This window comes from Flavobacterium sp. 140616W15 (assembly GCF_003668995.1).
GTDB lineage: Bacteria > Bacteroidota > Bacteroidia > Flavobacteriales > Flavobacteriaceae > Flavobacterium.
This window is the reverse complement of sequence record NZ_CP033068.1, coordinates 3517953-3575623: the sequence shown is the minus strand read 5'-3', so window position 1 is coordinate 3575623 and position 57671 is coordinate 3517953. Positions and strand designations below refer to the sequence as shown.

Sequence of the window (57671 nt, the reverse complement as noted above, 5' to 3'; positions counted from 1 at the left end):
CTTCATTAAATGCAGACCCAATTTGATTGTGTAAGGTAAAATCCATTACACTTGGTAAATTTGAATTGTAATTTTGTATTGCACCAATTTTACTGTCTTTTTGCCAATAGGCTAGATTGGCTTGATTGTGCATCCAGATTTCTCCAACAATATTAAAGTTTGGATATTCATCTGTTACTGATTTTGCCCAATTTGCCATTGCTGTAGGATCAGAATAATTGTAAGTGTCTACTCTGAATCCATCAAGATTTGCATATTCAATCCACCAGATAGCGTTTTGAGTTAGGTATTTTGCAACTAGAGGGTTCTTTAAATTTAGATCTGGCATTGAAGGAACAAACCATCCATCGATACAAACTTCTTTATCCAATTTTGAAGCGTGAATATCAGTAATTACTTCACGTCTGTGATGCGTTTGTGTGTAGTTTTCAAATTGATTAATCCAAGATTTTGTTGGTAAATCTTTAATCATCCAATGTGTGATTCCCCAGTGATTGGTCACGTAATCCATAACCAACTTCATGTCTCTTTTATGCATTTCATTAGATAAACGAACATAATCCTCATTTGTTCCATAACGCGCATCGATTTTGTAAACATCAGATTGTGCATACGTATGATACGAATGTTCTTTGTCGTTGTCTTCGTTTAATGGTGTGTTCCAGATTGCTGTTGCTCCTAGAGAAGAAATATAATCTAAGTTCTGGATGATTCCTTCGATATCACCACCATGACGTCCGCCAGGAATTGAGCGATTTGCTTTTTCTACTAATGAAGCATCGCTATCGTTTTTAGGGTTTCCATTGGCAAAACGATCAGGCATGATTAAGTACATCATATCTGATGCGTCGAAACTTTTGCGTTGAGCAGAATTTTCTCTTCTTTTCTTTAAGGAGTATTTTTGTGTGTATGCAACTTTGTTTTTGTTTTTAAATGAAAAAACGAACTCTGATGCAGGTATGTTTTTAGTGTCGATTGTTACGAAAATGTAGTTAGGGTTTTCGGTTTTTTTAATGTCTTTAATGACTACATTGTTAGAAACAGAAGGTTCATATTGTGCAATGTTTTTTCCGTAGAACATGATTTGAAGTTCAGGATTGTTCATGCCTGCATACCAAAATGGAGGTTCTGTCTTCTGGATTTGCGCTTTTACAGAAGCAGAAAATAATAGAACCACTAAGAGGATTCTATATAATGTTTGGTTTGTTTGAAGTGGTATTCTCATAATTTGTTTTTTTATATTCGATTAAAACAAGATCGATTTTTTTTGCAAGACTTTTAAATCTTGTTGGGATGTTCTCAACTCAATGGCTTTGTCTGTTTAAAACTTATTTTTGGTGCAATTTTTTTAGCACGCAACTTTTACAGATTAACCAGATTTATGTTGATTTTTATTTTTCTATAGGTTTTGTAAAAACTCTGAGAGATAAAATATTTTGACTCTTTTGAAAAAAAGACAAGCAATTTAGAGAATTACTTGTCTTTTTTAAAAATTATTTAGTTTCGATTATGCTAATTGCATAACCACCACCTGGAACTGATAACTGTGATAGTTTTGATTTATTTGTTACCGCTATTTTTTTGATTGTGTAAGCTTGTGGATTTGTTTTGTAATGTGCATCTTTTGCATCAGCATAAATTGTTGCTGTGTATTTCTTTCCTTTTTCAAGGAAGTTAAAATTGATGTTTGATGTACGGCTTACATCTCCGTTTACGTTACCTACAAACCAGTTGTTGGTACCTTTTGCTTTACGAGCGACTGTGATATAATCACCTGGTTCTGCTTCTAGGTATTTACTTTCATCCCAATCGATAGCAACATCTTTGATGAATTGAAAAGCATCAGCAAATTTGTTGTAGTGCTCAGGAAGGTCTGCTGCCATTTGTAATGGGCTGTACATAGTAACATATAATGCTAGTTGATTTGCAATTGTACTATTTACATGTGATTTGTTATCTGGATTAAGTTTGCTGATATCCATTTCAAAAATACCAGGAGTATAATCCATTGGTCCACCAATTAATCTTGTAAATGGTAAAACTGTAACGTGATTTGCTTTAGATCCACCAAATGCTTGGTATTCTGTTCCTCTTGCTGATTCGTTACCGATTAAGTTAGGGTATGTTCTGCTAATACCTGTTGGGCGAACTGCTTCGTGAGCGTTAACCATAATTTTGTATTCAGCTGCTTTTTCTAACGCATATTGATAATGGTTTACAATCCATTGGCTGTAATGATTTTCACCTCTAGGTAAAATATCTCCTACGTAACCACTTTTTACTGCATCATATCCATTGTCGTTCATGAATTTGTATGCTTTGTCCATATGGCGCTCGTAATTACGAACCGAACCTGAAGTTTCATGGTGCATGATTATTTTTACTCCTTTTGATTTTGCGTAAGCATGTAATCCTTTTACGTCGAAATCTGGGTAAGGAGTAACGAAATCAAAAACATAATCTTTTGAGTGACCAAACCAGTCTTCCCAGCCTTCATTCCAACCTTCAACTAAAACTGCATCAAAACCATTTAAGGCTGCAAAGTCGATGTATTTTTTTACATTAGCATTAGTTGCTCCGTGCGTGCCATTTGGTTTTGCTTTTGAAAAATCTGTTACACCAAGTTGTACTGTTGGAAAATCATTTGTATATGACCAAGAGCTTTTTCCTGTAATCATTTCCCACCAAACACCTACATATTTAACAGGTTTTATCCAAGATGTATCTTCAATTTTACATGGATCGTTTAAGTTTAATGTCATTTTTGAATCAAGAATTTCTCTTGCATCATCGCTAACAATAATTGTTCTCCAAGGAGAATGATTCGGCGCTTGCATATGCCCTTTGTCTCCTTTTGCGTCTGGAGTCAACCATGATTCGAATATCATGTTTTTATCATCCAAATTCAGGTGCATACATGAATAATCAATTAATGCTGCTTCGTGAAGATTGATATATATTCCATCGGCAGTTTTTAGCATAAGTGAAGTCTGTACTCCTGTTGGAGAAAAAGATTTTTGAGAAACGTTTGCTGTATATGCTTTTTCAGCTAATCCACGAATTTCTGATAATTTTGATTTTGTGTAATCGTATTCTTGTGTGTCATAATCACCAGGAATCCAAAATGCAGTATGGTCACCCGTCATTGCAAATTGTGTCTTTTCTTCTTTGATTACGAAATACGTAAGGTTTTTTTGTGTTGGAAATTCATAACGGAATCCAAGTCCGTCATTGAACAAACGAAAACGGATTAATAATTGTCTGTCTGTTCCTTTTTGGTTTAATGTAACAGCTAATTCATTATAATGATTACGAATCGTAGCTACTTCTCCCCAAACTGGTTTCCAGTTTTCGTCGAAAGTTGTTGTTTTTGTATCAACAATCGTAAAGTCATTCAATAATGATTTTTTATCATCTTTAAGCTCAAGACCCAACTTACTGGATTTTACAACCTCTTTGTTTTTGTATTTAAGATTGTAAGTTGGAGTTCCATCGCTTTGTAGCGAAAACTCCATGACAAATTTTCCTTCTGGTGATTTTAGTTGTTGTGCTCTTGTAATGTTACAAAATGCAACCAGAATGAAGGCTGTGAAAATGAAATTCTTCATGTTGTTAAATTAAAAAAATGTTATAAAAATAGATATAGATACTAGTATTTATGCTGTTACATATTTATTAGCTACTACGGTTTGGCCATTAACGACAATGGCTAATTCATGGTCTCCATCTACAGAAAACGTTGTTTCGTTATGGTTTATTGATACAGTTAGAATTTGATTTCTAAAGTTGATTTTAAATGAATATCCTGTCCACTCTTTTGGGATTTTTGGAGAGAAATGTAAAGTGTCGTTTTTTACACGCATTCCTCCAAAACCTTCTACAATACTCATCCAAGTTCCTGCCATTGATGTAATATGACAACCTTCTTCTACCTCTTTGTTATAATCGTCTAAGTCTAAACGAGACGTTCTTAAGTAAAATGTATATGCCATATCCATTTTGTCTAAAGCAGCCGCCTGAATGGAGTGGACGCAAGGTGAAAGTGAACTTTCATGTACAGTAAACGACTCGTAAAACTCAAAATTACGCAATAGTTCTTCTTTAGAAAAATGTTCTTCGAAGAAGTAAAAGCATTGTAAAACATCGGCTTGTTTGATGTATGGTGAACGCAATACACGATCCCAAGACCATTTTTGGTTTATAGGGCGCTGTGAGCGATCCAAATCTTTTACGGGAACTAAATCTTTATCTAAGAATCCGTCTTGTTGTAAATAAACATTAAGTTCTTTAGAGAAAGGGAAGTACATATTACCGGCTACTTTTTTCCATTCTTGAATTTCGTTTTCAGTAAGTTGTACTTTTTCGATTATTCGTTTATGGTCAGTTTGATATTCGGTAGCAACCTTTGTAATTTGTTCTACGGCATAATCAATACACCATTTGGCAACATAATTTGTGTAGAAATTATTATTGATATTATTTTCATATTCATTTGGACCTGTAACTCCTAAAATTACATATTGATTTTTGTCTGTTGAGAATGAGGCTCTTTGGTGCCAGAAACGTGCAATTCCGATTAATACTTCTAATCCTTTTTCGGGAATATAAGAGTAATCTCCTGTATAGCGGTTGTAATTAAAAATAGCAAAAGCGATCGCACCATTTCTGTGGATTTCTTCATGTGTGATTTCCCATTCGTTATGGCATTCTTCACCATTCATAGTTACCATTGGGTATAAAGCAGCTCCATCTTTAAATCCTAAATTGTCTTTAGCATTTTCAATAGCTTTGTCCAACTGGTTGTAACGATATGTCAATAAATTTCGGGCAACTTGCTGGTCTTTGGTAGCCATGTAAAACGGAATGCAATATGCTTCGGTATCCCAATAAGTTGATCCACCATATTTTTCTCCGGTAAAACCTTTTGGTCCAATATTTAATCGATTGTCTTTTCCTGAGTAGGTTTGGTTTAACTGAAAAATATTGAAACGAATTCCTTGTTGAGCTTTTACATCACCTTCGATGGTAATGTCTGACATTTCCCAAACTTTTGCCCAAGCATCAATTTGTTCTTGTAATAATTGGTCGTACCCTTTGCTTAATGCTTCTTTAATTGTTTTTTCGGCAGCAGCAAGTGTGTTGGTATGATTTAATGAAACGGTATACCCACCAATTTTTTGTATAGATGAGGTTTGCCCTTTTGCAATAATTACACCATAAGTATATTCTACTTTATCTGACGAAGAATCTATGGTAGAAGGTGATATGTTTATATTTTCGTTATTAGCAAAAATACTATTGTGCATGAAAGTTGTAACCTTAAAGTGCGTTTTGTAAGTCTGAGCTGTTACATAAGCTTCGTTTGTAGCTTTTTTTACTTCAAGAGGCTCCCAGAATTTTTCTTCCCAGTTGGCATCTTCATTGGTAACACCAGCATCCAAATACGGTTTGTAAAGAATTTTTGCGTCTTTGTTTAATGGGGTAATTTCGTATTTGATAATACCAACTTCATCCAGATTCAAAGAAAGAAAACGACGTACATTAACAGCGATTTCTGTTCCGTTTTTTAATGTTGCCTCAAATGAGCGATTGTACCAGCCTTCTTTCATGTTTAATTCTCTACGAAAGTTTTTTACTTCGGTGCAAGAATTTAAATCGAAAGCTTCTTCGTTAATTTCAATATTGATACCAATCCAGTTTGGAGCATTAAGTACTTTGGCAAAGTATTTTGGATATCCGTTTTTCCACCAACCCACTTTTGTTTTATCTGGATAATAGATTCCAGCAATATAACTTCCTTGGAAAGTTTCTCCTGAGTATTTTTCTTCAAAATTAGCGCGTTGTCCCATAGCACCGTTTCCGATACTGAAAAGGCTTTCAGATGATTTAACTCTTTCGACATCAAAGCCTTCTTCTATGATTGACCAATTGTCTGGTTTTATATAATCTTGATTCATTGTTTTTAAAATTTGGCAATTAGTTAATTAGAAAATGAGATAATTACGCAGTTTGTGAGTTATCTAATTGAGTATTTTCTAATTCATTAATTGTTTTTGATTGATTTATTTTGTGATTAATGATTCGATGAAATTTTGGTCTATGAAGGTAAAATCCTCAAAGATGTATTTTGCTTCATGCAAGACTGTTTTTGAGCCAATCCCTACACTGGTCATTTTTCCTATATTGGCTGCTTGAACCCCTGCCACTGAATCTTCAAATACGATAGCGTCTTCTGGGCTTATGTTTAATAATCGAGCTGCTTTTAAGAAAACTTCTGGGTCTGGTTTGGCATTTGTAACATCATTTCCATCAACAATAACATCGAAATAGGATATGATTCCTGTTTTTTCGAGTATCGGACGAGCATTTTTACTCGCTGAACCTAATGCAATAGCTTGTTTTTTTTCTTTTAAAAATTGTAGAATAGGTAAAACTCCAGGAAGGATTTCACTTTCATCCATATCTACTAAATAAGTCAGATAGTCTTCATTTTTTTGGATGAGCCATTTGTCTTTATCTTCTTGAGAAGCTTGTATGTTTCCTAATTCTAGGATGATATCTAGAGAACGTACACGACTTACTCCTTTTAAGAGTTCGTTGTGTTCGTGTGTAAAGTCAATGTTTAATGCATTTGCAATTTTTTGCCACGCCAAATAATGATATTTAGCTGTGTCAACAATTACGCCGTCTAGGTCGAATATAAACGCTTTTGTATTCATTTAATAATATGCTTATTTTGTAATTCTTTCGAAAAAGTATTTAAATTTTGATTGTCAAGAAATCACTTCTGTTTCATCAGAAGGAGAAAGTTCTTAGATGTAAGTTTTAGACTTTTATGTCATCTACATCTTTTACTTTATACACCAAAACTGCGGCTATCAAAAAGCTGACTCCACTTGTGATTAAGGCGTACATAGCATCACCATTGTAAAGGTATTTTACGATTGGTCCTCCGATTATTGCATTTATTATTTGAGGAATTACAATAAAGAAGTTGAAAATCCCCATGTAAACCCCCATTTTTTTAGGAGCAATAGATCCTGCTAGAATTGCATATGGCATTGCTAGGATACTAGCCCAAGCCACACCAATTAATACCATCGAAAGGATAACCCAGTTTTCATCAGGCATGAAATAAATAGAGATCAAACCTATTCCACCAATAACTAATGAAAGGGCATGAGTTGATTTTCGACCAATTTTCTTCGCGATCATTGGAAGAAAAAATAAGGCTATAATTGCCGACACAAGATTATAAACTCCAAAAAGGATTCCAACCCAATCCCCAGCATCTTGATAGGTTTGGCTTGAATTGTCGTTTAATGGTAGTCCGTAAATATGATGTGCAATTGCTGGAGTACTAAATACCCACATACCGAAAAGTCCAAACCAAGAGAAAAACTGTACCCAACTAAGCTGGCGCATAGTGGTTGGCATTTTTGCAAAGTCTGTAAAAATGTCTGTAAGTTTTGATTTTTCTTCAGAAGGAATATCAATTTCACTTTGAGGATCTTCAAAAAGTTCTAGTTCTTCGGGAGAATATTCTTTGGTTGTAAATAAGGTTACTAGGATAGATCCAATTAAAACAACAGCTCCTAAAATAAAGGAAAGTGTAAGGTTTAATGGGACGCTTCCGGGAACGCTGCTATTAGAAACTCCAAACCATTTAGTTAACACATATGGTAATGCCGAACCAATTACGGCTCCAAAACCAATAAGTGCTGTTTGAATACTAAATCCTGCTGTACGCTGGTCTGTTCTTAAATTGTCGCCCACTAAAGCACGAAATGGCTCCATGGCAATATTAAATGAAGCATCCATAATCATAAGCATTCCTGCTCCAACCCATAATGCGGGTAATACGGAAATGAAAATGTTTGCCTGTGGCATTAATATTAATCCAACTGAAGCTAGGATGGCACCTACAAGAAAAAAAGGTTTTCTTCGTCCAAATTTCCCCCATGTTTTATCACTATAATGACCAATGATAGGTTGAACAATTAGTCCCATTAAAGGAGCAATTATCCAAAACCATGAAAGTTCGTGTACGTCGGCACCAAAAATCTGAAGAATTCTACTGGCATTTGCATTTTGTAAAGCAAACCCCATTTGTATTCCTAAGAAACCGAAACTCATGTTCCAAATTTCCCAGAAACTTAATTTACGCTTTTCCATTATCGTAATTTAATGAATGTACGATAAGCGCTTTGCTTATCAAAACTTAACTTAATTTTCGAAGTAAAAGTAAAAGTTTTGAGCTGGCGTAAATTTATAAATTATTTTTCTAACGAAGCAAATAAAAAACCCATTAAAATTAATAATGGGCTCTTTTATTTAGGATTGTAAGAATATTAATCTGTAGATTCTCTTTCTATAAGATGAGTTTCAATGACTTCAGTTTTGTAGTTCTCCTCTTCCTCTTCTCCTTCTTCGGTTTCTGATTCTAGACGATCTATTAGCATTTTTGCAGCTTTATTCCCCATTTTGTTGCCACTTTGGCTTACTGTTGTAATAGTTGGAGTTGAATATTTGGAGATGATTCCGTCTGTAAATGCAATCACAGCTAAATCTTCGGGAACTCGAAGCCCCATTTTACTAGCGGTTTTTATTATAGTAACGGCAAAAAGTTCATTAACTGCAAAGACAGCATCTATTGCTCGGTCTTCTAATAATTGACTAATAATTATTTCGCAAGTATCTACATCTTCGATCTTTATGATAAGGTCTTCGTTAAAAGGAATGTCGTTATCTAGTAGCGCTTTAGTATATCCGTCTGTTCTTAGTTTCCCAACGCTAACATAATCTACAGTAGTAACTAAGGCTATTTTTTTGCGGCCTTTATCGATTAAACTCTGTACTGCTCCATAAGCTGCTGATTTGTCATCGATGATCACTTTGTCGCATAAAATGTCATTGGTAACTCGGTCAAACATAACAACTGGCATTCCTTGATTGATGACCTCGGTTATATGGTGAAAATCTCCTTTAAATTGGGTTTCTTTAGATAAAGACATGATAAAGCCATCGATACTTCCGTTGGCTAGCATTTCCATATTAAGTACTTCTTTATCAAATGAATCATCAGATAAGCATATGATAACACTATAGCCATTTTCGTTGGCTACTTGTTCTACTCCATTAATAACGGTCGAGAAAAAATGATGCACAATTTCGGGAATAATAATACCAATTGTTTTGGTTTTACGATTCTTTAAACTGAGCGCTATATTGTTAGGTTTGTAATTGTAGAATTTGGCAAAAGCCTGAACTTTTAATCGGGTATCTTCTCCGATTTCCAGGCTGTTTCGTAGTGATTTTGATACGGTAGAAATTGATACGTCAAGCTCCTTAGCAATCTGTTTAAGAGTTATTTTGCGTTTCATACTGTTGATATGGAAAAAATTGTTTTGATAATAAAGGTATGATTTATTTTTAAAAATCACAGTATTCTGCCTAAAAACTTATATTATATAGAAAGTTTTCAACACTATCACGTTTTCGTAAACCATTAAAAATTGGTATGTGTCGGGCACGTTAATAAATCCTTAATTTTGAGATTCGAAGTAAAAATAAAAGTTAATAAATAAACCAAAACTCAATTTTAATTTAAACAAAAAGTATGAAAGCAATTTATAAAAAGTTGTTATTTTTATTCTTACTCCTTCCGTTTAGTGTGTTTGCTCAGAGCACATTAGAGGGTGTTGTTTTAGACAAAGCAACAGGGCAACCAATTCCCGGGGTAAACGTAAATGTACAAGGTGGTACCAATGGTACTTCGACAGATTTTGATGGGAAATTTAAGCTAACTAATTTGAAGAGTGGTGATAAAATTACCGCTTCCTTCATAGGATATGTTAGTTCTACTATCAGTTTTAATGGACAAAAAACAGTGAGTATTTCTTTAGATGAAGATGCAAATCAGCTTAAGGAAGTTGTAGTACAAGTAGGTTATGGTACTGTTAAGAAAAAAGATGCTACAGGATCTGTATCGCAAATTTCTGCAAAAGAATTTAATAAAGGAATTAACGTAACTCCAGAGAGTTTAATTAGTGGTCGTATTTCGGGTGTTAACGTTACAGGAGGTGGTGCTCCAGGAGCTAAAGCGGATATTAGAATTCGTGGAGGATCTTCTTTAACAGCTTCTAATGAGCCTCTGATAGTTTTAGATGGTCTTCCTTTAAGTAATGCCGTTCCTAATGGGGCAACTAGTATTTTATCTACAATAGATCCTAACGATATTGAATCTTTTACTGTATTGAAAGATGCTTCTGCAGCTGCAATTTATGGTTCTAGAGCAGCAAATGGTGTAATTGTTATTACTACTAAAAAAGGTACTAAAGGCGGAGTGAAAGTTAATTTTAGCTCTCAGGTAGGTGTTAATACTGTAGCAAATACAGTTGATGTAATGAATGCAGATCAATTTAGAACTTTGGTAAATGCTAAAGGTACTCCTGCGCAAAAAGCATTATTGGGAACTGCGAATACAAATTGGCAAGATGAAATTTTTCATACTGCTTTAACGGCTAATAATAATATATCTGCAAGTGGTTCATTATTTAATAAATTACCAGTAAGATTATCTGTTGGTAATGTTAATAATCCTGGGATCTTAAGGAATACTTCTTTTGAAAGAACTACGACATCGATATCGTTAAATCCAGTTTTATTCGACAATCATTTAAAAATTGATATCAATGGAAACTTATCTTTTGGTAAAAATAGATTTCAAGACGAAGGAGCAGTTATTGGTGGAGCAATTAGTTTTGATCCTACACAATCAGTTTATCAGGCAGGTTCTCGTTATGGAGGCTATTTCGAATGGTTAGGGCCTAATGAGAATTTGCCATTATTGCCAGCAAGAAATCCTGTTGCTAGATTAAATCAAGAAGAGAAGAGAGCTACTTCTACTAGAAAATGGGGAAATATTAGACTAGACTATAAATTTCATTTCCTTGAAGATTTGAAAGCTATCGTAGAAGCTGGTATTGATAGATTCGATAGTAATGGTTATAATGAACAAAGTACACAAAGTGTCTTAGGTTATCAACCAGAAGCTTTTAGTTCTGGAAAGTGGGTAAATTATGGAAATTATAATAGCTATACTGAGTCTCTTCAAAATAAAAACTTAAACGCCTATTTTAATTATACTAAGAATTTAGGAAAGTTTAAACTTGATGCAACTGCAGGGTATAACTACCAAATGTTTCAAAAGAAAAATACGAATCAGGAGAGACTAGACAGCCAAATCCTAAAGTCTTAACTGTACTTGATCCAGATGTTAATTTACAATCCTATTTTGGTCGTTTCATTTTAAATTATGATAGCCGTTATTTAATAACATTAAATTATAGAAGAGATGGAACTTCTCGTTTTTCTAAAGAAAACAGATGGGGGAATTTTGGAGGAGCTGCTTTGGCATGGAATGTTACAGAAGAAGATTTCTTGAAAGAAAATGAAACTATTTCAAGTTTAAAATTAAGATTTGGATACGGTACAACTGGTCAACAGGATATCTCAGCTCAATATGATTATTTACGAAGAGTAACACTTGGAACTATTAATTCTCAATATCTTTTTGGAAATACTGTTTACAAAACAGCAAGACCTGAAGGGTATAATCCAGATATTAAATGGGAAGAGTTAACGGAGATGAATTTAGGTGTTGACTACGGTTTCTTTAATGATAAAATTACAGGGTCAATTAACTATTTCGATAAAAAATCAAGTGATTTATTGGCAGAAGTTTTGGTTCCAGATGGGGCGAATATAAGAAACTCAGGAATATATAATGTTGGTAGTGTTAGAACTAAAGGGATTGAGTTTAATATTCAATCAGACATTATTAAAAATGATAACCTAACGTGGAATGTTGCTTTTAATACAACTTATTTAGATCAAAAAATCAGTGATTTAGGCACGACTGTTTCAGGATTTCAAGGGTACCTATCAGGAGATAATATTGCAGGAGGAGGAGGTAACAAAATCCAAATTAATTCAGTAGGATTTGCACCAAATTCATTTTTAGTATTTGAGCAATTATACGATGCTAATAAAAGACCAATTGCTGGGGCATATGTAGATAGAAATGGTGATGGAAAAATAGATGATGGAGATCGTTATAGATATAAAAAACCAACAGCAGATTATACTTTTGGACTTTTCACTACTTTGAATTACAAAAAGTTTGACTTTACAATGAACTGGAGAGCAAGTTTAGGAAACTACATTTTTGACAATGTGAGTTCTAATTTAGGATTTTCTGATGCAGGTTTAAGAAGACAAACAGATTTGTCTAATGTAAGTACAGATTATTTTAATACAGGATTTACATATGAAGATAATGGGACAAGACGTTATTTGTCTGATTACTTTGTAAAAGATGCATCTTTTATAAAACTGGATAATGTTACTGTTGGATATACTTTTGATAAATCAATATTAAAAGCAGCTTCTTTAAGATTTACATTAGGAGTTCAGAATGTTTTTGTTCTTACAAAATATGATGGTCTAGATCCTGAAAAATTTAATGGAATCGATAATAACGTTTATCCAAGAGCCAGAACTTTCTTGTTTGGGGTAAATGCGAATTTCTAAAATTATACTGAAAAATAAAATTTTAAAATAAACAAAATGAAAATATCATTTAAACATATATCTTATTTTTTCCTATTCATTTTAGGAGTAAATATGGCACTGGTTTCGTGTACGAGTGATCTGGATGTTAAGCCACGTGATAAAAATGAATTTTTATCTGAGGATTTCTTTAAAGATCCAACTTCCTACAAACAAGTATTGGCTAAATTATACGCAGGTCTATATGTAGGAGGTAATGACGGAGATGGTAAACCAGATATTGCTGGACTTGGTGGAGATTTTAGTAGCTACCTAAGGTTGCTTTTTGTAACTCAGGAACTTCCAACTGACGAAGCTATTATTGCTTGGGCAGATGGAGATTTACCAACATTGAATACTCAGAATTGGTCACCTGCTAACGAATTTTTATCAGGAATATTTTCAAGAGCATTCTATGAAATTAGTGTTGCAAATGAGTTTTTGAGACAAACTACAGATGATAAATTAACTGCTAGAGGTGTTGATGCTAATTTGAAAGCTGAAATTGTTGCCTTTAGAGCAGAAGCTCGTTTCTTAAGAGCTTTTTCATACTATAATTTAATGGACTTGTTTGGTAATGTACCAATCACGACTGAAGCAGATCCAGTTGGATTATTTTATCCAGTACAAAAAACTAGAGCAGAAGTTTTCGCTTTTGTTGAATCTGAGTTAAAAGATATGGATAAGACTTTAGTTGATTCTAAAGCTAATGAATATGGGAGAATAGATAAGACAGCTGCTAAATTTTTATTGGCACAAATTTATTTGAATTCTAAAGTGTATACAGGAGTAGATAGAAATAATGAAGCAGCAGTATTGTGTAATGAGATTATTAATGGCTCAGCATATACATTTGCGGATGTTCCGTACCGTTATTTGTTCTCAGCAAATAATGACAGAAATGGTGCTGAAAGGGAGTTTATTTTTCCAATTATTGGAGACGGTAACGCTATTAGAGCTACTGGAGGAGGAATGAGTTTTATTATTCATGCTTCTATTGGAGGTAGTATGGTAGCCGCTGATCAAGGAATGGACGGTGGATGGGAAGGAACCAGAGCCCGTAGAGAGTTTGTTAAGCTTTTTCCTGATGTAAATGCTACAGCAGATGAAAGAGGAACATTTTATACAGATGGTCAATCATTAGATATTAGTAATGTAGGAGTTTTTACTGATGGTTATGCCGTTACTAAATTTATTAATGTTAATTCTGATGGTACAAAAGCTCAAAGACCTGATATTCCAGATACAGATTTTCCTATGTTTAGATTGTCAGATGTTTATTTAATGTATGCGGAAGCTACTGTTAGAGGAGCATCTTCAGGGGACATGGTAAAAGCTTTAGATTATGTAAATAAAATTAGAAAGAGAGCAAACGCAAAAGCTATTTCAAATGCTGAGTTAACTCTTGATTTTCTTTTGGATGAAAGAGGAAGAGAGTTGTTTTGGGAATGTCATAGAAGAACTGATTTAATTCGTTTTGGAAAATTTACAGGTGGATCTAAAACTTGGCAATGGAAAGGTGGAACCGAAAATGGTAGTTCAACTGAGTCTTATAGAGATTTAATGCCTATTCCTGCAAGGAATATTCAAGCAAACCCAACATTGAAGCAAAATTTAGGATACTAACACCTTTATAAAACAGTAAAATGAAAAATATATATAAAATTTTAATCGCATTTATTGGTGTATTGGCGGTGTCGTGTAATGCTGATGCTGTAGATAACAGACCAATTGTAGAAGCTGTTACTACACCTGAAATCACTGGTCCTGCAACAGGAAAAGAGTTTGTCTTGGATGCTGATGAAGCTGCAAGTGATGCTGGAAAATTTACTTGGACCGCAGCGGAATATTCGACTACCGTAGTGGTAAGGTACACTTTGTTAATTGATAAAAAAGGTGGTGATTTTAAAGAAGCTAAAACGATTGCAACTACAAACAATATCACAGAAGCTTCAGTGCTTGTTAAGGATTTGAATCAAGCTGTTATTGATCTTGGAGCGCAAACAGAAGTTGCTTCAATGTTTGATGTAAAGATTGCATCTAGTGTTTCAGGAGGGGTTCCTCAAATATCTAAAACATTAATTACGATTAGTGTGACTCCTTATGCAGGAAGAGTGGTTTATAATTTTACAGATTGGTATTTAGTGGGTGATGCAACTGTTTCAGGTTGGGATAATAACAAAGGAAATCAAATTCTATTCAGAAGCGGAACAAACTCTAATGAATATACTTTTACAGGATTTTTTAAAGCAGGTGCATTTAAGACTATTAGTAGTTTAGGTAGTTGGGCTCCAATGTATGGTGGATCAGATGGGGCTTTAGCTTACAGAGGTAAAGATTCAGATCCAGATCCAGCTAGTTTTGTGATTCCAGTTTCAGGTTATTATACCTTTAAAATGGATGTGCAAAAGTTAACCTATGAGTTGGTTGCTTATAATGCTTCTGCTGCTAAGATTTATGATACAGTTGGTATTATTGGAGATAGTACACCAGGTAGTTGGGATTCATCTACACCAATGGTGAAATCTACTTTTAACGGACATATTTGGAGTTTAGGTGTAACTGTATTGAATGATGGTGGACTTAAATTTAGAGCAAATGATAGCTGGGATGTCTCTTGGGGAGGAAAAACTCCTTTCTCTGGAGGAGGAACTGGGGATAACATACCAGTTGCTAAATCTAAATATGTTATTTATTTTAATGATTTAGATGGAAGCTATTTAATGATTCCAAATCAATAGTAATTTTTTATTGAAATTAATGAGGGCTATCTACGGATAGCCCTTTTTTATAAAATTAACCAACCAAACCAACTACATTATGAAAAGAACTATACAATTATTTTTGATTTTATTTTTTGTTGCTGTAGTCAATGCACAACAAATAACAGTATCGCCTGCAGTGTTTCAGGTGAATGAGTCAATAACTATTACGGCTTCATTTGTCTCACCAACTTGTAATGAAATGGGGACGAATCCTGCTAAAGTATATATGCATTCAGGAATTGGTTCAGAAGCAAATCCATGGGCAACAGCAAAAGGGAATTGGGGTGCCGATGACGGTGTTGGTTTAATGACTAAAAACCCAAATGGCACATGGAGCATTAGTATTACACCAAGCGTATATTTCGGATTAACAAGTTTGCAACAATCAGAAGCGGCTAAAATGGGAATTGTATTTAGAAATGCTGCGGGTTCTCAAACATTAAAACTTGCTCCATCTTGTTCTGATTTTTTTCTCAATGTAGGAGTTTTTCAGGCAAGTCTGGCTTCTCCTGTAGAAAACAGCAATACTATTATTGCTAGCGGAGGAAGCTTGAATATTAGCGCAACAAATACAAATGGTTTAGCAAGTTATAATCTGAAATCAAATGGAGTGGTGATTAATTCGAACGCTAGTACTTCGAGTTATGTCTTTAATCATGTAAATATTATAGGAAATCAGAGTTATGAATTAAGCATAACCCAAAGCGGAACAACTATTGTTAAAAAATTTACGGCAATAGTTAATCCTGGAGCTGTATCGGCAGCGATGCCAGCGGGATTAGTAGATGGGATAAATTATAATGCTACTGACGTTACAAAAGCAACACTAGTTCTAGATGCTCCGTTAAAAGATTTTGTGTATGTGGCAGGAAGTTTTAATAATTGGACACCTACTAGTTCTTATGCTATGAAAAAAGACCCAACTTCGGGTAAGTTCTGGCTAGAGATAACAGGATTAGTTTCGGGAGAAAATAATACGTATCAATATTGGGTTGTTGCTAATTCGCCAATTGCCAATTCACCATCTTTAGTAAAAACTGCTGATCCTTATTCTACTTTGGTTTTATCTCCTTTTGATGACCCAGGAATTCCATCTACAACTTATCCTAATATGCCTGTTTATCCAGTAGGGCAAGAGCGTGAAGTTACTGTTTTAAAAACAGGGCAAGTATCGTATCCTTGGAAAGTAGCAAATTTCGTTAAACCCGAAAAAGAGAAATTAGTAGTTTATGAAGTTTTAGTGCGTGATTTTGATGCAGCCAGAAATTATCAAAGTTTAATAGATAAGATAGATTATTTTAAAAACTTAAAAGTAAATGCTATCGAACTAATGCCTGTTATGGAATTTGAAGGCAATGAAAGCTGGGGGTATAATACTTCCTTTCATATGGCTTTAGATAAGTTTTATGGAACTTCGGATAAGCTTAAAGAATTTATTGATTTATGTCATCAAAACGGAATTGCGGTTATTTTAGATGTAGCTTTAAATCATGTTTTTGGTCGAAATCCAATGGTAAGAATGTGGATGAATGATCCAGATAAGGATGGCTGGGGTTCGCCATCGGCAGATAATCCTTATTTTAATACTGTAGCAAAACATAGTTATAGTGTTGGGGAAGATTTTAATCATCAAAAGGCTTTAACTCAGAATTATGTAAAAAGAGTAATTAAGCATTGGATTGAGGAATATAAAATTGATGGATTTCGTTGGGATTTAACCAAAGGATTTACACAAAATTGTACCGCAGGCGATGAAGCGTGTACAAATAGGTTACAACAAGATAGAGTAGATGTGCTAAAATTATATGCTGATTATTCTTGGGGATTTGATCCTACACATTATACAATTTTTGAACATTTGGGAAGTGATGCTGAAGAAAAAGAATGGGCAAATTATAGAATTACCGATCCTATAAGTAAAGGCGTTATGATGTGGGGTAAAATGATGCAAGCATACAATCAATTATCAATGGGGTATGATTCAGATAGCAATATTTCTAGGATGACAAGCAGTAGTCGTGGGTTTACAGCAAATCGATTAATGGGTTATGCTGAGAGTCATGATGAAGAACGATTGATGTATAAAAACATTCAATATGGTAATAGTAACAATGTAAATCATAATGTAAAGAATTTAAATGTAGCATTGTCTAGGATGTCAGCTATTGGGGCGGTGTCTTTATTGATTCCTGGTCCTAAAATGATATGGCATTTTGGTGATTTGGGTTGGGACGCTTCTATTTTTGCATGTAAAAACGGTGTTGTAAATGATGAGTCGGGAACAATTTCTGGAGATTGTAAGTTAGATACTAAACAGCAACCGCAATGGACAGGAGATTGGTTAAGGAATTCTGGTAGAAGTAAAATATATAATGATTGGGCAAAAATGATTACTATGAAAACCACTGAGCCTGTTTTTTCAGGAACAGCTACAGTATCGAATATAAATTCATTGTCTCCAAATATAAAAATCACAAACAGTACTTTGCCAGCAACCGAGTTAAGAGATGTGTTGATTCTGGCAAATTTTGATGTTACAGATAAAGCTGTAGCAACGGGTTTTCCATATGCAGGTGTTTGGTATAATTTAATGGATAATACATCGATTAATATTACCAATGTAGTCGCGACAATAATAATTCCAGCTGGAGAATTTCGAATTTACGGAAATAAGAGAGCGTTGTTGGCTATAGAAGATTTCGAAAAACCAAACGGGATTACTTTATATCCAAATCCAGTAACTGATTATTTTACTTTGAATGCATTGGTTTCAAAAGTAGCCATTTATTCATTGTCTGGACAATTGGTAAAGAGTTTTACAGGTAACGGAAATTTGAGTTCAGAATACTCTGTTAGTGAACTAAACTCAGGTTTGTATTTCGTAAAAGCAACAGATGAAAATAATAATACAGAAGTATTGAAGTTCTTGAAAAAATAAATTATTGGTTAGTTAGTGTGAAAAGCTGTCTGTTGTTATAACAGGCAGTTTTTTTTTGTTTTAATTCAAATAGATGAAATAGAAAAAGAAAGGTTTATTTTCTTTTGTCGTATTCTCCTACCAACGAAAAATACCCAAATGCTCCTAGTCCTAAAACAATTAGCGGAGTGAGAATAAACAGAATTATAATTCCAAAGACGATATCTTCTTGTTTGTCTGATACAAGTTTAGGTAATCCAAATTCGAAAATGCAAAAGTAAGCTGCAGCGATAGATAATATTATCCATAGTATTCCCAATATTCGTTTTAGTAAGTTCATCGTTGAAGGATTATATGTGAGTGTTTTTGCTTTTATTGTCAATGTAGATCATTCCGATAACAAAGCATATCGTAGATATAATGATTGGGTACCAGAGTCCATCAAGGTAAAAATCAGCTTTGCCAACTTCTTTAGAATGGGTTACAAAATAAGTTGATATCGCAGGAAGTAACCCCCCGAAGATTCCATTTCCAACGTGATAGGGTAATGACATGGATGTATATCTGATTTTTGCCGGAAACATTTCAACTAAAAATGCTGCTATAGGGCCGTAAACCATTGTGACAAATAAAACTTGAATAAAAACTAGAAAAATCAAAGTCCATTTATCATTAAAGTTAATGGTAATTGATGTTTGTAATTCTGAATCAGGTTTCCCAGTTTTAGTATGATTTATTTGTTTTTTAGTGGCAAAGGTGCCGTCAGAATACTCGTTATTAGTAATAACGTAATATTCTTTTTTGTCATTATTTTTTGATTCAGTTTTATATGTTTTAGAAATGCTTTTATTGTTAAGATTTACAGTTTCATACATTTGTTTGTAAATCGGTCTGTAGAGCAAGATGGCAAGTAACATGCCACCCATCATAATATATTTTCTTCCAATTTTATCACTTAGCCACCCAAAAAAGATAAAAAATGGTGTTCCAAGCAATAATGCAATACCGAGTAAGCCATCTACTTGAGAAGATTCGATATTCATTACTGTTTTCATAAAACTCATGGCGTAAAATTGTCCCGTGTACCAAACTACACCTTGACCCATTGTTGCGCCAAATAAAGCAAGTAAAACAAATTTTAGATTATATCTATTTCCGAAGCTTTCTTTTAGAGGGTTTGTACTTATGCTTCCTTCTTTTTTTGCTTTAGCAAAAACAGGAGACTCGTCCATGTTTTTTCGAATTAAGTAAGAAACACCGACCATTACAATAGATACCCAAAAAGGAACACGCCAGCCCCAAGAATCAAATGATTCTGCTGAAAGAGAATTTTTTGTAATTAATATGACCATTAAAGAAATAAAAAGGCCAATCGTTGCGGTAGTTTGAATCCATGATGTCCAATAGCCACGTTGGCCTACAGGGGCATGTTCAGCTACATAAGTTGCGGCGCCTCCGTATTCTCCACCAAGAGCTAGACCTTGTAGTAAGCGTAAAATCAAGACTAATATGGGAGCGAAGTAACCAATTGTTTCATAGCTCGGAATACATCCTATTAAAAAAGTAGAGCATCCCATTAATAACAAGGTTGCCATAAAGGTATATTTTCTTCCAATTAAATCCCCGAGGCGTCCAAAGAATAAAGCTCCAAATGGCCTAACAACAAATCCTGCCGCAAAAGTGGCTAAAGTAGCTAAGAAAGATGCTGTCGGATTGTCTAATGGGAAAAATTTAGTAGAGATTACCACAGCTAAACTTCCAAAAATATAAAAATCGTACCACTCGATCATTGTTCCCATGGAGGAGGCTGAAATAACTTTCCAGATTCCTTTTGTAGATGTATTACTCATGTATCCGTATTCTATTGATGTATTGTGTAAAAATCAATATGATTATTATTTTACTAAAATAGAATATAAAAATCGTATTATTTTATATTTTTTTAACAAAAACAAATTGATTTATTATTTCCTGTTTTTTTGTGAGTAATATTAGGAGGTAGAAAGTGAAAGCCGCCTTTTTTAGGGATGGAGCTTAAATGATAGCTTAACTGACTAAGTAAAATGCATAAAGTAGTTTGGAAATCAAGGTGTCGATTGTATTGGTTTTCTTAAAAGCTTACTTATTTATCGTAAACATTGGTAAAACTTGTCTTTCTGAAGAAAGAAGAAGTATGCAAAGGAACTCGTCAATCTTGTGAATAGAGAAAAACCAAAATCGTTGTAAGAAAACAATAAGCTAGGGGATAAAAACAGAAAACCCACTCGTTTGAGTGGGTTTTGTGGTACCTCCAGGGATCGAACCAGGGACACATGGATTTTCAGTCCATTGCTCTACCATCTGAGCTAAGGTACCGTGCTTATTGCGGGTGCAAATATAGAATGTTTTTTAGATTATCCAAGGTAAATTTAAAGAAAGAATTCTATTTATCAAGAAAAAACAAAAAACCCACTCGTTTGAGTGGGTTTTGTGGTACCTCCAGGGATCGAACCAGGGACACATGGATTTTCAGTCCATTGCTCTACCATCTGAGCTAAGGTACCGTGCTTGACGCGGGTGCAAATATAGAATGTTTTTTAGTTTCTCCAAAACAATTTTAGAAAAAAATCAATTCGTATCTTCGCATCAGTAAATAAGTAACTATGGTTTTAACAATCGATGTTGGTAACACACGTATTAAAGGTGCTGTTTTTGAGAATAATACTGTTTTGGAATTTTTTGTTTTTGATAAGAATGAACTTGAAATAAAAATTAAAAAAATTTTAAAAAACTATGAAAAAGTAACAAGTTTGGTTGTTGCATCAGTTGGAAATGTAGAAAAAGAATTGTTTTTGAGTTTTAATAATAATGTAAGTGTTTGTTTTTTGACAAATGAAGATCGATTTCCGTTTAAGAATAAGTATGCTACACCAAAAACATTAGGAATAGATAGAATGGTACTTGCTAGTGGAGCTACATTGCAATATCCGAATCAAAATAGATTAATTATTGATGCTGGAACTTGCATTACTTATGATTTTGTAGATGAAAATGATAATTATTTAGGGGGAGCTATATCTCCAGGGTTGCGATTAAGATATGAAGCACTGCATAATTATACAGCAAAACTTCCGTTATTAACATTTAAAGAGCCTCAATCTTATATTGGTAATTCAACTCCCGAATCAATGCATTCAGGGGTTGTCAATGGATTCGTCTATGAAATAGATGGTTTTATCGATCAATACAAAGCAGACCGCCAAAATTTTATAATAATTTTAACGGGTGGGGATGCACTTTTTTTGGCTAAACGATTAAAAAATACCATATTTGCCAATTCAAATTTCTTATTAGAAAGTTTGAACCAAACATTTCAATATAAAATCAACAATGATTAAAAAAATTATAATAAGCGCTTGCTTACTTTTGTCATTCGTTTCTTTTGCTCAGCAAGGAACGTCTTCTCCTTATTCTTTTTACGGAATTGGTGATGTAAGGTTTAAAGGAACTGTCGAAACTCGTTCAATGGCGGGTGTTGCAATAGAGCAAGATAGTATTCATATTAATATTGAAAACCCTGCTAGTTATGCAAATTTAAAGCTTACAACTTTCTCAGTAGGAGGTACATTTAGTTCGGCTACATTAAAAACAGATAGCCAATCGGCAAAAGCGCAAAGAACAACTTTAGATTATATTGCTGTAGGTTTGCCTTTGGGGAAAAAGTTTGGAGTAGGTTTTGGATTGATTCCTTATTCATCTGTAGGGTATCAAATTGAATCTCTTTCGATAAATACAGGAGGTAATAATAAAAGATTTGATGGTTCAGGCGGATTAAATAAAGTTTATCTTGGGATTGGATACAAAATCAAACCTAATTTTAGTATTGGAGCAGATGTTCAATATGATTTTGGTAAAATTGAAACGACTGGTTATGAGTTTGTTCCCGATGTGCCAGTTGGAACAAGAGAGTTAAATACTAATTATTTATCTGGAATTAATTTTAATTTTGGAGCAATGTATCAGTATAAGATAAATAAAAAATTATCTTTCTTTAGTAGTGCAACATATACGGTTCAGGGTAAATTGAATTCTGAAAACACAAGAAATATATCTACAGGAATGCTTGGTTCAGGGCTTTATTTTAGTGTTATAGATCTTGGAGAAGATGTAAAAAGTGACCTTGATGTAAAAATGCCATTCAAACTTGCATTAAGTGCAGGTGTTGGAGAATCTAAAAAATGGTTAATTGGAGGAAAGTTTTCGTATCAAAATGCGGTTAATCAGTCAATTATATATAATAATGCTTCAAACGTAGGATATGGAAAAGCAGCAAGTGCAAGTATAGGAGGGTATTATATTCCTAATTATAGTTCTTTTTCAGGATATTTTAATAGAGTTACTTATAGAGCTGGTATTAAATATGAAAAAACTGCTTTAATAATTAATTCAGAGCGTATAAATGATATTGGTTTTACACTTGGTGCAGGACTTCCAATTCCTGGATCATTTTCAAAAGTCAATTTAGGAATGGAGTTTGGAAAAAGAGGAACAACATCGGCTGGCTTAATTCAAGAGAATTATGTTAATATTAGTCTAGGTTTTTCATTAAACGATAAATGGTTCGAAAGAAGTAAGTTTAATTAATTTCCCGATTGTAAACTCTATTTTAGAGTTTAATACCTTATTTAACGAATGAATTTACTGAAAAAATATAGTGTAATTCTTGGACTCGTAATTTTTATTGCGATGTTTTTTCTAGGATGTGAAAGTAATTTTAAAGATGTACAAAGAAGTAATTTCATAGAGTTTGTTCCTGCCAGTGATGCTGATAATGTTAATATAAAGTATACTGATTCAGGCCTTATTTCGGGAATTTTAATAAGTCCTAAAATGTTGGATTATTCCAATGTTAGTTTTCCTTTTACCGATTTTCCAAAAGGCATAGATGTTACTTTGTATGATAAAAAGCGTAAGCGCACCTATGTAGTAGCTAATTATGCTATTTCTTATAAGCAAACGTCTGTTATAGATTTACAAGGAAAGGTGAAAATTACTACAGATGATGGGCAGATGTTAGAAACGGAACAATTGTATTTTGATCAAAAAAACGAATGGTTTTATACCGAAAGAAAGTTTAAATTTACAGATGCAAAAGGAGTTTCGTATGGGCAAGGACTTGATTTTAGTAAAGATTTTAAAATGATAAACTCTCAACGAATAACTGGAGAGATAGAAACTGAAGAATAAAAATAATAATTATGGGTTACTTAAAATATACACAATACGCTTATCTGATAGTTGCAATTCTTTTTATTTATGAAGCAATAATGAAAATGAGCGCTGGTGAACCGACTCCTTGGTTGAGCTTTTTAATTGCAGGAGTGGGGATTTTTATGTTCTTCTTTAGAAGGAAATTTGCGAACAAAATGGAAAATCGTAATAAAAAATAACCAAAATGGAGATTAGTATTATAATACTATGTTTAATACTATCGGCCTTTTTTTCGGGTATGGAAATTGCTTTCATATCCTCGAATAAGATATATCTAGAGATCGAGAAGAAACAAGAAAACTTCTTGTCTAGAATCCTTACTAAGCTTACTCAAAAACCGTCGAAATTTATAGCTGCTATGCTTATTGGAAACAATATTGCTATAGTTGTTTATAGTTTTTTATGGGTGATTTGCTTTTAGGTGCACTTGTTAAGTTTGGCTATCATTTTTCGGATGTTGCCAGTTTACTTATTCAAACTTTGATTTCTACTTTTTTTATTTTAATCACTGCAGAGTTTTTTCCGAAGGTGTTTTTTCAAATTTATGCGAATTCTTTAATTAAGTTTTTTGCACTTCCGGCGTATTTTTTTATTGGCTTTTTTATTATATCTCTACTTTTTTTATCTGGATTTCGGATTTTATTTTAAGAAGATTTTTTAAGACCGAGGGAGATCAGGTACAGTTTTTTTTTAGTAAAGCAGAGCTTGGAAATTATATTTCTGAGCAAATGAGTACAGTAGAAGATGATGAAGAAGTTGATTCGGAGATACAGATATTTCAGAATGCATTAGAATTTTCGGGAGTAAAAGCAAGGGATATAATGACTCCTCGGACCGAAATTGATGCTGTAGAACTTTTTGATACTGTAGATGAACTTAAAGCTTTATTTGTAGAAACAGGCTATTCAAAGATTCTTGTTTATCAAAACTCGTTGGATGATATTCTAGGTTATGTTCATTCGTTTGATTTGTTTAAAAAGCCAGATACGATAAAATCAGTATTGATTCCTGTTGAGTTTGTTCCAGAAACAGTTTATATAAAAGATGTTTTGAACTTGCTTACCAAGAAACGAAAAAGCGTAGCAGTAGTTTTAGACGAATACGGTGGTACTTCTGGAATTATAACTGTTGAAGATATTGTCGAGGAATTGTTTGGTGAGATAGAAGATGAGCATGATTCGGATGAGGAATTGATAGAAAAAGAATTGGGAGAAGGTAGGTATATTTTCTCGACTCGATTTGATGTTGAGTATTTAAATGAGGCTTATAAATTAGATATCCCAGAAAGTGATTCTTATGGTACTTTAGGTGGTTTTATTGTAGATCATACTAAAGAAATCCCTCAAATAGGAGAAGAAATCACTATAGGGAACTATCATTTTGTGATAGAAGAGGCAACAAATAAGAAAATAGAATTGGTAAAATTGACTATAAAAGAGTGATTTTTTTAGAAAAATAAAAATTCTTAGAAAATAAATTGCTACTAGTATTATTATTAGCTAGATAATTGTATTTTCGCAAACTGAATATAAAATTAACAACAATAAAAATGGCAGTTTTAGCAAAAATTAGACAACGTTCCGCTTTATTGATAGGCGCTATTGCACTTGCATTATTTGCATTTATCATTCAAGATCTTTTCAGTAGTGGAAATTTTGGTGAGAGTTCAAAAGACGTAGGAAGCATCAATGGGAAAGATATTTCATTTGAAGATTTTAGAATCAAAGTTAGTAATGTTGAAAAAAGTGGGCAAGGAATAACTTCCACTGAAGCTGCAAACAGAGTATGGGATCAAGAGGTTTCTATTGCTTTGTTATCATCAGAGTTTGATAAATTAGGATTAAGAGTTGGTGAAAAACATTTACTTGAAGTTTTAAAAGCAGACCAAAATATCGGAAGAAATCCAATGTTCTTAAATGCAGCAGGGGTTTTTGATGTAGCAAAATTTAAAGAATATTTTAAAGCAAATCCAGAGCAAGCTCAATATTTAAAAGATAGAGAGAAAGATGCAGATTTGAATGCAAAATACCAAATATACAATACGTTGATTAAAGCAGGTCTTTATACAACTGTTGCTGAAGGGAAGTTGAAATATGAAATGGAAGCAAACAAAGTTAATTTTGCTTTTGTAGCTGGTTTATATTCTTCTATCAAGGATAGCGATGTAAAAGTATCTGATTCAGAAATCGTAGATTTCATGAAAAAAGACGAAAAGAAATTTAAAGCAGATGAAACTCGTGAGGTTCAGTATGTTTTAATTGAAGATAAAGCTTCAAAAGAAGATGAGGCAGAAATTAAAGCAAAAATTACTTCTCTATTATCAGGAAGTGTTGTTTACAACCAAAAAACAGGTAAAAACGATACTTTACCTGGATTTAGATCTGCTAAGAATGTTGCTGACTTTGTGAATTCAAATTCAGATGTACCTTACGATTCAACTTATGTAGCTAAGAAAGATTTACCAGCTGTAGATGCTGATAAATTATTTAGCCTAGCTCCAGGTGAAATTTATGGGCCTTATGTTTTTGGTAACTACTACTGTATTTCTAAATCTTTAGGATCAAAAGCAGGAGTTAATGCAAAAGCAAGTCATATCTTAATTAGTTATGAAGGAGCTCAAGTTCCAAACCAAAAAGAAAGAAGAACTAAAGAACAAGCAAAAGCTAAAGCAGAAGAAATTTTGGCTCAAGTTAATGCAAATCCAGATAGTTTCTTAATGTTAGCTTTTACGGCTTCAGATGATTCATCTGCACAACAAGGTGGAGATTTAGGATATTTTGGACAAAACCAAATGGTGAAACCATTCAATGATTTTGTTTTCAATAACCCAATTGGAAAAGTAGGATTGGTAGAAACTCCTTTTGGTTTCCATATTATCAAAATTACAGACAAACAAGATGGTGTTCGTTTAGCAACTATAGCTCAAAAAATCGAAGCTTCAGAAGCAACTTCTGATAGAGTATTTACTCAAGCAACTAAATTTGAAATGGATGCTGCTGACAAAGACTTCAATAAAGTTGCAGCTGAAATGAAATTAACAGTTTCTCCTGCAGTTACAGTTAAAGCAATGGATGAAAATTTCGGTCCATTAGGAAATCAAAGAACTATCGTAAGATGGGCTTTTGAAAAAGGAACAAGCAAAGGTGATGTTAAGCGTTTTGAGGTAGCTAATGTTGGTCACGTAATTGCACAACTTAAGAGCATAAACAAAACAGGTTTAGTTTCAGTAGATGTTGCAAGACCTTATGTTGAGCCAATTCTTAAAAACAAGAAAAAAGCTGAAATCCTTAAAGCTAAAATGAATGGTACTACTATCGAAGCAATTGCTAAAAGCGCTGGTGTAGCTGTACAACAAGCAACAGATGTTACTATGGACAACCCAACTTTACCTGGTGGTGTTGGTCAAGAGCCAAAAGTTGTTGGTAATGCATTTGCTTTGGCAGCGGGTAAACTTTCTGCTCCAATTGAAGGAAATACTGGAGTTTATGTTGTTAAAAACATAAGCACAGTAAAAGCACCAGCTTTACCAAACCATGCTCCTTATGTTGAGAAAGTAAAAGCACAAAGTGCTCAGGATGTAAACAGAATTCTTCCTGCATTAAAAGACAATGCTAAGATCGTTGATAATAGAGCTCACTTTAGCTACTAGTTTATCAAGATTTAGATAAAACATAAAATTTAAAAATCCTGAAATATTTATATTTCAGGATTTTTTTTGTTCAAGAAGTTTTGAGATTTTGCTTAATTGTATTTTGATGCTAAAAGGGTTTAAAACCTTTTGTAGTTACGTGGGTTTCGAATCCGCTTACCCAGACAAAAATAAAAGTCCCAAGAGTTAGGCGAAGGGTGTTTGTGTTTTTTATAAGATAACAACAAAAAACCTTGCTAGAGTTTAGCAAGGTTTTTGTTAGTTACAAAGATTAGAAGTTTAGATTAAGTCAATATCATTTCGTTGTAAGGAATTATCGTTTTATACCCTTTGGCTGTAAAATATTCGGTTGGGTTGTCTTTTGATATTACCATTACAAAATCGCCTCCCCATGCACCAAGACTTTTAATTACGCCTTCAAAATCTGGAAATAGTCTTTCTTTGATGGTTTGCATTTCTAGGATATTGCTCATTTCAGCTTCATGAATTGCTAATGCTTTAGCAAATTCTTTTCCTGTTTTGGCTTGTATAACAGTTTGTGTTATTTTATCGTTATTAGCAATTATCTTTGACAGATGACTGTTTTTGTTATTGTAATAAGCGGTTATTGCTGCTTTACTGCTTTGTTTTTTGTTTAAGTATACAAAGTTTATGTTCTGGCTAAATTCAGGTTTAAAGTTTACCGTTTCTACAGTTGGTAGATTTTGTTGTAAGTGATATAATATAGGAGTGTTATTTTGTGCACAAGCAATATCGTAACCACTACCTCCAAAACTGTTTTTAAGAAGCGTAAAAGCATCAATTTTTGTCCATTGAGCAATATTGTTTAATAATGTCGATGATGTGCCTAGGCCCCAATTTTTAGGAAATGTAAGCTGTGTGCTTATTTGGTATCCTTCTGATTGGGTTAGAAATTCTGGATTTAATAAATAAGCTTCATGCAGAATATTTATTAATGTTGTTTTTATTGTTTCGGTTTCAGGTTCAGGATTGTCTGTTATTTCGGCAAAAGTTATTGTGTCCTCAAACCAAATACTAGTATCAGCATCATAACTTTTCCATTGTATTTCTTGGTTTTCTCCTTTGGCAACAACTAAATTTTGTCCAAATTTTGTTGGTAATGCAAATGCTTTTGCGCCATCTAATACTAAATATTCTCCAGTTATTAAAAGTTTTCCGTTACTGTAAAAAGTTGTTTTCATGCATTTATTTTTAGCCCCGATGGAAGCGATATCCTTTGTGTTTTTTCTTTAAAAACATAAAGATATAGTGTACAGCGGGAATAGCTTCGTATTATTTTCTTAAGTTTTCAATAAATTCAACTACTGCACTATGAGATATAGTGTGGCTTTTAAAATGATTTTTAATTAAAAGACGTTCATCATCATTGGCAGCAAATTGATTAATGATATTATTGATGTGCATTTTCATGTGTCCTTCTTGAATTCCGGTTGTAGTTAAAGAACGTAATGCGGCGAAATTTTGAGCTAAACCAGCAACGGCTACAATTTGCATTAATTGAGGAGCAGACGGATTTTCTAACATTTGTAATGAAAATTTTACTAACGGATGTAAAGAAGTTAGTCCGCCAACGGTTCCTAATGCTAGGGGCATATCTAGCCAGAATGTGAAAATTCCGTTTTCTATTTTAGCATGTGACAAACTTGAGTATTGTCCATTTCTAGAGGCATAGGCGTGAACTCCCGCTTCGACAGCACGGAAATCATTTCCTGTGGCAAGTATTACAGCATCGGATCCGTTCATGATTCCTTTGTTGTGAGTTACGGCACGAAATGGTTCTACTTCGGCAATTTGTACTGCTTGAACAAATCGTTCGGCAAACTCCTGTGGATTCGGAATGTGTTTTTCGGCTAATTCATTTACTGGGCATGAAACCTCTGCTCTTACAACGCAGTTTGGAACATAGTTTGAGAGAATGCTCATGATGACTTTTACTTCTTCATTTGCTTCAGTAAATAATTCGTATTCTTGAGAGGCTTCTTTTAATGTTTTTGCAAATTGCTCTAAACATGAATTTATGAAATTAGCGCCCATGCTGTCTTTGGTTTCAAAGGTTGCATGAAGCTGAAAGTAATTTGGTAATAAATTGGTTTTGTCTTTTAGAACAATGTCAAGAATTCCGCCACCACGCTGTTGCATGTTTTTGGTGATGCTTTCAGTATCGGTAAAGAATTTGCTTTTTGTTTGTGTAAAAAATAAGTTAAGCTTTGAAACGTCACCATTAAAAGTAAAATGGACTTGACCTATTTTTTCGGTATTGATGACTGTTGCTTTGAAACCGCCACGAGTAGACCAGAATTTAGCAGCTTTTGAAGCCGCGGCGACAACGGAACTCTCTTCGATTGCCATTGGTATTGTGGTATATTTGTCGTTAATGAGGAAATTTGGAGCTATACCAAGCGGAATGTAAAAATTTGTTATTGTATTTTCGATGAATTCATCATGTAATTTCTGTAATTTTTCGTCGGTATTCCAGTAACTTTTAAGTAAAAAAACAGCTTTTTCTGGTGTAGAAAAGTACTTATTTGCAATCCAGTTTATTTTTTCTTCTTTGGATAATTTAGAAAATCCAGCAACGGCGTTGTTCATTATCAATTGATTAAATGGTAGTATAGTTGCAAAGATACCATTTTAACGGTTTTGTTTGTAATGTAATTGTGCGCATTAAATAATATGAAAAACCAATTTATTAACATTTAACACTTAAAATGTATATTATGTGTATTTTTTTCACTAAAATTGGGCTCTTTTTTATATTTAAATCATTTGTATGAATACAAACAAACTTACCGCATTATTTATATTTATTTGTTTTACTGTTTTTGGTCAACAAAAAATAACTGTAGATGACGTTTTTAGTGGGATATTTCGAACTAAGGAAATGTTTAAACTACAATCTTTACAAAATGCTAATCAGTATACGGTACTTAATTTTGATCGGACGAGTAGAAGTATGCAGATAGATTTGTACGATTATGCTACGTTAAAAAAAGTAACAACTTTAATTGATACAAAAAATCATAGTGAGTTACCGATGATCAATAGCTATGCTTTTGATGCTTCAGAAAAAAATATTTTGTTAGCTTGTAATTCTACTAAAATATTTCGCCACTCCTTCACAGCAGATTATTATTTGTATAATATAGATTCAAAAGAGTTAACTAAGCTGTTTGATTTTCAAGTCCAAGAGCCAACTTTCTCGCCAGATGGACAAAAAATAGCTTACGCAAAAGAGAATAATCTGTATGTTTATGATTTAGCTTCTAAAAAATCTACTCAGATTACAACTGATGGAAAGAAAAACTCAATTATCAATGGTATCACTGATTGGGTATATGAAGAAGAATTTGCTTTTGTTCGCGCTTTTGATTGGAGTAAAGACAGTAAGAAAGTAGCTTATATTCGTTTTGACGAAAGTATGGTTCCTGAATTCTCAATGTCGATTTTTAAAACAGACTTGTATCCTAAAATCGAAACGTTTAAATATCCTAAAGCTGGAGAAAAAAACGCAGTAGTCTCGTTACACATATATGATGCCACAGCAAATACAACTAAAGAAGTTAAGTTAGGTAATTATAACGACTTTTATATTGCAAGATTGAAGTGGACAAATGATAATAATACTTTGTCAGCACAGGTTTTAAACCGTCACCAAAATAATCTTGATTTATTGTTTGTTGATGGTACTTCGGGAACTTCAAAAGTAGTTCTTAATGAAAAAGATAAGGCTTATGTTGATGTTACTGATAACTTAACGTTCTTAAAAGATAATAGTTTTATCTGGACTAGCGAAAAAGACGGTTTTAATCATATCTATTTGTATGATAAAGTAGGAAAGCTTAAAAATCAAGTTACTAAAGGAAACTGGGAAGTAACATCTTATTATGGATTTGATGAAAAATCTAAAACAGTTTTTTATCAGTCTACAGAAAATGGGTCAATCAATCGTGATATTTATCGAATTGCACTTGACGGAAAAAATAAAGTACGTTTATCTAAAAACGTAGGTACTAGTAAGGCAACCTTCAGCCCGAATTTTCAATATTACATCAATACATTCTCAAGCGCAATTCAACCAACAACTTATAGTCTTAATGACGCTAAAGCTGGAAAAGAGTTACAAGTAATAGAAAATAATGAGGCGCTAGCCTCTAGTCTTAAAGCATATAATTTAGCTACTAAAGAATTTTTTGTTCTAAAAACAGCTAAAGGAAATGAATTGAATGCTTGGATATTAAAACCAAAAGATTTTGATCCTGCTAAAAAGTATCCTGTTTTTATGTTTCAATACTCAGGACCTGGCTCTCAGCAAGTAGCAAACCAATGGAATAACTCTAATGATTACTGGTTCGAAATGTTAACTCAACAAGGATATATCGTTGCTTGTGTTGATGGAAGAGGAACTGGATTTAAAGGAGCAGACTTTAAGAAAGTAACACAATTGCAATTAGGGAAATACGAGGTAGAAGATCAAATCGATGCTGCCAAAGTTATTGGTAATTATCCTTACGTTGATGCTTCTAGAATTGGAATTTTTGGATGGAGTTATGGTGGATTTATGGCTTCGAACTGTGTTTTTCAAGGTAATGATGTTTTTAAAATGGCAATTGCTGTTGCCCCAGTTACTAACTGGAGATTTTATGATTCAGTTTATACTGAAAGATATATGCAAACTCCTCAAGAGAATGCAAGTGGTTATGATAATAACTCTCCTATTAATCATGTTGATAAATTAAAAGGGAAATTCCTTTTGATTCACGGATCTGCAGATGATAATGTACATGTGCAAAATACAATGCAAATGATGGAGGCTTTAATACAAGCTAATAAACAATTTGATTCGCAAATTTATCCAGATAAAGATCATGGTATTTATGGCGGAAAAACTAGAGTGCAGCTTTATACTAAAATGACTAACTTTATCAAGGAAAACCTTTAATTAAAATCTAATTAACCTAAATATAATAATAAACAATATGAAAGAAACAGAAGTAAAAACTGCGCATCCAAAAGGACTTTGGGTTTTGTTTGGGACAGAAATGTGGGAGCGGTTTAATTTTTACGGAATGCGAGCAATTCTTACCTTATTTTTGGTAAACTCATTATTAATGAAAGAATCAGATGCTGCATTAATTTATGGAGGCTTCTTGGGACTTTGTTATTTAACACCAATGTTAGGTGGATTTATTGCCGATCGTTTCTTTGGTAACAGAAATTGTATTTTATTGGGTGGACTGATGATGGCAATAGGACAACTTTTTTTGTTCTTTAGTGCTAGTATTTTTGGTTCAAATATGAGTTTGGCAAATATCTTAATGTGGTCTGCATTAGGAATCATTATTTTTGGAAATGGATTCTTTAAGCCAAACATTTCGAGTATGGTTGGAAGTTTGTATCCAAAACAAGAAAAAACAAAATTAGATACTGCTTTTACGATTTTCTATATGGGAATCAATTTAGGTGCTTTCTTAGGACAAACAATTTGTCCTTATTTAGGTGACGAAGTAGTAAGCGGTGTTCAGAATATACACGCTTTTAAATGGGGGTTTTTAGCAGCATCGATTGCAATGTTAATTGGAACAGGTGTTTTCTTTTTATTGAAAAATAAATATGTCGTTACTCCAGAAGGAAAGCCATTAGGAGGTTTGCCTTCTAAAAATGATGTTACTGATTATGAAGAAGGAGAAGCTCAAAAAGCTGTTTTTTCTACACAAGCTTTGATTGGTGCAGTTATTGCATTTGTGATTTTGTTTTTTGCTTTCCGTTACCTTTTAGACGGGGATAACTTCATTAAAACATTAATTTACCCAATTATTTATGCTAGTGGATTAACATTAGCTGGATTGATTATTTCTGATAGTTCATTAACTAAAATAGAAAGAGATAGAATTTTTGTTATCTATATTGTTGCATTCTTTATTATATTTTTCTGGGCTGCTTTTGAGCAAGCAGGATCTTCATTGACTTTTATTGCAGCAAATCAAACAGATAGAACTTTTATGTTCGGATGGCAGATGCCAGCTTCAATGGTTCAGGTGTTTAATGGTATTTTCGTTTTCGCTTTTGCCTTGCCTTTTAGTATTTTATGGGACAAATTAAGAGAAAAAGGTAAAGAGCCTATTTCTCCTATGAAACAAGCAATTGGTTTAGCATTAATTGCATTGAGTTATTTTATTATTGCTTACAATGTGAAAGACCTTGGTAACAGTGGACTTTTAGCGATCAAATGGTTAATTCTTTTGTATTTAATTCAAACTTTTGCTGAGTTGTGTTTATCGCCAATCGGATTATCATTGGTAGGTAAATTATCTCCAAAACGTTTTTCATCATTACTTTTCGGAGTATTCTTCTTATCTAATGCTGCAGGATATGCCTTATCAGGAACTTTGGGATCTATTATGCCTGCAACAGGAGAGAAATTTGTAAAAGCAAAAGATTTAGGAATCGATTTGCAACCTATCTTAGATAAAGCAGTTGTTGCAACTCCTGAACAATTAAAGATCTTAGAAGCAAATCAGATTAGTGCAACAAATCCTGTTTTCGCTGGTTTTGAAATTCATAATCTTTTTGAGTTTTTCATGGTTTTTGTAATCTTAACAGGAATCGCTGCAGTAATCTTATTTGCATTGACTCCTTTGTTAAAGAAAATGATGCACGGTATTCGTTAATTAATAAAACACTAATAGCTATTACCTATCCGATTTATTTGGGTAGGTAATTTTTTAATTTTGAACCTATTTATTATGTGGAAAAATCACCCAAAAGCTTTACCTTTTTTGTTTTTATCTGAAATGTGGGAACGTTTCGGTTATTATTTAATGATTGGAATTTTTACTTTATATCTAAAAGATGTAGAGGCAGGGTTTGCAATGACCGAGAAAGAAGCTTCTGATTTGTACGGAACTTTTATTGCACTTGTGTTTCTAACACCTTTTATTGGAGGCTTGGTTGCAGATAGATATTTAGGATATAAAAACTCAATCATTCTTGGTGGATTGATGATGGGGGTAGGTTATTTTATGATGGGAATTCATAGTTTAACAATGTTATATGTGGCGATGACGTTGGTAATTATTGGTAATGGTTTTTTTAAACCTAATATTTCTACACTTCTAGGGAATTTCTATGACGAAGAGAAATACAAGGATAAGAAAGATGAAGGATACAATATATTCTATATGGGAATAAATGTGGGAGCTTTCATTTGTAATTTCTTTGGAGCTGCTTTACAAATACTTCTAGGGTGGCACTATGCTTTTATGGCCGCTGGATTAGGAATGTTTATTGGTGTAATTGTTTTTATGTTAGGTACAAAACATTATGGTAATAAAACAGAAAAAAAGGGGATTCAAGAAGGGGATATGCCATTTTCAAAAATTGTATTGTACATTCTTGTTCCATCCATTGTATTTGGAGTTATAGGCTGGTTGCTAAAAGGAGTTCAGTCTGATGTAAATTTAGATAGCTCAATTTTTGGTTCAGATAGTACAGATGCTTTTATTTTTGCCTGTATCCCTGTAATTTATTTCTATGGAAGTTTATATTTTAAAGCTAAAGTAGAAGAGAAAAGACAAATAGGAGCGCTACTTTCTATTTTTGCCGTGGTTATTTTATTTTGGGCAGTTTTTAAACTAAATGGATCTGCATTGACTACTTGGGCAGACCGCTATACTGACAGAGAAATTACTGGAACTACACAAACTGTTTTCAATAATTTGAAATTGGCCAAAGAGGTGAAGTACGCAAAAGATTCAACAGAATTATATGATTCTAGTTTTAGACTTCAAAAAGAAAATGGGAAAGTTGTAAAAACTGTAGATCATCCCGTTTATTTTAGAAACGTAGCCGAGGACAAAAAGCCAACTGAAGGGGCAACAGTTTCTATTTGGGCGACTAATTTAAGTCAGTCGATAAATCCAGGTTGGGTAATTATTTTGACACCTTTGGTGGTTGCATTTTTTACTTTTTTACGTAATCGAAAAAAGAACCAAGTACGCCAACAAAAATTGCATTCGGATTATTGATTTCTGCATTATCTGTTTTAGTTATGATTGCGGCAGTCCATATAGGAGGTAACGGAGCCGAAAAAGTATCGGTTTGGTGGTTGGTTGCTAATTATGGAATTATAACTATAGGAGAGTTGTTTTTGAGTCCCATGGGATTGTCAATTGTATCTAAACTGTCTCCAAAAAATATTACAGCCTTAATGATGGGTGGTTGGTTCTTATCAACTTCAATTGGAAACAAACTAAGTGGCGTTTTAGCTAGTATGTGGGATCAATATGATAACAAAATAAACTTTTTCTGGGTGAATTTTGCTTTATTGATGTTTGCAACAATATTAATGTTTGCTTTGGTTAAAAATTTAAATAAAGTGATGAAAGATCACGGTATTAATTAATTATTATAAAAATGGAGCAGAATATTAGTTTAGAACAAATACAAAACTTTAAAGGGAAATACCCTAAACAATTGTGGTATTTGTTTTTTAGCGAAATGTGGGAACGTTTTTGTTTCTACGGAATGAGAGGGATGTTGGTTGTATTTATGGTTGGCCAACTAGGAATGAATGAGAGAGTTGCTAATTTACAATACGGTGCCACACAAGCTTTTGTTTATGCATTTACTTTTATTGGAGGAATGTTTGCAGATAAAATATTAGGCTACCGTAAGTCTCTTTTTTGGGGAGGGCTATTGATGATAGTTGGAAGTGTAATTTTAGCTATTGATCCTAAACAATTTTTCTTTTTCGGAATTAGCTTTACTATTATTGGTACAGGTTTTTTTAAACCAAATATATCTACAATGGTTGGACAGCTATACAAAGAAGGTGATACGAGAGTAGATGCCGGATTTTCGCTGTTTTATGCAGGAGTTAATTTAGGAGCTTTAATCGGAGGATATATTTGTATTGCTGTTGCCAATGGATCTTTGTGGGATTCATTTGTTCCAGTAGCGTATCGTTGGAATTATGCCTTTGGTTTTGCTTCAATTGTAATGGTTATAAGTTTGTTGACTTTTACCCAAACGCAAAAAAGTTTAGGTGAAATTGGACTTTCGCCATTGCGACATATAGAGAAACCTAAAAGACGTTTGTTAGAAATTGTAACTTATGCAAGTTCATTGGTTGTAATTCCGATTATCATGAAGATGGTTTCTAATACAGAATATACAGATGTATTCATGTTTATAATTGGGCCATTTGCATTAATGTATTTGTTTTATGAAATGGCATCGTTAAGTAATAATGATGATTCGAATATGTTCTCTTTTAACGGAAAAATATCTAGAATTTATTATTTCTTGTGCTTCAGTTGTATTGCTTTACCTTTGTTTTTCTTGAGACATTATTTTGTTGATAATATAGTTTTTGTGTTATTAACGCTTCCTTTATTGTGGTTGTTACTTTCTTTGGGAGCAAAAAGATGTAATGATTTAGGCATAAGCAGATTCGCTATTTTAATTCCTTTTGTGAGCATTTATTTTTTCTTTAAGAGAGGGACAGCTGATTTAGAAGGTGGTAAGAATCTAAAAAGTTCAGAGATAAAGAAACTGATAGCAGCTTTAGTATTTATATTATTTTCTATTTTCTTTTGGGCTTTCTTTGAACAAAGTGGAGGGTCATTAAGTTTATTCGCATTAAATAATTTAGATAATACTGTTTTAGGTGTTAAACTTGATCCAAATGGAGTTAACAATTCAGCTAATTCACTTTTTGTAATTATTTTTGCCGCATTGGTAGGATTGGTTTGGTTATGGATGTCTAAACGCAAAATCGAGCCGAATACAGTCATTAAATTTGGATTAGCATTTTTGTTTCTTGCGGGTGGTTTCTGGGTATTTTATTATACTAAATTTTTTGCCGGACCTGATGGAAGAACATCTTTAGGATTGTTTACTTTCGGTTGGTTTATAATTACCTTTGGAGAACTTTGTTTGTCTCCTATTGGTATGTCGGCAATGACTAAGTTATCTCCTCTAAAAACCCAAGCAGTAATAATGGGAATGTGGTTTTTGGCTAGTGCTTATGGTCAGTATTTTGCTGGATTACTAGGTGCTAATATTGCTGGAGCTTCTGAGCATGCAACTAACCTGGAAAAATTAAATGTATATGCGGATGGATATAAGCAACTAGGTATTTATGCATTGATTGCTGGAGTAATTTTAATACTTATTTCCCCACTCATTAAAAAATTAATGCAAGAAGTAAAGTAGAAGACATTTTCAAGTTTAATTTTTTATTAAATTTGATGAATAAAATAAAAATAAAATGAAAAAGATATTTATTACATTGTTATTAGTATTAGGTTCCTTTGCGGTTCAAGCACAAGAACTTAAGTGGTACACTGATGTAAAAGAGGCTATAGCAGTAAGTAATAAGGAGAAAAAACCTATGTTATTGTTTTTCACTGGAAGTGATTGGTGCGGATGGTGTATTCGTTTGCAAAGCGAAGTTTTAAAAACGTCTGAGTTTAATAAATGGGCTAAAGATAATGTTGTTTTAGTTGAACTTGATTTTCCTAGAAGAACAGCACAAACTCCAGAGTTAAAAGCCCAAAACAATGAATTACAGCAGGTTTTTGGAATTCAAGGCTTTCCAACTGTTTACTTTACTAAAGCAGAAAGTAAAGACGGAAAAGTTAATTTTCAAGGATTGGGGACTACAGGTTATGTAGCTGGTGGTCCTTCTGCATGGCTTGCAGTTGCAAATGGAATCGTTAATCCGGTTAAAAAGTAATTAAATGATTAAATAGTTCAAGTAACTATTATAATAAATAAATGAAGCTCTTTTTGGTTTATCCGAAAAGAGCTTTTTCATTTTTATTATAATGATATTTTTTGCTTCTACTATAGATTTTAATGTGTAAATATGTAATTGTTGATTATAGTTTGTTTTAAATCATAATTAAATTTGGATAATTGAAATTTAATGTTAATTTCGTTTAAATTAACTAACCAGAACCAGATTTATTATGATAAAAAAAATACTTACGCTTGCATTCTTCTTAGGATTTTTTACTGTGCAATCACAAAACCTAGTTTGGAAAACTACTATTGCTGAAGGTATTGAAACTAGTAATAAAGTAAAGAAACCGATGTTGATTTTGTTTACAGCAGAAAATTATTCCCATAATTTAGAGAATGAAATAATGAAAACTTTAGATTTTGCGCTATGGTCAAGAGATAATGTTGTTTTAGTAAAATTAGATTTATCCGACAAGAATGCTTCTGATAGTGATAAAGAGCAAAATATTAAATTGAAGAATGCTTTTGGTGTCCAAGAATTTCCAGAAGTATGTTTTGCTAATGCCGTTATTAGAAAAAGTAAAACTACATTTGGATCATTGGGTAAGATGACTTACACATCAGGTGGAGTTAAGGCTTGGATTACAGAGGCAAATTCACTTTTACGTCCAAGTGATTTTTAACTTTGTATAATCAAGATTCAATAATTTTATTTGATAGGCTTTTGTTCTTGTATGAAAGCTATGTTATGTTTTAATCTAATTTATAGAATCCCTTTTCAGCAGTAGAATGAAAAGGGATTTTTTTATTCATACAGGTTTTTCTCCAATATACTTGTATTGATTTGTAGTTTGTAGCATCAGCAATAACCATTTTTGGTTGGGTTGTTTTTAGTAATCTTTCAAAATTTATTTTCGGCGATTGTATTATCATTATAATATCCGGTTTTATTTTTTTAGAATATATTCCACTACTATCTATAATTAAGATTTTATTGCCTTTAAAATAAGCTGTGTTTTTTAGTTTCTCTTTACTAGTTAGATTCCCAAAGTTACCTACTAAATAAGAAGTTAAAGAGTAATTATTAGATGCGTTATTCAAAGTAGTATCTGTTGTAAATAAAGTTACTGATTTACCTGTTCTTTCTGTAATTTGAGAATTTTTGGGAAGATTGTAAACGATCCACTCATTTTGTGTTTCTGCTTTTTTTTGATTTAGAATAAATGAAATTTGCAGTAGTATTATTGAGCTTAGAGTCACTGTTAGTTTTGTAAAAGAGGGTTTCTTTAGCCAAATAACTCCAGTTATTATTAAGAGGTAAGATGAAATTAGTAAGTAATTATTAAACGAAATATCACGTATTATGAAACCTTCGAACGATGCAACGATGTTTATTATTTTATTTAAGTAAAAAATGCTTTTTTCTAGTAGCAGTACAAGTAATGTAGGTGCACTATTAAATGCCGCCAAAATCATTACTATAATTCCTAAAATCATAATGACACTTAAAAAAGGTATAATTACTATATTGGCAACAAAAAACAGCCCAGGAAATTGATGAAAATAATACAGGCATATTGGCAAAGTTCCTATTTGTGCGGCAAATGAGACTGTAAGAGCATTCCAAATTGCGGTTGTGAATTTATGTTTTGGTGACCATAATTTTTTTAATATTGGTTGTAGCCAAATAATAAAAAACAAGGCTAAATAACTTAACTGGAATCCTACATCAAATATAAAAGCAGGTTCAAAAAGGAGTAAAAAGAATATCGAAACCAATAACGTATGGTAAATATTTACACTTCTTCTTAAATGAATCCCCAGTGCTACAAACGAAAACATTACTACAGATCGTAATACTGATGGTGAAAATCCTGAAATTACTGCAAAAGCAAATAATGAAACTATGATTGTAATGAGCTTTATCAATGATCCTTTTTGGGTATTAGGGATTGGTTTTAAGATATAAGTTATAAAAATTAATATATAGCCAACATGTAGCCCCGAAACAGATAATATATGTGTAACACCTGCGTATTGATAATCTTTGATTATTTCGGGAGATATATCTTGTTGTTGGCCTAAAATAAGAGCAAGAGCTACATTCATTTCAGTTTTGTTAAAACCATTCTTCTCAAGATTCTGGATGATTTTTGTTCGTATTCGTGCCGCATAGTACCAAATGTCTTTCTCTATTTGTGCGCTTATAGCTATATCACTTCTTTGAATATATAATTGCGCATAGATATTTTTTTTATCTAAATAGTTACTATAGTCAAATTGATTTGGGTTTTTTGGAGCGCTATTTTTAAATAATTGTCCTTTAATGCGAATGCAATTTCCTATTTCTAAATTTAATTGAGTACTATCTTTTTTTATGTTTACCACCATTTTACCCGACATGGGTTTTTGGTTAATTTGCTTTATTGTGGCTATGTACCTATCACTATAATTATTACTTTTTAATTTTTCGTTAATTATAAAGTCTATTAAATGTGGTTTGTCGTAAATGCCTTGATAGTTGGTGTAATTGTTTTTTCTGAATGATTCGGTATGTAGAGTCTGAGTTGTAATTCCGATACAAAAGGCTAAGAGATAGGTCGTAATTCCAAAGTAAGTTACTCTCTTTTGTTTATTTGTTGTGTAATAATAAGAAGTATAAAATAGGACAATTACAACAGTAAGTGCTACTAATGTAAAAGTGACCGAAAGGTTTAGATAGTTTGTGGATAAAATACCTAGGATGAAGCCAATTGTTATTCTTGCTAAAGGAAATTCTAATACTTTCATATAGCAAAAATACGATTATTTTGTAAGAAATAACTCTTATTTAGTAAAAAGGCCTGACTAGTAAAAACTAGTCAGGCCCTTATTTAAAATAGCAGTAGAATGCAACTGTTGTATTATTTATTGATTTTAAATTTTGTATGAATTTAATTTTTTACATTTAATTCCATATTAAAACTTTAGATGATTTTATAAGTACTTTTTATTTTTTAATGGACTTTTTTCATTGTTAAGTAAATCATCTGCAATTTGAATCATTCCGCTGTTATTACTCCCGGCCCAAATTGCTCTTCCAAAAATATAACTATTGGTGTACTCTTGCCAAGTACTGCAATAGCTTTTTATACCTGCATATGATTTAGCAATGTATTCTTTAAGTTCTTTTTCTGAAAGATAACCTAGTTCATAACAACAACGAGATAAAAAAACACCTCTTCCATAGTTCCAAGCACTGTCTTTAGTTTTCTTTAGTTGAGAAAAATCAGTAATAATTTTTTGTTCTATAAGTTCTGGTATTACATTGTTCATTTTTCGATACAAATCTAAGTAATAATGAAAAGTAGCTTTGTCATTAGGCAAACCTGATTTTAATATTTCTACATAATTTTGTTTGTCCTCAACAGCTTTGTACACGATATTGATGTTGTCATCTTGATTTTTATAGTGTAAGTTTTGTAGGGCTTCTACAGCATCGTTTTGATTGTAAATTCCCCAATAAGTTGCTACTAATTCTGTTATATCAGATTTATTTAAACCTGTTTCATATGAATTTAAGTAGGCCGATTGTTGTTCTGCGTACATTGAACCAACGAGTAAAAAATCTAATTCCTGACCATTTACTGGGTTTTTGTCATTTAATCGGATGCTTTTAAACGTGTTTAATATTTTTGAGAAAAATCCCATATAGTTAAGCTACCTTTAAATTGGGGAACTTACTTTGTAAAACTGGAATGAATTTTTCACCTACAACTTGGTATTTAGCTCTAGTTGAAAATTGTTTTTTGACATTCAAAAGATCGGTTGGATCTGGTGTATAATTTAATCTATCGTGAATTTCAAGTGACAAAGGATTACCGTCTATATTAAATGTAATAATATGAGTTTTTGGGAGATATTCTTCTGAAGATTTTGAATAAATAGCAATTTGCGATTTTAATATTCCTCCGTATTTTAATTGCGCTTCCTCAATGCGAAAATTATCAAATACAATATGTTCGTCTAATTCTCCAATGGCATCAGTACTAAAAAAATGCAAATCGTTTCCGCTCAATACCCAAAAGCAATCAGTTTCTATTGTTTTTAGTTTTACGCCTATTGCCGATAAAGCAATGTTTTTTATACCATCACTTGCAATTTCTTGAAGTTTATTAGATGTGGATTGAGGTACTGATGCAGAGGTAAAAGCATCTATAGATTTTCCTTTCATCCATTGCTTTAATTGAGAGAAATCTTGAGCTAATAGTTCTTGATTGTAAATATCGTATTTATTTCTTTCAGTATCTAAGTCAATTTCTGTTTTTACTGCCTTATGTTTTTTATTCATGTAAATCATAAAACAGATCCCTGCAATTACTAAAACTACAGGAATTAAATATAATATATTCATAAAGTTGGTTAATTTAAATGTTCGTTGGTTTTACTTCTTTTGTTTTATTTTTTGAAGGGATATATGCCCAAATTAATAATGAGATTATAACTAACAAGACCAATTTCCCTCCTATTTTATTCCAGAAAGACAAAGGACTTTCTGCAGTTTGTATATCAAAATTATGTTTCTCTTTTAATATTTTGGCTAATTGATCGTCAATTTCTATGTAAGTATTGTTTGAGATGTCGCTAAGAACATATTTGCTATCAGCATTCCAGACAGGTATCCAAATTGCTCCATATTCATTATTAAAATAAGATAGATTTACTTTTTGACCTACTATTTTTTGAATTTCAGAATCGGTAGGTAATTCTTGAATAGTTTGTATTGTTTCACAAGGCAAACAAACAGGGATTTTTGCTTTTGCAGTAGTATTATTTATTACGCAAAATGTAAAGATCAGGGATAAAATAATTTTCGACATTTAATTAAGTGGGTTAGTTAGTTAATTTATTAATTTTTAAATATTGGATTTTATGTTTAAAAAAAGAGAAGAAGATTGGTAATGTAGAATAATTTAATCTAAATTTTAACCAACTAATACTGCCTTTTTTTATTTGCTAAACTAATAAATAAAACGAATATATAATATCATAGAACAACATATTTTTTAGTATTTGTAAATGATGGACTTGTTATTCAGCTAAATAAAATAGTAGTGTGCTTCGTTTTTTTATTATAGTCACTAAAGAACTATTTTTATATGTAGTAAAAAGGATCGTGAATCTCCCGTCTTACAAATTTAGAAGTTGTTTGGTCTGATGCTGTGTTATGTGTTTATACTACAACATTAATTTATTGCCTAAATGACACCATAAAACTTAACAGTGTATAACGATAAAGTGATGGAAATATAAACAGCTAAATAATATTTTCGTTCTAGTATAACAAAGAAAATGTGTTTTTGAGAATCAATAAATGCGAATTATGAGAAGGATAATTACTGGATAGAATAAGAGTATTTGGGATGCATTTTTATCAATGATGCATCCTTAATAGTATTGAGAAGAAGGAAATACTCTAGTAACTATATGGTCCTTTAGCAAGAGTATAATGAATAAGTTATGATTTGTTAATATTGGAATCATTAAAGTTGATTGGCGCTAATTTACTCAAGTATGCGATTAACTTGAGCATAGGAATCACGATAATATGGTTCTTTAGTAGAAGAGATAATCACGCCTTTTGAGGTGGAGGAATGTATGAATTTAATTTCATCACTGCTAATTTCTACAATTAATCCAACATGGTTTATTTGGGAACTTCTGTTGGTTCTAAAAAAAATTAAATCGCCTTTTTTGGCTTTATTTCGATTGATAACTTCCCCAATTTTTGATTGTTCCAATGAGGTTCTTGGTAATTTAATGTTTTCAGAATTGAATGTAGTAAATACCAATCCCGAACAGTCGTAGCCTTTATTTGTAGTTCCGCCAGCTTTATAACTCACACCAATATTTTCAGAAGCGGTATAAATCAAATCTTTTACGATTGCTTTAGAATTGTCTTCTTTTTTAGTTGTTGTGACAGACGATGTCGATTTACATGATGCAAATAATAGTAATAAAGCTAGTATGGATAATAATTTTTTCAAGGCAGTATTTTTTAAGTCAACGAATTGTTATTTCAAATCGGCTACAATTAATTTTGCTGTCTTTTCGCTTGCACCAATTCCGCCAAGTTTTTCTTCTAATAAATCATAGTTGTGTAAAAGTGCTTTACGATAATTAGGTTCTAATAACTTAGTTAATTCCTCTTTAATTCGTTTTGGAGAGCAATCATCTTGAATAAGTTCGGTGACTACTTCTTTATCCATGATTAAATTTACCAACGAAATATATTTAAGAGTAATAATACGTTTTGCTATTTGGTAAGATGCCCAACTTCCTTTGTAGCAAACCACTTCAGGTACTTTAAAAAGAGCAGTTTCTAATGTTGCTGTTCCCGAAGTAACTAAAGCTGCGGTTGAAGATTGCAATAGAGCATAGGTTTTGTTTGATACAAACTTTATGTTATCATTGGTTACAAAATGTTGATAGAAAGAATAATCCTGACTAGGAGCACCAGCAATTACAAATTGATACTCTTTAAAATCATTAACTACGCTAAGCATTACCGATAGCATTTTTGTAATTTCTTGTTTACGACTTCCAGGTAAAATTGCAATAATAGGCTTTTCGCTTAAGTTATTTTCTTTTCTAAATGTAGCTTCATCAAATGGGGGTTGGTTATGAATGGCATCGATTAATGGATGGCCAACAAACTCTACAGGAAAGTGATGTTTGTCTTCATAGAAACTTTTTTCGAAAGGTAAAATCACAAACATCTTATCGATATCATGTTTAATATCGGTAATACGGCTTTCTTTCCAAGCCCAGATTTGTGGCGAAATATAATAATGAGTTTTATAGTTTAATGTTTTTGCCCATTTTGCAATACGCATATTAAAACCAGGATAATCGATGAAGATTAACACATCTGGCTTAAATTGAGAGATGTCTTTTTTGCAAAAAGAGATATTGCTGAGGATAGTCTTTAAATTAAATATTACTTCTATAAATCCCATGAAGGCAAGCTCACGATAATGTTTTACTAGTGTTCCACCAGTTTTTTGCATTAGATCTCCTCCCCAAAAGCGAATTTCGGCATTAGGATCTTCTTTATATAAAGCTTTCATCAAATTTGAACCATGTAAATCGCCTGAGGCTTCTCCAGCAATAATGTAGTATTTCATGTTTTTGTTTTTGAGAATGGAAGTTATTTGGGCTGTTGCTAAATCAAGTCAACAACTTTGTTTCAATTGCAAAGATAAATTAAATAAATAAAGTGAGTAGTGCCAAAGTTATAACTGCCAAGACAACACCTCTTGCTCTAAATTCTTTATTTTGTTTTAAAAATACACCAAAAGCAACCAAGGCTAAAATAGCTCCAAGAGTTATTATTTTTCCTAGATATCCATAATCCTTTATTATTTTGATGCTTTGCATTCCATTAGATATGTCAAAATCTGTCAATAAAATAACGAAGAGAAAGCTTCCAAATATTGAAGCCATCAATCCAATTACAAAACCTATAAGTAAATCTTTTTTGTTTTTTGAATTATTCATTCCACTTCCAGTTATTAATTTGTTGCATTGTGTGGTGTGCTGTTAGGTCAAATTGTACGGGAACTACAGATACATATCCGTTTTCAAGTGCCCATTCGTCAGTGTCTTCTCCTTTATCTTGGTTTACAAATTCGCCCGAAAGCCAATAGTAATCTTTTCCAGAAGGAGTTTTTCTTTTATCAAATTTCTCAACCCATTGTGCTTTCGCTTGACGACAAATTTTAATCCCCTTAATTTCACTTTCCTTTAATTTTGGGAAGTTTACATTTAAAACTACTCCTTCTGGTAGTTTGTTCTCTAGAGTTTCAAGAGTGATTTTTCTGATGAAAGATTTAATACTTTCAAAATCTGCATTCCAATCATAATCTAATAGCGAGAAACCTATTGCAGGAATTCCTTCAATACCAGCTTCGACTGCAGCACTCATCGTTCCAGAGTAAATGACGTTTATAGAGGAGTTAGATCCATGGTTTACTCCCGAAACACATAAGTCCGGTTTACGTTTTAAGATCTCATTTACAGCAAGTTTTACACAATCTACAGGAGTTCCAGAGCAACTGTATTCAGTTATCGGATCTCCATCTTTAGACAATTTGTTAAGATATAAAGTGCTGTTTATGGTAATGGCATGTCCCATTGCGCTCTGAGGTTTGTCTGGTGCTACTACAACAACTTCGCCAATTTCAGACATTACACTAATTAAAGCTCTAATTCCAGGAGCCGAAACACCATCATCATTGGTTACTAAGATCAAAGGTTTTTTTGAATTCATTTTTTAAAATATAGTGAAAAAATAGGAGTGTAGGGTTTTTATTAGCAAATGTAGTAACTGAATTTCTTAAAATAGTAACAAAATTTCTTAAATTTGCTAAGTTGACACTTTTAATTAATTGAATGAAAAAGTATATTTATATCTTTAACAAAAAATTATGCGGCCCATATTTTGTTGGCATAGTTTTTACCGTAAATTAGATTAAAAAATTGATGAATGCTATTATTAAATTTATGAAACGAAATTATAAAATTATCCTAGCCGTTATTTGTTTATCTGCTACTCTGTTTGCATTTAAAATTAATAGCGATAGAGGAATTGACCCAGACCCGAATAAAGATAAGATGCTTTTGGAATTACTTGCTTTTGTAATCGAAAAAGGGCATTATAGTCCTCCTCCAATTAATGATGAATTCTCAAAAGGAGTGTTTAAAGATTATATAGAAGCATTAGATCCATCTAAAAGATTTTTCTTGCAATCAGATATTGATGAATTTTCAAAATATGAATTGCAATTAGACGATCAATTTGTAAATAAAGATTTAACTTTCTTTAATCTTACTTATGCACGTTTGATGAAAAGAATGGAAGAAGGTAAAAAGAGATATAAACTCATTTTAGCAAATCCGTTTAACTATAAAGTAGATGAAACTTTCAGTACAGATTACGAGAATTCGCCTTATGCAAAGACTCCTGCTGAACTGGTTGAAAAATGGAGAAAGCAAATTAAGTTATCTACATTGTCTTCTTTAGTTACTAAAGAGAATATCGAAGCAGAAAAGAAAGTTAAAGATCCTGCATATAAAGAAAAATCATTCGAAATTTTAGAAAAAGAAACTAGAGAAAATTCATTAAAATCATTAGATGAGTACTTTGGATTTATCAAAGATTTAGAGAGAAGTGATTGGTTTTCAGTTTATGTAAACTCAATCATGGCCCGTTTTGATCCGCATACAAGCTATTTTGCACCAGAAGAGAAAGAACGTTTTGATGTTAATATTAGTGGAAAGCTTGAAGGTATTGGTGCTAAACTGCAAAAGAAAAATGACTTTACTGAAATCTCGGAACTTATTTCAGGTGGTCCAGCTTGGAGAGGTAAAGAATTAGAGGCAGGAGATTTAATTATTAAAGTAGGACAAGGAGCCGATGAACCTGTAGACGTTGTTGGTATGCGTCTTGATGATGTAGTTAAGAAAATAAAAGGACATAAAGGGACAGAAGTTCGTCTTACAGTTAAAAAAGTAGACGGAACGATTAAAGTAATTTCTATAATTAGAGATATTGTAGAAATAGAAGAAACTTATGCAAAGTCTAGTATTGTTGATAAAAATGGATTGAAATATGGTGTGATTTATTTGCCTAAATTTTATATCGATTTTGAAAATAAAGACGGTAGAGATGCAGGAAAAGACATTGCTCTTGAAGTTGAAAGACTTAAAAAAGAGAATGTAAACGGTATTATTCTAGATGTTCGTGATGATGGAGGTGGTTCTTTATCTACTGTTGTTGATATTGCAGGTTTGTTTATCGAACAAGGACCTATTGTACAGATTAAATCAGCAGGAAGAAAAAAAGAAGTTCTTTATGATCGTGATAAAAAAATTGAATGGGATGGGCCATTAGTAATCATGGTAAATGGTTTCTCAGCTTCGGCTTCAGAAATTCTTGCAGCTGCGATTCAAGACTATAAAAGAGGTGTTATTATAGGTAGTAAACAAACTTATGGAAAAGGAACGGTTCAAAATGTTATTGATCTAAATCAGTTTGTTCGTAGTAGTGATTTTGGAGATTTAGGTGCTCTTAAAATTACAACTCAAAAGTTTTATAGAATTAATGGAGGTTCTACACAATTAGAAGGTGTACGTAGTGATATTGTTGCGCCAGATCGTTATGCTTATTTAAAAATGGGGGAGCGAGATATTGATAACGCAATGCCATGGGATAAAATAGATCCAACAGAATATAGTACTTGGAACAATAATTCAAACTTCAATCAGGCTATTGCTAATAGTAAAGCCCGTATTGCTCTTAATCCGCAGTTTAAATTAATAGAAGAAAATGCAAAATGGATTGATACTAAGAGCAAAGAGAATAGTTATAGTTTGAATATTGCTGATTTCAAAAAAGCTCAAACTGAAGTGGAAGCTGAGGCTAAAAAGTATAAACCAATTACTGATTATAAAAACAGTTTACAGTTTACTTCTTTGCCATACGAAATTGCAGAGATGGCAAAAGATCCTACTTTAAAAGAAAAAAGAGAAAGCTGGCATCAAGCTTTAGCAAAAGATATTTATGTTGAAGAAGCAATAAATGTTTTGGACGATTTGCAGTCACAATCAGTGACTAGACAAAGTTCAGTTCCTGCTAGATCAAAAAAAGATAAACTAGCTTCTAAATTATAAGAGGTAAAAAGTAGTAAGCTTTTAAATAGTATAAATGCTCCAAGAATCATCATGATTCTTGGAGCATTTTTTATTGAAATCTTTTTAGTTAACTTTGAATTTGTGTTTTAAGGAAGTAGATTAAAATTCAAGAATATTTAAGATTTAAAATAATGATTTTATGATGATTATAAAGAGAAAATTATTGGTTGTTTTTATTGTTATGTTTCTCTTTTCTTGTAAAAAGGATTTTGGAGATGTTAGTAAAAGTTCTAATTCTGATAAAAACGACAGTTTAAAGGGGGAAACAGCTTTATATAAAGACGATAATGTTGAGTTTGACTATTTGCCTGCATCTACAACTAATCAAATTGTAAAACATGATTATTACACGCTTTCTTATAATGAAAAGTTTGAACAGGCAGAATGGGTTGCATACGAGTTAAAGAAAAGCTACATTAAGAACAATGATTTTAAAAGACCTTATTTTAATGAAGATCCAAAAGTAACCACTGGTTCTGCAGATTGGCGAAATTACAAGCAATCGGGTTATGATAAAGGACATCTTTGCCCGGCTGGAGATATGGAGTTTGATAAAAAGGCATATGAAGATACTTTTTTGACTTCGAATATTTCACCTCAGGTACATGAATTTAATGATGGAATATGGAACAGACTAGAGCAGAAAGTACGCTATTGGGCTGTAAAGTATGATGGTATTTATGTTGTAACTGGTGGAGTACTTGCAGACACCAATGTTACTATAGGAAAAGAAAAAGTGCTAGTGCCTAAATATTTTTATAAAGTACTATTAGATGAGACTAATGGAAAATACAAAATGATTGCTTTTTTGGTTCCAAATGAAAAAAGTGAAAGACCTTTGTATGAATTTGTTGTTTCGGTAGATAGCATCGAAAAATTAACAGGCATAGATTTCTTTCCTCATTTAGATGATAAAATTGAGGATGCTTTAGAGAAAAATACAGATTATAAGTCTTGGATTTTTTAGTTTACAGAGTACAGATTACCACTCATTGACTTTGTTAGCATCCATTTTTAGGAAAATAAAAAGCAAAATGGTGAACCCCCATAGTCCTGAACCTCCATATGAGAAGAAAGGAAGTGGGACTCCAATAGTAGGGAAAATACCAATTACCATTGCAATATTTACAAAAAAGTGGATAAACAAAATACCAGCAACACAATAGCCATAGACCCTGCTGAATTTTGTTTTTTGTCTTTCGGCTAAATATATGACTCTTAAGAATAGTCCAACAAACAAGCCAATAACTACAACAGATCCTGCAAATCCCCATTCTTCACCTACAGTCGTAAAGATGTAATCGGTATGTTGTTCAGGTACAAAACCTCCTTTGGTTTGCGTTCCTTCTAGAAAACCTTTCCCTATCCATCCACCAGATCCAATAGCAATTTCAGATTGATTGGTATTGTATCCAATCCCTTTCATATCGACAGTTTTCCCTAGTAAAATGTTAAAACGATCTCGGTGATGTTGCTTAAATACATTATCAAAAACGTAATCTACAGATAGTACGAACCCAGATACTAGAACTAATAATATACCGCTTAAAATTAGGTTTCGATCAACAGCCCTTCCCTTAAAGTGTATTATTGCAAGTACAATTACGGATATAAGTATTACGTATTCGGGTTCTAAAACTAGCGTTAAAACAAATAATACGATAGCTATAAAACCAGTCCAGATGTACCAAGAAGGAAGTCCTTCACGATATAATACAAGTAAAAATATACTGTATATTAAGGCGCTTCCAGGGTCTGGTTGAGGCAGAATTAAGATTACAGGTAAAAATACAATAGCCAGAGCTTGTATTTGTCTATTAACATCTTTTAGGTTTACTTGCGTGTCACTCAGGTATTTTGCTAATGCAAGGGCAGTAGCGGCTTTAGTGAATTCAGAGGGCTGTAATGTAAAGCTCCCTATTGCGTACCAGCAACGTTGTCCTGCAATGGTCTTTCCAAAGAAAAATAAACCAACTAACGATAATAAGGCAACACCAAAAATGATACTGGCATACTTCTCGTAGAATTTACCATCAACAAATAGAACGATAAAAATCAATGGAATCGTTAGTAAAATAAAAATTAACTGTTTTTCATATGTACCATCTGTAGAGGATAGGGAAGATGAGTATATGTTTAGCCATCCCATTATCACTAATGTGATATAGATGATTACACTTATCCAGTCAATATTGCTTTTTACACTTTGATTTTTCATTTGAAATGAATCTCTTTATTGTTTCTTTTGAGTAGTGTCTACTTTTGTTGTTTTAATCTCCTTAGGTTTTATCATCTTCGCTCTCATAACTGAATCTCTCGGAGTAGTTTCAATTAAACTAGCTTCGGACATTCCGCCTAATTTTGCATATTGATCTTTCAGACTTGTGTTTAAAATACGAATTTCCAGATCATTTCTTGTAATTTTTTTACGAAGATATTTTTCAATCATCAAACTGGCGATAGGGCCTGCAATTGTAGCTCCAAACCCACCATTTTCGATCATTACAGCTATTGCAATCTTAGGGTTATCTTTAGGTGCAAATGCTACGAATATGGAGTGATCTTTAAGTTGTGTTCTTTTGCCATTAATTTTAGCAAAATTCTCAGCTGTACCCGTCTTTCCACAAATATCGATGCCTTCAACGCGTAACCTGCTAGCTGTTCCTTTGTTATAAACATCAAATAATCCACTAATTATAGGAGGAAAATATTTTTTATCTATGGTTGTTTCGTGTTTAACCTCAAATTTAGGGTCGATTTTTTCTCCTTCAATTTTTTTAATGATATGAGGTGTGAAATAATGCCCTTGATTGGCTATTGTAGCCATCATATTTGCTAATTGAATTGGCGTCATTAAAACCTCTCCTTGTCCAATAGAGTTGGATACAATTGTTGTACTTCTCCAGCCTCCATTAGGATAAATTTTCTTGTATGTTTTAGAGGTTGGTATGTTTCCTCTTTTACCTGTTGGTAAATCATATCCCATATACTGACCTAAACCAAAGCTTTTTACGTGATTACTCCATACGTCAACAGCATAAGCAGGGTTGTTGTATTTGTTTATAGTAAGCATATAAGCTTGGGCAAAATAAGTGTTGCATGAATTGTAAATACCATTATGCAACTGTTGGGCTGGTGGGTGATTATGACACTTCATAAAACGACCTCTTCCATAACTGAATCCATGATGGCAAAAAAACGTCGTGTTTTCGTTGATCACTCCTTCTTGTAATCCAATAAGACCTGTTAGGATTTTAAATGGAGATCCAGGTGGGTATTCTGCAAGCAGTCCACGATCATATAATGGTTTTGCAATTGAGTCATGATACAGTAAGGTGTAATTTTTAGAACGTTGCCTTCCTACTAATATGCCAGGGTCATAAGATGGAGCAGTAACTAATGCTAAAATTTCACCAGTTTTTGGTTCTAAAGCAACAATTCCACCTCTTTTATTAATCATTAATTGTTCCCCATACTTCTGAAGTTCAGCATCAATTGTTAAGTTGATGTCTTCTCCCTGTACAGCAACGGTATCATACTTTCCATCTTTATAGGAACCTATCTCTCTGTTGTATTTGTCTTTTTGAATGTATTTTACACCCTTGATCCCGCGTAAAGTTACCTCGTAGCTTTCTTCAACACCTTGTGTTCCAATTAAATCACCACTGTTGTAATAGGGGTTGCTTGCTACTAATTTTTCGTTTACCTGAGTAATACCTCCAAAAATATTAGCACCATAATCTACTTCGTAATCACGTAAAGATCTTTTTTGAAAATAGAAACCTTCAAATTTTCTCATCTTTTCTTGAAAAGCAGCAAATTCACTTTTGTTCAACTGAGCTAAGAACACAGATGGTAATCGAGGGCTGTATACTTTAGCTTTCTCAATTTTTTTAATGAAATCTTCTTTAGTAACATTTAAGAGTTCACAAAACTCTAGAGTATCAATGTTTTTGATCTCTCTTGGGATAACCATGATATCATAAGAAGCCTGATTGGCAACTAATAATTTACCGTATCTGTCATATATGTAGCCTCTTTCAGGATAGTCGTATTTTATCTTTATAGCGTTATTCTCAGATTTTAGTTTAAAAGAATCGTCTATAATTTGTAAATAGAATATGCGAATTACCAGCAAAGATGCTGCAATGATTATTAAAGAGGGCAGCAGAATTTTTCTCATCTTCTGTTGGGCTTAATAAGGTATATTATTATGATACAAGTTATAATGGTAAATATTGTACTAAATAAGGTTCGAAGTAAAACGTCTAAAATGAAGTTAAACTGAAAAGCTTCAAGTGTAAAAAGTATTATATGATGTATTAATACTGATACTAATATAAATGAAAATCGCTCAGGAGTTAAAGAGTCATTTAATTTAATAGTTTGGTATTCATAACTCAAACCAAATGAGAATTTAAATATATATGGTCTGTAATAGGCTAGTATTAGACAAGCTGTGGCGTGTATTCCTCCGGAATTGCAAAACATGTCCATAGCAAGACCAAGTAAAAAACTTGATGCCAAAAGCCCAGATTTGTTCCCGTTTACTGGATATAGAATTATATACAGTATATAAGGAAACGGACTTATGTAGCCTAGGAAATTCATGTTATTAAAAATAATAATCTGAACTGCCAACAGCAGGATAAATCGAGAAATATTGATTAACAAAGCGCTATTCATCTTTTTCTCTTTTTTCTAGTTTAATAAGCTCTTCACGGTCTCTACTCTTGATAATATATACATGTCCTAAATTCGTCATGTCATTAAATAATTTGACATCGATAGTGTAATAATTTGTCTTTTTTGAAGTGTATATCTTTTCAATAGTACCAATTCCAATGTTCTCAGGGAAAATTACAGATTGACCACCAGTTACAATAGTATCTCCTCTGCGAACAGAAGCTAATCTAGGAACATCTATTAACTGAACGAAGCCAGTACTTCTTCCGTCCCAAATTAGTGAACCAAAATGATTTGATTTTTTTATCTTAGCATTAATCTGAGATTTGGTATTAAGAATACTAACAACAGTTGCATATCTAGGAGATGTATTATCTACAATACCTATTATTCCTAAGCTGTTAATTACTCCCATATCAGGCTTAACTCCATCATTAGAGCCTGAGTTTATTGTAATGTAATTTTCGTGTACATTATAAGAGTTATGTATTACTTTCGAAACAATAATATCAGCAGGTTTAACACCTTTGATGCTGTCTGGAAGTGGTAATTTTGTGGTGTCTTCGGCATTAAATAATAGACTTTTTAGTCTAGCGTTTTCAAGTACCAATTCGTCGTTTTCTTTTCTTAGATTCAAGTACTCATTTATGCTGTTTATTTTTTCATAAACACCACCACTTAAGAAATTAGCAGAACTAATTACTCTGCTTTTGTGAAAAGAGTGTGATTGAATAGAGAGGCCTAACGAAATACCTAAAAGCAGCAAAAACAGCAACCGATTACTGTTTCTTATAATAAAATTAAATATTTGCTGCATTTCTTGCTTGGTTATTTTGTTTCAGGATATGCTTAAAGTTTCAAAATTTCTTCAGAACTAAATTGTGAATAGTTTAGTTCTGAAGAAATGTATATAATTAATTTGATCTTATTTGATTAAGATGCTTTTGAATTTTGAAATGTTTTTCAATGCCATTCCAGTACCGCGAACTACAGCTCTTAATGGATCTTCAGCAATGTAAACAGGTAAATCTGTTTTTTGTGAAATTCTTTTATCAAGACCTCTTAACATAGATCCTCCACCTGCAAGATAGATACCTGTATTGTAGATATCAGCAGCTAATTCAGGAGGTGTTTGAGATAATGTTTCCATTACAGCATCTTCAATTCGTTGTATTGATTTGTCTAATGCTTTAGCAATCTCACGGTAAGATACATCTACTTGTTTTGGTTTTCCAGTAAGTAAATCTCTACCTTGAACTGACATATCTTCTGGCGGGCCATCTAAATCTTCGATAGCGGCACCAATTTGAATTTTTATTTTTTCAGCAGTACTTTCTCCAACAAATAAGTTGTGTTGCGTACGCATGTAATAAACAATATCATTTGTAAATACGTCACCAGCAATTTTTACCGATTTGTCGCATACAATTCCGCCTAATGCGATTACTGCAATTTCAGTTGTTCCACCACCGATATCAACAATCATGTTACCTTTTGGTTGCATAATGTCAATTCCAATACCAATAGCTGCTGCCATAGGTTCGTGAATCAAATAAACTTCTTTACCATTTACTCTCTCACAAGATTCTTTTACAGCACGCATCTCCACTTCAGTAATTCCTGAAGGAATACATACTACCATACGCAATGCAGGAGTAAACATTCTCTTTTTTAATGCAGGAATACTTTTGATGAACATACTGATCATTTTTTCAGAAGCATCAAAGTCAGCAATAACACCGTCTTTAAGTGGCCTTATGGTCTTTATGTTTTCATGGGTTTTACCTTGCATCATATTGGCTTCCTTACCAACAGCAATGATTTTGCCTGATATTCTATCACGTGCCACGATTGAAGGACTGTCAATAACTACTTTATCATTATGTATGATTAAAGTGTTTGCGGTACCAAGGTCTATCGCAATATCCTCGGTCATGAAATCAAAAAATCCCATAAGTTTTTTAGGGGTTTAAAAGTTATAAATTAGTAACGCACAAAGTTAAACAAATTAATGTTTAAAATGACGCGTTCCTGTAAATACCATTGCAACTTTATTTTCATTGCAATAATTAATGCTTAATTCGTCTTTTATTGATCCACCCGGCTGAATTACAGCTGTAATTCCTGCTTTTTTGGCTAATTCTACACAATCCGGAAATGGGAAAAATGCGTCACTCGCCATCGAAGCTCCGTTTAAATCAAATCCAAATGCTTTTGCTTTGTCAATTGCTTGAACTAAAGCGTCTACACGAGAGGTTTGTCCCGTTCCAGATGAAATTAAAGTTCCGTTTTTTGCAAATACGATTGTGTTTGATTTTGTATTCTTACAAATCTTTGAAGCGAATAATAAATCTTCAACTTCTTGTTCCGTAGGTGCTGTAATTGTAACGGTTTTTAAATGCTCTTTATTGTCAGTAACATTGTTTTTATCTTGAATTAAAAGTCCATTTAAACAAGTTCTAACTTGTCTTGTAGGTAGTTCAACTTCATTTTGAACTAAAATAATTCTGTTTTTCTTTTCTTGTAAAACTGCAATAGCTTCAGAATCAAAACTTGGAGCGATCACAACCTCACAAAATAATTTATTTATTTCTTGAGCTGTAGCTAAATCAATAGTTGTATTTGAAATTAAAACTCCTCCAAATGCTGAAGTAGGATCACAAGCTAAAGCTGCTAAATAAGCTTCGCTGATAGTTTTTCTTGTAGCCAAACCACATGCATTGTTGTGTTTTAAAATTGCAAACGTAGGTCCGTCAGTTTTAAATTCTGCAATTAAGTTCACGGCCGCATCTACATCAAGCAAGTTGTTGTAAGACAATTCCTTTCCGTGAAGTTTTTGGAACATTGCGTCAAAATCTCCAAAGAAGAATCCTTTTTGATGTGGGTTTTCACCATATCGCAATACTTGTCCATCTGCAATACTTTCTTTGTAAATAGTGTCGTCAGTATTGAAGTAATTAAAAATTGCAGTATCATAGTGAGATGAAACGTGAAAAGCTTTAGTAGCAAGCAATCTTCTATTCTCTAGAGTTGTTGCTCCGTTTTGCTCTGTAATTAAATCTAATATTAAGCTGTACTCATTTACCGAAGCCACAATAACGGTGTCTTTAAAGTTTTTTGCTGCAGCACGAATTAATGAAATTCCACCAATATCAATTTTTTCGATAATGTCAGTTTCGCTAGCTCCTGATGCAACTGTTTTTTCGAATGGGTATAAGTCAACAATCACTAAATCAATTTGAGGAATATCAAATTCCTTCATTTGTTGAACATCACTTTCGTTGTCTTGACGGTTTAAAATTCCACCAAAAATTTTCGGGTGTAACGTTTTTACTCTTCCGCCAAGAATTTCAGGAAATGAAGTGATATCTTCAACAGGAACTACAGGAATTCCTAGGTTTTTAATAAAATCTTCTGTTCCTCCAGTTGAGTAAAGAGTTACTTTTTGTTCATGTAATTTTCTTACAATAGGTTCAAGGCCTTCTTTCGAAAAGACTGAAATTAATGCAGATTGAATAGTTTTTGTTGTGCTCATTGTGTAGTTATAATTATCAAAGTGCAAAAATAGTTTTTTTTTGATTATAAAAATCAACATTTTATGTAACATTATCTTAAAAATAACTACCTATGAGTAAGTGAATTTTTATTAGGTTTTTGACTAAAATTTATTGAATTTTACTTTAATGTAAATTTAAAATCTATGCTGCTTTATTTTCGATTGTTAAAAGAAAGTTTCGGTTTTGCGATGAATGCTTTACGAAGTAACAAACTGAGAACTTTGTTGTCGTTGTTGGGGGTTACCATTGGTATTTTTTCGATTATTGCCGTACTTGCAGCAGTAGATTCATTGAATAGAAAAATCACTAAAGATTTAAGTAGCTTAGATAAGAACACTATTTATTTAATGAAATTTTCTTTTGGTCCATCAGATATTCCGCAATGGAAAAGAGAACAATTTCCAAATGTAAAATATGACGAATATACCTATCTTAAAAATTCACTTACAAATACTAATCAAGTAGGTTACCAACTTTTTGTTAAAAGAGAGAGCTTAAAATATGATTCAAAAACGGTAAGTGATGTAAATGTAGTTCCAGTTTCTTATGAGTTCATAGATATTGAAGGTTTGGATTTTGAAAAAGGTCGTTTCTATAATGAATCAGAATCTAATTCTGGAGCGCCAGTTATTGTTTTAGGGCACGATATTGCCGAAGGTCTGTTTGGAGATTCTGAGCCCATAGGAAAAAACATTCGTTTGTACGGACAGCGTTTTACTGTTATTGGTGTGGTA

41 protein-coding genes, 2 tRNA genes and 3 pseudogenes (2 of these 46 cut by a window edge) are annotated in these 57671 nt (G+C 32.7%); 20 read left to right on the top strand and 26 right to left on the bottom strand.

Going from position 1 to position 57671, the window contains the following annotated elements; translation table 11 throughout:
* The 6 genes from EAG11_RS15635 to EAG11_RS15610 form a co-directional block, all read right to left on the bottom strand.
* Positions 1-1225, bottom strand: partial view of a glycoside hydrolase family 13 protein gene (locus EAG11_RS15635; protein WP_129539969.1) — the 5' portion only. The gene continues 641 nt to the left of window position 1, outside the view; only the first 1225 of its 1866 coding nucleotides appear in the window; the start codon lies at positions 1223-1225; its stop codon lies off the left edge, out of view.
* Positions 1226-1493: 268 nt separating this feature from the next.
* Entirely contained in the window at positions 1494-3608 is a 2115-nt protein-coding gene (locus EAG11_RS15630) for a glycoside hydrolase family 97 protein (RefSeq protein WP_129539968.1), read from the bottom strand.
* 48 nt (positions 3609-3656) lie between these two features.
* Positions 3657-5957 (bottom strand): glycoside hydrolase family 65 protein, encoded by a 2301-nt coding sequence (locus tag EAG11_RS15625; protein WP_129539967.1) that lies wholly within the window; start codon positions 5955-5957, stop codon positions 3657-3659.
* Positions 5958-6062: 105 nt separating this feature from the next.
* The gene (pgmB, locus tag EAG11_RS15620) at positions 6063-6719 is read right to left on the bottom strand and encodes a beta-phosphoglucomutase (protein WP_129539966.1); all 657 of its coding nucleotides are present in this window, start codon (positions 6717-6719) and stop codon (positions 6063-6065) included.
* A gap of 106 nt (positions 6720-6825) precedes the next feature.
* A complete protein-coding gene (locus EAG11_RS15615; protein WP_129539965.1) occupies positions 6826-8175 on the bottom strand; it encodes an MFS transporter in 1350 nt (449 codons plus the stop codon).
* A 176-nt stretch (positions 8176-8351) separates the two neighbouring features.
* Positions 8352-9383, bottom strand: coding sequence for a LacI family DNA-binding transcriptional regulator (locus tag EAG11_RS15610; RefSeq protein ID WP_129539964.1), 1032 nt, complete (start codon positions 9381-9383; stop codon positions 8352-8354).
* Positions 9384-9619: 236 nt separating this feature from the next.
* Here EAG11_RS15610 and EAG11_RS22420 point away from each other — a divergent pair, with 236 nt between their 5' ends.
* The 5 genes and pseudogenes from EAG11_RS22420 (at position 9620) to EAG11_RS15590 (ending at position 18315) form a co-directional block, all read left to right on the top strand.
* Positions 9620-11260, top strand: coding sequence for a SusC/RagA family TonB-linked outer membrane protein (locus tag EAG11_RS22420; protein WP_242499179.1), 1641 nt, complete (start codon positions 9620-9622; stop codon positions 11258-11260).
* A 41-nt stretch (positions 11261-11301) separates the two neighbouring features.
* Positions 11302-12594: pseudogene (locus tag EAG11_RS22415) on the top strand (TonB-dependent receptor domain-containing protein); the annotation flags it as partial.
* 36 nt (positions 12595-12630) lie between these two features.
* Complete coding sequence (locus tag EAG11_RS15600; RefSeq protein WP_129539963.1) at positions 12631-14238, top strand: RagB/SusD family nutrient uptake outer membrane protein; 1608 nt, start codon at positions 12631-12633, stop codon at positions 14236-14238.
* A 20-nt stretch (positions 14239-14258) separates the two neighbouring features.
* A complete protein-coding gene (locus tag EAG11_RS15595) occupies positions 14259-15353 on the top strand; it encodes a SusE domain-containing protein (RefSeq protein WP_129539962.1) in 1095 nt (364 codons plus the stop codon).
* Positions 15354-15432: 79 nt separating this feature from the next.
* Positions 15433-18315, top strand: a complete 2883-nt coding sequence (locus tag EAG11_RS15590; protein ID WP_129539961.1) for an alpha-amylase family glycosyl hydrolase — start codon at positions 15433-15435, stop codon at positions 18313-18315.
* A gap of 94 nt (positions 18316-18409) precedes the next feature.
* On the opposite strand, the gene EAG11_RS15585 is transcribed toward EAG11_RS15590, so the two are convergent.
* The 4 genes from EAG11_RS15585 to EAG11_RS15570 form a co-directional block, all read right to left on the bottom strand.
* Positions 18410-18634, bottom strand: a complete 225-nt coding sequence (locus EAG11_RS15585) for a DUF6814 family protein (protein WP_129539960.1) — start codon at positions 18632-18634, stop codon at positions 18410-18412.
* Between the two features lie 10 nt (positions 18635-18644).
* Positions 18645-20144 carry an MFS transporter gene (locus EAG11_RS15580; RefSeq protein WP_129539959.1) on the bottom strand — a complete coding sequence of 500 codons (1500 nt, stop codon included), beginning with the start codon at positions 20142-20144 and terminating at the stop codon, positions 18645-18647.
* A gap of 432 nt (positions 20145-20576) precedes the next feature.
* Positions 20577-20649 (bottom strand) — tRNA-Phe (locus EAG11_RS15575).
* Between the two features lie 115 nt (positions 20650-20764).
* Positions 20765-20837 (bottom strand) — tRNA-Phe (locus EAG11_RS15570).
* A 99-nt stretch (positions 20838-20936) separates the two neighbouring features.
* Between EAG11_RS15570 and EAG11_RS15565 the strand changes: the two genes are divergently transcribed.
* The 6 genes and pseudogenes from EAG11_RS15565 (at position 20937) to EAG11_RS15540 (ending at position 27193) form a co-directional block, all read left to right on the top strand.
* The gene (locus EAG11_RS15565; protein WP_129539958.1) at positions 20937-21671 is read left to right on the top strand and encodes a type III pantothenate kinase; all 735 of its coding nucleotides are present in this window, start codon (positions 20937-20939) and stop codon (positions 21669-21671) included.
* On the top strand, positions 21664-22917 hold the full coding sequence (locus tag EAG11_RS15560; RefSeq protein ID WP_129539957.1) for an autotransporter outer membrane beta-barrel domain-containing protein: 1254 nt from the start codon (positions 21664-21666) through the stop codon (positions 22915-22917). The genes EAG11_RS15565 and EAG11_RS15560 overlap by 8 nt, the downstream gene beginning before the upstream one ends.
* 48 nt (positions 22918-22965) lie before the next feature.
* Entirely contained in the window at positions 22966-23520 is a 555-nt protein-coding gene (gene lptC, locus EAG11_RS15555) for an LPS export ABC transporter periplasmic protein LptC (RefSeq protein ID WP_129539956.1), read from the top strand.
* A gap of 11 nt (positions 23521-23531) precedes the next feature.
* Positions 23532-23723, top strand: a complete 192-nt coding sequence (locus tag EAG11_RS15550) for a hypothetical protein (protein WP_129539955.1) — start codon at positions 23532-23534, stop codon at positions 23721-23723.
* 5 nt (positions 23724-23728) lie between these two features.
* Positions 23729-24986, top strand: a pseudogene (locus EAG11_RS15545) (hemolysin family protein).
* Positions 24987-25093: 107 nt separating this feature from the next.
* On the top strand, positions 25094-27193 hold the full coding sequence (locus EAG11_RS15540; protein ID WP_129539954.1) for a peptidylprolyl isomerase: 2100 nt from the start codon (positions 25094-25096) through the stop codon (positions 27191-27193).
* 284 nt (positions 27194-27477) lie between these two features.
* Here EAG11_RS15540 and EAG11_RS15535 read toward each other — a convergent pair whose 3' ends face one another.
* Both EAG11_RS15535 and EAG11_RS15530 read right to left on the bottom strand, forming a co-directional pair.
* Positions 27478-28395, bottom strand: coding sequence for a GYDIA family GHMP kinase (locus EAG11_RS15535; RefSeq protein WP_129539953.1), 918 nt, complete (start codon positions 28393-28395; stop codon positions 27478-27480).
* Between the two features lie 91 nt (positions 28396-28486).
* A complete protein-coding gene (locus EAG11_RS15530) occupies positions 28487-29803 on the bottom strand; it encodes a hydroxymethylglutaryl-CoA reductase, degradative (protein ID WP_129539952.1) in 1317 nt (438 codons plus the stop codon).
* Positions 29804-29984: 181 nt separating this feature from the next.
* Here EAG11_RS15530 and EAG11_RS15525 point away from each other — a divergent pair, with 181 nt between their 5' ends.
* The 6 genes and pseudogenes from EAG11_RS15525 to EAG11_RS15500 all read left to right on the top strand — a co-directional run bounded on the left by EAG11_RS15525 (position 29985) and on the right by EAG11_RS15500 (position 38643).
* Entirely contained in the window at positions 29985-32153 is a 2169-nt protein-coding gene (locus EAG11_RS15525; protein ID WP_129539951.1) for a S9 family peptidase, read from the top strand.
* A gap of 37 nt (positions 32154-32190) precedes the next feature.
* Positions 32191-33882, top strand: coding sequence for a peptide MFS transporter (locus EAG11_RS15520; protein ID WP_129539950.1), 1692 nt, complete (start codon positions 32191-32193; stop codon positions 33880-33882).
* Between the two features lie 75 nt (positions 33883-33957).
* Positions 33958-35615, top strand: a pseudogene (locus EAG11_RS15515) (peptide MFS transporter).
* 11 nt (positions 35616-35626) lie between these two features.
* Positions 35627-37429: a peptide MFS transporter gene (locus EAG11_RS15510; RefSeq protein ID WP_129539949.1), complete on the top strand. Its 1803-nt coding sequence runs from the start codon at positions 35627-35629 to the stop codon at positions 37427-37429.
* Between the two features lie 55 nt (positions 37430-37484).
* On the top strand, positions 37485-37952 hold the full coding sequence (locus tag EAG11_RS15505; protein WP_129539948.1) for a thioredoxin family protein: 468 nt from the start codon (positions 37485-37487) through the stop codon (positions 37950-37952).
* A gap of 235 nt (positions 37953-38187) precedes the next feature.
* The gene (locus tag EAG11_RS15500; protein WP_129539947.1) at positions 38188-38643 is read left to right on the top strand and encodes a thioredoxin family protein; all 456 of its coding nucleotides are present in this window, start codon (positions 38188-38190) and stop codon (positions 38641-38643) included.
* A 70-nt stretch (positions 38644-38713) separates the two neighbouring features.
* On the opposite strand, the gene EAG11_RS15495 is transcribed toward EAG11_RS15500, so the two are convergent.
* The 8 genes from EAG11_RS15495 to surE all read right to left on the bottom strand — a co-directional run bounded on the left by EAG11_RS15495 (position 38714) and on the right by surE (position 46271).
* The gene (locus EAG11_RS15495) at positions 38714-40750 is read right to left on the bottom strand and encodes a ComEC/Rec2 family competence protein (protein ID WP_129539946.1); all 2037 of its coding nucleotides are present in this window, start codon (positions 40748-40750) and stop codon (positions 38714-38716) included.
* Positions 40751-40936: 186 nt separating this feature from the next.
* The gene (locus EAG11_RS15490) at positions 40937-41650 is read right to left on the bottom strand and encodes a DUF1266 domain-containing protein (RefSeq protein ID WP_129539945.1); all 714 of its coding nucleotides are present in this window, start codon (positions 41648-41650) and stop codon (positions 40937-40939) included.
* Positions 41651-41654: 4 nt separating this feature from the next.
* Positions 41655-42353, bottom strand: a complete 699-nt coding sequence (locus EAG11_RS15485) for a hypothetical protein (RefSeq protein ID WP_129539944.1) — start codon at positions 42351-42353, stop codon at positions 41655-41657.
* 13 nt (positions 42354-42366) lie between these two features.
* Positions 42367-42819, bottom strand: coding sequence for a hypothetical protein (locus EAG11_RS15480; RefSeq protein ID WP_129539943.1), 453 nt, complete (start codon positions 42817-42819; stop codon positions 42367-42369).
* Positions 42820-43503: 684 nt separating this feature from the next.
* Positions 43504-43986, bottom strand: a complete 483-nt coding sequence (locus tag EAG11_RS15475) for a C40 family peptidase (protein WP_129539942.1) — start codon at positions 43984-43986, stop codon at positions 43504-43506.
* A gap of 27 nt (positions 43987-44013) precedes the next feature.
* On the bottom strand, positions 44014-45126 hold the full coding sequence (lpxB, locus tag EAG11_RS15470) for a lipid-A-disaccharide synthase (protein ID WP_129539941.1): 1113 nt from the start codon (positions 45124-45126) through the stop codon (positions 44014-44016).
* A gap of 79 nt (positions 45127-45205) precedes the next feature.
* A complete protein-coding gene (locus tag EAG11_RS15465; RefSeq protein WP_129539940.1) occupies positions 45206-45499 on the bottom strand; it encodes a hypothetical protein in 294 nt (97 codons plus the stop codon).
* Positions 45492-46271 (bottom strand): 5'/3'-nucleotidase SurE, encoded by a 780-nt coding sequence (gene surE / locus EAG11_RS15460; RefSeq protein ID WP_129539939.1) that lies wholly within the window; start codon positions 46269-46271, stop codon positions 45492-45494. The genes EAG11_RS15465 and surE overlap by 8 nt, the downstream gene beginning before the upstream one ends.
* Before the next feature lie 212 nt (positions 46272-46483).
* On the opposite strand from surE, the gene EAG11_RS15455 reads away from it, so the two are divergent.
* Together EAG11_RS15455 and EAG11_RS15450 are read left to right on the top strand one after the other, a co-directional pair.
* Positions 46484-48673: a carboxy terminal-processing peptidase gene (locus EAG11_RS15455; RefSeq protein ID WP_129539938.1), complete on the top strand. Its 2190-nt coding sequence runs from the start codon at positions 46484-46486 to the stop codon at positions 48671-48673.
* A gap of 163 nt (positions 48674-48836) precedes the next feature.
* Positions 48837-49661 (top strand): DNA/RNA non-specific endonuclease, encoded by an 825-nt coding sequence (locus EAG11_RS15450; RefSeq protein ID WP_129541118.1) that lies wholly within the window; start codon positions 48837-48839, stop codon positions 49659-49661.
* A 15-nt stretch (positions 49662-49676) separates the two neighbouring features.
* On the opposite strand, the gene rodA is transcribed toward EAG11_RS15450, so the two are convergent.
* From rodA to purH, 6 genes are all read right to left on the bottom strand, one after another.
* Positions 49677-50912: a rod shape-determining protein RodA gene (gene rodA / locus EAG11_RS15445; protein WP_129539937.1), complete on the bottom strand. Its 1236-nt coding sequence runs from the start codon at positions 50910-50912 to the stop codon at positions 49677-49679.
* A 15-nt stretch (positions 50913-50927) separates the two neighbouring features.
* The gene (gene mrdA / locus EAG11_RS15440) at positions 50928-52877 is read right to left on the bottom strand and encodes a penicillin-binding protein 2 (RefSeq protein ID WP_129539936.1); all 1950 of its coding nucleotides are present in this window, start codon (positions 52875-52877) and stop codon (positions 50928-50930) included.
* A complete protein-coding gene (locus tag EAG11_RS15435) occupies positions 52874-53380 on the bottom strand; it encodes a rod shape-determining protein MreD (RefSeq protein WP_129539935.1) in 507 nt (168 codons plus the stop codon). Before EAG11_RS15435 ends, mrdA begins: the two co-directional genes overlap by 4 nt.
* The gene (mreC, locus tag EAG11_RS15430) at positions 53373-54197 is read right to left on the bottom strand and encodes a rod shape-determining protein MreC (RefSeq protein ID WP_129539934.1); all 825 of its coding nucleotides are present in this window, start codon (positions 54195-54197) and stop codon (positions 53373-53375) included. The genes EAG11_RS15435 and mreC overlap by 8 nt, the downstream gene beginning before the upstream one ends.
* Before the next feature lie 108 nt (positions 54198-54305).
* Positions 54306-55334, bottom strand: a complete 1029-nt coding sequence (locus tag EAG11_RS15425; protein ID WP_129539933.1) for a rod shape-determining protein — start codon at positions 55332-55334, stop codon at positions 54306-54308.
* Between the two features lie 54 nt (positions 55335-55388).
* Complete coding sequence (purH, locus tag EAG11_RS15420) at positions 55389-56915, bottom strand: bifunctional phosphoribosylaminoimidazolecarboxamide formyltransferase/IMP cyclohydrolase (protein WP_129539932.1); 1527 nt, start codon at positions 56913-56915, stop codon at positions 55389-55391.
* Positions 56916-57080: 165 nt separating this feature from the next.
* Here purH and EAG11_RS15415 point away from each other — a divergent pair, with 165 nt between their 5' ends.
* Positions 57081-57671, top strand: the 5' end (the start) of a protein-coding gene (locus tag EAG11_RS15415; protein WP_129539931.1) for an ABC transporter permease. Its footprint extends 660 nt past the window's final position; the window shows 591 of its 1251 coding nt (coding positions 1-591); it begins with the start codon at positions 57081-57083; the stop codon falls past the right edge of the window.

Excerpts from the sequence above, each read along its gene's own strand:
- EAG11_RS15510 (WP_129539949.1), top strand. The coding sequence starts at position 35,627 with ATGGAGCAGAATATTAGTTTAGAACAAATACAAAACTTTAAAGGGAAA.
- EAG11_RS15455 (WP_129539938.1), top strand. The coding sequence starts at position 46,484 with ATGAATGCTATTATTAAATTTATGAAACGAAATTATAAAATTATCCTA.
- EAG11_RS15595 (WP_129539962.1), top strand. The coding sequence starts at position 14,259 with ATGAAAAATATATATAAAATTTTAATCGCATTTATTGGTGTATTGGCG.
- lpxB (WP_129539941.1), bottom strand. The coding sequence starts at position 45,126 with ATGAAATACTACATTATTGCTGGAGAAGCCTCAGGCGATTTACATGGT.
- lptC (WP_129539956.1), top strand. The coding sequence starts at position 22,966 with ATGAATTTACTGAAAAAATATAGTGTAATTCTTGGACTCGTAATTTTT.
- EAG11_RS15505 (WP_129539948.1), top strand. The coding sequence starts at position 37,485 with ATGAAAAAGATATTTATTACATTGTTATTAGTATTAGGTTCCTTTGCG.
- EAG11_RS15560 (WP_129539957.1), top strand. The coding sequence starts at position 21,664 with ATGATTAAAAAAATTATAATAAGCGCTTGCTTACTTTTGTCATTCGTT.
- EAG11_RS15590 (WP_129539961.1), top strand. The coding sequence starts at position 15,433 with ATGAAAAGAACTATACAATTATTTTTGATTTTATTTTTTGTTGCTGTA.
- EAG11_RS15495 (WP_129539946.1), bottom strand. The coding sequence starts at position 40,750 with ATGAAAGTATTAGAATTTCCTTTAGCAAGAATAACAATTGGCTTCATC.
- EAG11_RS15550 (WP_129539955.1), top strand. The coding sequence starts at position 23,532 with ATGGGTTACTTAAAATATACACAATACGCTTATCTGATAGTTGCAATT.
- rodA (WP_129539937.1), bottom strand. The coding sequence starts at position 50,912 with ATGAAAAATCAAAGTGTAAAAAGCAATATTGACTGGATAAGTGTAATC.
- EAG11_RS15535 (WP_129539953.1), bottom strand. The coding sequence starts at position 28,395 with ATGAAAACAACTTTTTACAGTAACGGAAAACTTTTAATAACTGGAGAA.
- EAG11_RS15480 (WP_129539943.1), bottom strand. The coding sequence starts at position 42,819 with ATGTCGAAAATTATTTTATCCCTGATCTTTACATTTTGCGTAATAAAT.
- EAG11_RS15610 (WP_129539964.1), bottom strand. The coding sequence starts at position 9,383 with ATGAAACGCAAAATAACTCTTAAACAGATTGCTAAGGAGCTTGACGTA.
- EAG11_RS22420 (WP_242499179.1), top strand. The coding sequence starts at position 9,620 with ATGAAAGCAATTTATAAAAAGTTGTTATTTTTATTCTTACTCCTTCCG.
- EAG11_RS15600 (WP_129539963.1), top strand. The coding sequence starts at position 12,631 with ATGAAAATATCATTTAAACATATATCTTATTTTTTCCTATTCATTTTA.
- EAG11_RS15525 (WP_129539951.1), top strand. The coding sequence starts at position 29,985 with ATGAATACAAACAAACTTACCGCATTATTTATATTTATTTGTTTTACT.
- EAG11_RS15465 (WP_129539940.1), bottom strand. The coding sequence starts at position 45,499 with ATGAATAATTCAAAAAACAAAAAAGATTTACTTATAGGTTTTGTAATT.
- EAG11_RS15630 (WP_129539968.1), bottom strand. The coding sequence starts at position 3,608 with ATGAAGAATTTCATTTTCACAGCCTTCATTCTGGTTGCATTTTGTAAC.
- pgmB (WP_129539966.1), bottom strand. The coding sequence starts at position 6,719 with ATGAATACAAAAGCGTTTATATTCGACCTAGACGGCGTAATTGTTGAC.
- EAG11_RS15520 (WP_129539950.1), top strand. The coding sequence starts at position 32,191 with ATGAAAGAAACAGAAGTAAAAACTGCGCATCCAAAAGGACTTTGGGTT.
- EAG11_RS15500 (WP_129539947.1), top strand. The coding sequence starts at position 38,188 with ATGATAAAAAAAATACTTACGCTTGCATTCTTCTTAGGATTTTTTACT.
- mreC (WP_129539934.1), bottom strand. The coding sequence starts at position 54,197 with ATGCAGCAAATATTTAATTTTATTATAAGAAACAGTAATCGGTTGCTG.
- EAG11_RS15625 (WP_129539967.1), bottom strand. The coding sequence starts at position 5,957 with ATGAATCAAGATTATATAAAACCAGACAATTGGTCAATCATAGAAGAA.
- EAG11_RS15435 (WP_129539935.1), bottom strand. The coding sequence starts at position 53,380 with ATGAATAGCGCTTTGTTAATCAATATTTCTCGATTTATCCTGCTGTTG.
- EAG11_RS15530 (WP_129539952.1), bottom strand. The coding sequence starts at position 29,803 with ATGAACAACGCCGTTGCTGGATTTTCTAAATTATCCAAAGAAGAAAAA.
- purH (WP_129539932.1), bottom strand. The coding sequence starts at position 56,915 with ATGAGCACAACAAAAACTATTCAATCTGCATTAATTTCAGTCTTTTCG.
- EAG11_RS15580 (WP_129539959.1), bottom strand. The coding sequence starts at position 20,144 with ATGAGTAATACATCTACAAAAGGAATCTGGAAAGTTATTTCAGCCTCC.
- mrdA (WP_129539936.1), bottom strand. The coding sequence starts at position 52,877 with ATGAGAAAAATTCTGCTGCCCTCTTTAATAATCATTGCAGCATCTTTG.
- EAG11_RS15565 (WP_129539958.1), top strand. The coding sequence starts at position 20,937 with ATGGTTTTAACAATCGATGTTGGTAACACACGTATTAAAGGTGCTGTT.
- EAG11_RS15490 (WP_129539945.1), bottom strand. The coding sequence starts at position 41,650 with ATGGGATTTTTCTCAAAAATATTAAACACGTTTAAAAGCATCCGATTA.
- EAG11_RS15450 (WP_129541118.1), top strand. The coding sequence starts at position 48,837 with ATGATTATAAAGAGAAAATTATTGGTTGTTTTTATTGTTATGTTTCTC.
- EAG11_RS15585 (WP_129539960.1), bottom strand. The coding sequence starts at position 18,634 with ATGAACTTACTAAAACGAATATTGGGAATACTATGGATAATATTATCT.
- EAG11_RS15485 (WP_129539944.1), bottom strand. The coding sequence starts at position 42,353 with ATGAATATATTATATTTAATTCCTGTAGTTTTAGTAATTGCAGGGATC.
- EAG11_RS15425 (WP_129539933.1), bottom strand. The coding sequence starts at position 55,334 with ATGGGATTTTTTGATTTCATGACCGAGGATATTGCGATAGACCTTGGT.
- surE (WP_129539939.1), bottom strand. The coding sequence starts at position 46,271 with ATGAATTCAAAAAAACCTTTGATCTTAGTAACCAATGATGATGGTGTT.
- EAG11_RS15615 (WP_129539965.1), bottom strand. The coding sequence starts at position 8,175 with ATGGAAAAGCGTAAATTAAGTTTCTGGGAAATTTGGAACATGAGTTTC.
- EAG11_RS15540 (WP_129539954.1), top strand. The coding sequence starts at position 25,094 with ATGGCAGTTTTAGCAAAAATTAGACAACGTTCCGCTTTATTGATAGGC.